General features: G+C 53.3%; 53 protein-coding genes, 1 pseudogene and 1 riboswitch (2 of these 55 cut by a window edge). Of the genes and pseudogenes, 33 read left to right on the forward strand and 21 right to left on the reverse strand.

Annotated features, from left to right (window positions below; genetic code table 11):
* The 4 genes in view from J4377_RS15870 to J4377_RS15885 are tightly spaced (at most 10 nt apart) and all read left to right on the forward strand, a layout consistent with a single transcriptional unit that may run on beyond the window.
* Window positions 1–930 carry the 3' portion of an iron ABC transporter permease gene (locus J4377_RS15870; protein ID WP_198349466.1) on the forward strand. It extends 771 nt beyond the left edge of the window, so only the last 930 of its 1,701 coding nucleotides appear in the window; the start codon falls outside the window, past its left edge; it ends in the stop codon at window positions 928–930.
* Window positions 918–1,976: an ABC transporter ATP-binding protein gene (locus J4377_RS15875; protein WP_253486129.1), complete on the forward strand. Its 1,059-nt coding sequence runs from the start codon at window positions 918–920 to the stop codon at window positions 1,974–1,976. The genes J4377_RS15870 and J4377_RS15875 overlap by 13 nt, the downstream gene beginning before the upstream one ends.
* Window positions 1,973–3,055: an MBL fold metallo-hydrolase gene (locus J4377_RS15880; protein WP_253486130.1), complete on the forward strand. Its 1,083-nt coding sequence runs from the start codon at window positions 1,973–1,975 to the stop codon at window positions 3,053–3,055. The genes J4377_RS15875 and J4377_RS15880 overlap by 4 nt, the downstream gene beginning before the upstream one ends.
* A gap of 10 nt (window positions 3,056–3,065) precedes the next feature.
* A complete protein-coding gene (locus tag J4377_RS15885) occupies window positions 3,066–3,512 on the forward strand; it encodes an HAD family acid phosphatase (protein ID WP_038478536.1) in 447 nt (148 codons plus the stop codon).
* Between the two features lie 71 nt (window positions 3,513–3,583).
* Here the strand turns inward: J4377_RS15885 and J4377_RS15890 are convergent, their stop codons facing one another.
* On the reverse strand, window positions 3,584–5,179 hold the full coding sequence (locus tag J4377_RS15890) for a solute:sodium symporter family transporter (RefSeq protein ID WP_038478539.1): 1,596 nt from the start codon (window positions 5,177–5,179) through the stop codon (window positions 3,584–3,586).
* A gap of 536 nt (window positions 5,180–5,715) precedes the next feature.
* Between J4377_RS15890 and J4377_RS15895 the strand changes: the two genes are divergently transcribed.
* From J4377_RS15895 to J4377_RS15930, 8 genes are read left to right on the forward strand one after another with little or no spacing between them, the layout of a single operon-like run.
* The gene (locus J4377_RS15895) at window positions 5,716–7,743 is read left to right on the forward strand and encodes a methyl-accepting chemotaxis protein (RefSeq protein WP_038478542.1); all 2,028 of its coding nucleotides are present in this window, start codon (window positions 5,716–5,718) and stop codon (window positions 7,741–7,743) included.
* Window positions 7,744–7,753: 10 nt separating this feature from the next.
* On the forward strand, window positions 7,754–8,821 hold the full coding sequence (gene cheB / locus J4377_RS15900) for a chemotaxis-specific protein-glutamate methyltransferase CheB (protein ID WP_253486131.1): 1,068 nt from the start codon (window positions 7,754–7,756) through the stop codon (window positions 8,819–8,821).
* Window positions 8,818–10,173, forward strand: coding sequence for a protein-glutamate O-methyltransferase CheR (locus J4377_RS15905; protein WP_095603706.1), 1,356 nt, complete (start codon window positions 8,818–8,820; stop codon window positions 10,171–10,173). The genes cheB and J4377_RS15905 overlap by 4 nt, the downstream gene beginning before the upstream one ends.
* Complete coding sequence (locus J4377_RS15910; protein WP_120386284.1) at window positions 10,173–12,308, forward strand: response regulator; 2,136 nt, start codon at window positions 10,173–10,175, stop codon at window positions 12,306–12,308. Before J4377_RS15905 ends, J4377_RS15910 begins: the two co-directional genes overlap by 1 nt.
* Before the next feature lie 25 nt (window positions 12,309–12,333).
* Complete coding sequence (locus J4377_RS15915) at window positions 12,334–12,690, forward strand: response regulator (protein ID WP_253486132.1); 357 nt, start codon at window positions 12,334–12,336, stop codon at window positions 12,688–12,690.
* A gap of 54 nt (window positions 12,691–12,744) precedes the next feature.
* Window positions 12,745–14,490, forward strand: coding sequence for a diguanylate cyclase (locus J4377_RS15920; RefSeq protein WP_253486133.1), 1,746 nt, complete (start codon window positions 12,745–12,747; stop codon window positions 14,488–14,490).
* Window positions 14,487–15,074 (forward strand): chemotaxis protein CheW, encoded by a 588-nt coding sequence (locus tag J4377_RS15925; RefSeq protein WP_038478556.1) that lies wholly within the window; start codon window positions 14,487–14,489, stop codon window positions 15,072–15,074. The genes J4377_RS15920 and J4377_RS15925 overlap by 4 nt, the downstream gene beginning before the upstream one ends.
* 4 nt (window positions 15,075–15,078) lie before the next feature.
* Window positions 15,079–15,495, forward strand: a complete 417-nt coding sequence (locus J4377_RS15930) for a hypothetical protein (protein ID WP_051626365.1) — start codon at window positions 15,079–15,081, stop codon at window positions 15,493–15,495.
* Here J4377_RS15930 and glp (J4377_RS15935) read toward each other — a convergent pair.
* The 11 genes from glp (J4377_RS15935) to J4377_RS15985 form a co-directional block, all read right to left on the reverse strand.
* The gene (gene glp / locus J4377_RS15935; protein ID WP_038478559.1) at window positions 15,478–16,683 is read right to left on the reverse strand and encodes a gephyrin-like molybdotransferase Glp; all 1,206 of its coding nucleotides are present in this window, start codon (window positions 16,681–16,683) and stop codon (window positions 15,478–15,480) included. The genes J4377_RS15930 and glp (J4377_RS15935) overlap by 18 nt on opposite strands.
* Complete coding sequence (gene moaB / locus J4377_RS15940) at window positions 16,676–17,194, reverse strand: molybdenum cofactor biosynthesis protein B (RefSeq protein ID WP_038478562.1); 519 nt, start codon at window positions 17,192–17,194, stop codon at window positions 16,676–16,678. Before moaB ends, glp (J4377_RS15935) begins: the two co-directional genes overlap by 8 nt.
* A 4-nt stretch (window positions 17,195–17,198) precedes the next feature.
* The gene (locus J4377_RS15945) at window positions 17,199–17,525 is read right to left on the reverse strand and encodes a DUF1244 domain-containing protein (RefSeq protein WP_038478565.1); all 327 of its coding nucleotides are present in this window, start codon (window positions 17,523–17,525) and stop codon (window positions 17,199–17,201) included.
* Between the two features lie 87 nt (window positions 17,526–17,612).
* Window positions 17,613–18,725, reverse strand: coding sequence for a formate dehydrogenase subunit gamma (locus J4377_RS15950; protein ID WP_253486134.1), 1,113 nt, complete (start codon window positions 18,723–18,725; stop codon window positions 17,613–17,615).
* An 11-nt stretch (window positions 18,726–18,736) separates the two neighbouring features.
* Window positions 18,737–19,351 carry a formate dehydrogenase FDH3 subunit beta gene (gene fdh3B, locus J4377_RS15955; RefSeq protein WP_009722867.1) on the reverse strand — a complete coding sequence of 205 codons (615 nt, stop codon included), beginning with the start codon at window positions 19,349–19,351 and terminating at the stop codon, window positions 18,737–18,739.
* A 73-nt stretch (window positions 19,352–19,424) separates the two neighbouring features.
* Window positions 19,425–22,277 (reverse strand): molybdopterin-dependent oxidoreductase, encoded by a 2,853-nt coding sequence (locus J4377_RS15960; RefSeq protein ID WP_253486135.1) that lies wholly within the window; start codon window positions 22,275–22,277, stop codon window positions 19,425–19,427.
* A gap of 24 nt (window positions 22,278–22,301) precedes the next feature.
* Window positions 22,302–22,505: a twin-arginine translocation signal domain-containing protein gene (locus tag J4377_RS15965; protein ID WP_120386282.1), complete on the reverse strand. Its 204-nt coding sequence runs from the start codon at window positions 22,503–22,505 to the stop codon at window positions 22,302–22,304.
* 79 nt (window positions 22,506–22,584) lie between these two features.
* A complete protein-coding gene (locus tag J4377_RS15970; protein ID WP_120386281.1) occupies window positions 22,585–23,238 on the reverse strand; it encodes a molecular chaperone in 654 nt (217 codons plus the stop codon).
* Between the two features lie 4 nt (window positions 23,239–23,242).
* Window positions 23,243–24,961: a 4Fe-4S binding protein gene (locus tag J4377_RS15975; RefSeq protein WP_253486136.1), complete on the reverse strand. Its 1,719-nt coding sequence runs from the start codon at window positions 24,959–24,961 to the stop codon at window positions 23,243–23,245.
* Window positions 24,962–25,147: 186 nt separating this feature from the next.
* Window positions 25,148–25,771: a DUF3306 domain-containing protein gene (locus J4377_RS15980; protein WP_253486137.1), complete on the reverse strand. Its 624-nt coding sequence runs from the start codon at window positions 25,769–25,771 to the stop codon at window positions 25,148–25,150.
* Complete coding sequence (locus tag J4377_RS15985; RefSeq protein WP_253486138.1) at window positions 25,768–26,208, reverse strand: DUF3305 domain-containing protein; 441 nt, start codon at window positions 26,206–26,208, stop codon at window positions 25,768–25,770. Before J4377_RS15985 ends, J4377_RS15980 begins: the two co-directional genes overlap by 4 nt.
* Window positions 26,209–26,354: 146 nt before the next feature.
* On the opposite strand from J4377_RS15985, the gene J4377_RS15990 reads away from it, so the two are divergent.
* The 5 genes from J4377_RS15990 to J4377_RS16010 are packed head-to-tail and all read left to right on the forward strand — an operon-like array spanning window position 26,355 to window position 31,121.
* Entirely contained in the window at window positions 26,355–27,212 is an 858-nt protein-coding gene (locus tag J4377_RS15990; RefSeq protein ID WP_253486139.1) for a formate dehydrogenase accessory sulfurtransferase FdhD, read from the forward strand.
* Window positions 27,209–27,844: a molybdenum cofactor guanylyltransferase MobA gene (gene mobA / locus J4377_RS15995; protein ID WP_253486140.1), complete on the forward strand. Its 636-nt coding sequence runs from the start codon at window positions 27,209–27,211 to the stop codon at window positions 27,842–27,844. The genes J4377_RS15990 and mobA overlap by 4 nt, the downstream gene beginning before the upstream one ends.
* The gene (gene glp / locus J4377_RS16000) at window positions 27,841–29,094 is read left to right on the forward strand and encodes a gephyrin-like molybdotransferase Glp (protein ID WP_253486141.1); all 1,254 of its coding nucleotides are present in this window, start codon (window positions 27,841–27,843) and stop codon (window positions 29,092–29,094) included. Before mobA ends, glp (J4377_RS16000) begins: the two co-directional genes overlap by 4 nt.
* Window positions 29,091–30,098, forward strand: a complete 1,008-nt coding sequence (moaA, locus tag J4377_RS16005; protein WP_253486142.1) for a GTP 3',8-cyclase MoaA — start codon at window positions 29,091–29,093, stop codon at window positions 30,096–30,098. The genes glp (J4377_RS16000) and moaA overlap by 4 nt, the downstream gene beginning before the upstream one ends.
* 3 nt (window positions 30,099–30,101) lie before the next feature.
* Window positions 30,102–31,121: a GTP-binding protein gene (locus J4377_RS16010; RefSeq protein ID WP_038478599.1), complete on the forward strand. Its 1,020-nt coding sequence runs from the start codon at window positions 30,102–30,104 to the stop codon at window positions 31,119–31,121.
* Here J4377_RS16010 and J4377_RS16015 read toward each other — a convergent pair.
* Window positions 31,101–34,214 (reverse strand): EAL domain-containing protein, encoded by a 3,114-nt coding sequence (locus J4377_RS16015; RefSeq protein WP_253486143.1) that lies wholly within the window; start codon window positions 34,212–34,214, stop codon window positions 31,101–31,103. The two genes, J4377_RS16010 and J4377_RS16015, sit on opposite strands and share 21 nt — an antisense overlap.
* A 185-nt stretch (window positions 34,215–34,399) precedes the next feature.
* Between J4377_RS16015 and J4377_RS16020 the strand changes: the two genes are divergently transcribed.
* Window positions 34,400–35,305, forward strand: coding sequence for a LysR family transcriptional regulator (locus J4377_RS16020; protein ID WP_253486144.1), 906 nt, complete (start codon window positions 34,400–34,402; stop codon window positions 35,303–35,305).
* Between the two features lie 228 nt (window positions 35,306–35,533).
* A complete protein-coding gene (locus J4377_RS16025) occupies window positions 35,534–36,406 on the forward strand; it encodes an ABC transporter substrate-binding protein (RefSeq protein WP_253486145.1) in 873 nt (290 codons plus the stop codon).
* Here J4377_RS16025 and J4377_RS16030 read toward each other — a convergent pair.
* Window positions 36,403–39,459, reverse strand: a complete 3,057-nt coding sequence (locus J4377_RS16030) for an efflux RND transporter permease subunit (RefSeq protein WP_253486146.1) — start codon at window positions 39,457–39,459, stop codon at window positions 36,403–36,405. The two genes, J4377_RS16025 and J4377_RS16030, sit on opposite strands and share 4 nt — an antisense overlap.
* A 1-nt stretch (window position 39,460) precedes the next feature.
* Window positions 39,461–40,558: an efflux RND transporter periplasmic adaptor subunit gene (locus J4377_RS16035; protein ID WP_120387325.1), complete on the reverse strand. Its 1,098-nt coding sequence runs from the start codon at window positions 40,556–40,558 to the stop codon at window positions 39,461–39,463.
* 149 nt (window positions 40,559–40,707) lie between these two features.
* On the opposite strand from J4377_RS16035, the gene J4377_RS16040 reads away from it, so the two are divergent.
* From J4377_RS16040 to J4377_RS16055, 4 genes and pseudogenes are all read left to right on the forward strand, one after another.
* On the forward strand, window positions 40,708–41,331 hold the full coding sequence (locus tag J4377_RS16040; RefSeq protein ID WP_038478614.1) for a TetR family transcriptional regulator: 624 nt from the start codon (window positions 40,708–40,710) through the stop codon (window positions 41,329–41,331).
* Window positions 41,332–41,414: 83 nt separating this feature from the next.
* The gene (locus J4377_RS16045; RefSeq protein ID WP_253488169.1) at window positions 41,415–41,606 is read left to right on the forward strand and encodes a hypothetical protein; all 192 of its coding nucleotides are present in this window, start codon (window positions 41,415–41,417) and stop codon (window positions 41,604–41,606) included.
* Window positions 41,560–41,901 (forward strand): annotated as a pseudogene (locus J4377_RS16050) (amidohydrolase family protein); the annotation flags it as partial. The gene J4377_RS16045 and the pseudogene J4377_RS16050, both read left to right, overlap by 47 nt.
* 32 nt (window positions 41,902–41,933) lie before the next feature.
* Window positions 41,934–42,104, forward strand: a riboswitch (FMN riboswitch).
* 105 nt (window positions 42,105–42,209) lie between these two features.
* Window positions 42,210–42,707 (forward strand): 6,7-dimethyl-8-ribityllumazine synthase, encoded by a 498-nt coding sequence (locus tag J4377_RS16055; protein WP_253486147.1) that lies wholly within the window; start codon window positions 42,210–42,212, stop codon window positions 42,705–42,707.
* Between the two features lie 84 nt (window positions 42,708–42,791).
* Here J4377_RS16055 and J4377_RS16060 read toward each other — a convergent pair whose 3' ends face one another.
* Complete coding sequence (locus J4377_RS16060) at window positions 42,792–43,241, reverse strand: GNAT family N-acetyltransferase (protein ID WP_253486148.1); 450 nt, start codon at window positions 43,239–43,241, stop codon at window positions 42,792–42,794.
* 140 nt (window positions 43,242–43,381) lie between these two features.
* Between J4377_RS16060 and J4377_RS16065 the strand changes: the two genes are divergently transcribed.
* Complete coding sequence (locus J4377_RS16065) at window positions 43,382–43,987, forward strand: DNA-3-methyladenine glycosylase I (protein ID WP_253486149.1); 606 nt, start codon at window positions 43,382–43,384, stop codon at window positions 43,985–43,987.
* Window positions 43,988–44,189: 202 nt separating this feature from the next.
* Window positions 44,190–44,870 carry a phosphatidylcholine synthase gene (gene pcsA / locus J4377_RS16070; RefSeq protein WP_370687206.1) on the forward strand — a complete coding sequence of 227 codons (681 nt, stop codon included), beginning with the start codon at window positions 44,190–44,192 and terminating at the stop codon, window positions 44,868–44,870.
* Here the strand turns inward: pcsA and J4377_RS16075 are convergent.
* The gene (locus J4377_RS16075) at window positions 44,867–46,309 is read right to left on the reverse strand and encodes a PLP-dependent aminotransferase family protein (protein WP_193067498.1); all 1,443 of its coding nucleotides are present in this window, start codon (window positions 46,307–46,309) and stop codon (window positions 44,867–44,869) included. The genes pcsA and J4377_RS16075 overlap by 4 nt on opposite strands.
* 212 nt (window positions 46,310–46,521) lie before the next feature.
* On the opposite strand from J4377_RS16075, the gene J4377_RS16080 reads away from it, so the two are divergent.
* Together J4377_RS16080 and J4377_RS16085 are read left to right on the forward strand one after the other, a co-directional pair.
* Window positions 46,522–46,722 carry a DUF1127 domain-containing protein gene (locus J4377_RS16080; RefSeq protein WP_038478640.1) on the forward strand — a complete coding sequence of 67 codons (201 nt, stop codon included), beginning with the start codon at window positions 46,522–46,524 and terminating at the stop codon, window positions 46,720–46,722.
* Window positions 46,709–47,581, forward strand: a complete 873-nt coding sequence (locus tag J4377_RS16085) for a PhzF family phenazine biosynthesis protein (RefSeq protein ID WP_038478643.1) — start codon at window positions 46,709–46,711, stop codon at window positions 47,579–47,581. Before J4377_RS16080 ends, J4377_RS16085 begins: the two co-directional genes overlap by 14 nt.
* Here J4377_RS16085 and J4377_RS16090 read toward each other — a convergent pair.
* Window positions 47,569–48,537, reverse strand: coding sequence for a hypothetical protein (locus J4377_RS16090; RefSeq protein WP_253486150.1), 969 nt, complete (start codon window positions 48,535–48,537; stop codon window positions 47,569–47,571). The two genes, J4377_RS16085 and J4377_RS16090, sit on opposite strands and share 13 nt — an antisense overlap.
* A 126-nt stretch (window positions 48,538–48,663) precedes the next feature.
* Between J4377_RS16090 and J4377_RS16095 the strand changes: the two genes are divergently transcribed.
* Window positions 48,664–49,122 carry an Lrp/AsnC family transcriptional regulator gene (locus J4377_RS16095; protein ID WP_253486151.1) on the forward strand — a complete coding sequence of 153 codons (459 nt, stop codon included), beginning with the start codon at window positions 48,664–48,666 and terminating at the stop codon, window positions 49,120–49,122.
* A gap of 7 nt (window positions 49,123–49,129) precedes the next feature.
* On the opposite strand, the gene J4377_RS16100 is transcribed toward J4377_RS16095, so the two are convergent.
* The 3 genes from J4377_RS16100 to J4377_RS16110 form a co-directional block, all read right to left on the reverse strand.
* Entirely contained in the window at window positions 49,130–49,750 is a 621-nt protein-coding gene (locus J4377_RS16100; protein WP_089040624.1) for a TetR/AcrR family transcriptional regulator, read from the reverse strand.
* A 95-nt stretch (window positions 49,751–49,845) separates the two neighbouring features.
* Window positions 49,846–51,342, reverse strand: a complete 1,497-nt coding sequence (locus J4377_RS16105) for a CoA-acylating methylmalonate-semialdehyde dehydrogenase (protein ID WP_253486152.1) — start codon at window positions 51,340–51,342, stop codon at window positions 49,846–49,848.
* A 43-nt stretch (window positions 51,343–51,385) separates the two neighbouring features.
* Window positions 51,386–52,753: an aspartate aminotransferase family protein gene (locus tag J4377_RS16110; RefSeq protein ID WP_301271688.1), complete on the reverse strand. Its 1,368-nt coding sequence runs from the start codon at window positions 52,751–52,753 to the stop codon at window positions 51,386–51,388.
* Between the two features lie 324 nt (window positions 52,754–53,077).
* On the opposite strand from J4377_RS16110, the gene J4377_RS16115 reads away from it, so the two are divergent.
* The 5 genes in view from J4377_RS16115 to J4377_RS16135 are tightly spaced (at most 50 nt apart) and all read left to right on the forward strand, a layout consistent with a single transcriptional unit that may run on beyond the window.
* On the forward strand, window positions 53,078–53,320 hold the full coding sequence (locus J4377_RS16115) for a hypothetical protein (RefSeq protein ID WP_253486153.1): 243 nt from the start codon (window positions 53,078–53,080) through the stop codon (window positions 53,318–53,320).
* A gap of 14 nt (window positions 53,321–53,334) precedes the next feature.
* Window positions 53,335–54,882 (forward strand): sodium:solute symporter family protein, encoded by a 1,548-nt coding sequence (locus tag J4377_RS16120; protein WP_051626370.1) that lies wholly within the window; start codon window positions 53,335–53,337, stop codon window positions 54,880–54,882.
* Window positions 54,883–54,904: 22 nt separating this feature from the next.
* Window positions 54,905–55,747, forward strand: coding sequence for a FadR/GntR family transcriptional regulator (locus tag J4377_RS16125; protein WP_253486154.1), 843 nt, complete (start codon window positions 54,905–54,907; stop codon window positions 55,745–55,747).
* 50 nt (window positions 55,748–55,797) lie between these two features.
* A complete protein-coding gene (locus J4377_RS16130; protein ID WP_253486155.1) occupies window positions 55,798–57,087 on the forward strand; it encodes a Zn-dependent hydrolase in 1,290 nt (429 codons plus the stop codon).
* A 2-nt stretch (window positions 57,088–57,089) separates the two neighbouring features.
* A protein-coding gene (locus J4377_RS16135; RefSeq protein WP_253486156.1) for an amidase crosses the window boundary here: on the forward strand, window positions 57,090–57,671 show its beginning. 828 nt of this gene lie beyond the right edge of the window; the window shows 582 of its 1,410 coding nt (coding positions 1–582); its start codon is at window positions 57,090–57,092; the stop codon falls past the right edge of the window.

Here is a 57,671-nt window from a genome sequence, read left to right on the forward strand (position 1 = left end):
TTGATTGGTGTGCTGGCACTGGCAGGCGTTGCCTTGCAGCAATACTGGATGAATCGCAGCCGCTTTGGTTTAGGCGGCCACAGTGGCCGCTCTCATGACTTTACGCTGGGCCGCTTTCGGCCAGCGGTGACGACCGCACTCGTCGGCGTTTTATTGGTGATTCTCGTCGCGCCACTCGCAGCGCTGGTGGTCAGCTCATTGGTGCCCGCCATGGGCGTTCCCCTTAGCTTCGATAGCGTGACATTAAACGCCTATCACGAAGTGATTGGCCGCCAAGGCGCCACCTGGCGCGCTGTGCGCAACAGCCTATGGCTAGCAGGCGGTGCCGCGCTGGTGCTTATGCTGTGCAGCCTGCCGCTAGCATATCGCCTGCAGCGACTCCCGCCCCGTCTCCAGCAGTTGACGCTCAGCGCTATTGAACTGCCCTACGCACTGCCTGGTGTGGTGCTGGCGATCGCCTGCATTTTGCTGTTCGTACGCCCTCTGCCGCTGATCAACGTAGCGCTCTACGGCACGCTCGGGCTGATCTTTGTGGCCTATCTGGCGCGTTTTTTAGTGGTATGCCTCAAACCCGTTAGCGCCAGCCTGGCCCAGCTTGATCCCTCCTTGGAAGAAGCCGCACAACTGGCGGGGGCAGGCCCGTGGCGGCGGCTAACCACGATCGTACTGCCGCTGATTGCACCATCGCTATTTGCCGGGGGACTGTTGGTCTTCCTGCTGGCGGTGAACGAGCTGACGGTATCGGCACTGCTTTGGAGCGCCGGCAACGAAACGCTGGGCGTGTTGATTTTTAACCTTGATGAGGGCGGTGAGAGCGTGCTGGCATCGGCGGTATCGGTACTGGTGGTCTTGATGGTCGCCACGCTGATGCTGTCGCTCAGCCTGCTCGCCCCTCGTTTACCCAAAGGAGTCGTGCCATGGCAGGGCTAGCAATTCAACAGGTCACCAAACAGTTTGGCGACCATCGCGCGGTCAATGATCTCTCGCTAGAGATTGCGCCAGGGGAATTTGTGGCACTGCTGGGCCCCAGCGGCTGCGGTAAAACCACCATGCTACGTATGTTGGCGGGGTTCGAAAATGTCACTGGCGGCGAAATACGCCTGAACGATACGCTACTCGCCAGCCGCCATCACCATGTACCACCAGAACAGCGCAACATGGCGATGGTGTTTCAGTCATACGCGCTCTGGCCGCATATGAACGTGGCCGACAACGTCGGTTACCCACTCAAACTGCGCCGCATTCAGGGCAGTGAGTATCAACGCCGAGTTGCTCATGCACTGGCTCAGGTAGCCTTGGAACCCTATGCACAGCGTTCGCCACAGGAGCTAAGCGGTGGTCAGCGCCAGCGGGTCGCGCTAGCCCGCTGTCTAGTGACCGACCCTGCGGTTGTACTGCTGGATGAACCGCTGGCCAACCTAGACCGTAATCTGCGTGCCTCCATGGAACACAGCTTTGTGGATTTCCACCGCCGTACCCGCGCGACGATGGTGTACGTCACTCACGATCAAAGCGAAGCCATGGCGATGGCCGACCGCATTGCCGTAATGCGCGACGGTGAGCTAGTACAGTGGGCAACGCCCGAAGCGCTTTATCGCCAACCGCGCAGCGAATGGGTGGCCAGCTTTATCGGTCAAGGTAGCCAGTTGGCCATTGCCAGCGGCGCGCCAGGGCAGCGGCTAACGGAAAGCGCCCTGATGCAAGGGCTGGCTGCGGCACACAACTCCCGCGCCCAAGCTGCACGTCAACCCGTCCTGGTTCGCCCCGAACATATTCGCGTAGACGCCCAAGCTCCCAATGAACATGACCTCACCGGGCGCGTCGAGCGGCTGACCTTTCGTGGTGAACGCTACGAGTTACACCTGCGTCTGCCCAGCGGCGAAGCCTTGCTGGCTTACCATCACCACGCGCTTGAAGAGGGCCAACAAGTCGCGCTGCGGCTATTGGAAGGCTGGTGTCTGGAGCCTGACCAATGAGCGCCCGTATTCATCTATTAAGCGGGCTGGGGGGTAAAGGCCCAGCTGCTATCGTGGTCGAAACCAACGGAAAACGGCTGCTGCTGGACGCAGGGGGTGCGCTGCACCCTGGGGAGCCTATCACCTGGGCAGATGGCTTGGACGTAGACGCTATTCTGATTAGCCACGACCATATTGACCATATCGGTGGCGTTGCCGAACTGCCCGATACCATTCCGCTCTACTGCACGCCCTTAGTCGCCAACACATTGCCTAAACATCGCGCTTGGCAGCCTTTGCCAGCACGTGGAAGCCTTATGGTCGAAGGTATCAAGGTGACCACCGGACAGGCTGGGCACTCGCTGGGCGGCGTTTGGCTGCACTTGGACGTGGATGGCGGTATTTTCTACAGCGGCGATGCCTGTTTTGAATCCCGTTTGTTTCCTTTCGATACACCGCCACCTGCACGCACGGCGCTGCTGGACGCTTCCTATGGCAACTACGACCAACCCCAGGAAAGCTGCGTGCAGGCTATTCGTCTGCAGCTTGACCAGCCGTTAGTATTACCGGTGCCTGAAACAGGGCGCGCTCTGGAAATGGCCCTGTGGCTGTCGGAAGAGGCAGACCATTGTCAGTTCCCTTTCGCCATTGACCCGATTATTCGCGACAACCTCGCCGCACTGCTAGCACTGCCAAGCGACTTACGCCGCCCAGGTCTCGACAGTGCGATTAGCGCACTGCTAAAACGGCGGAATGCTTCGCAGCCAGCGCTGCAGTTGGTCAGTGATCGCAATGATACGCCCGACCAATGGCCCAATTACCAGCTACTGCACACCGGTTACTTAACACCTGAACGCCAAACTCAGCTTGCCGCAGGCGAGATAAGCTGGCAACGCTGGAATGTTCATCTGCGTGCATCTCATCTGGTAGCGCTTGCCGACCAGCTAAGGGCCACTCAGGTAGTGCCGCTATTTACCCTGCTCACTGGACACTGCTTAAGCGAATGGCGCCAACGCCTGGGACAGCGGCTACGCATCCATCGCACCTTAGAGATTCAACCGCATACGGCCACGCGCCCTACCGCCCATTTAACTGTTTAGGAAATTAATAATGTCCGCAGTGATTGTTGATGTTGACGGCACGCTTGCCGAATTCCACCCCACCGACGTACACGAGTGGGTTCTTGGCCCCGCCAAGCAGTGGGATCCTTTTTTTGCCCATATGGCTGAAGCGCCGGTGATCGACGCGGTAGCCAAGCTGGTTAAGATCCTGAAGGCCCAAGGCCAACAGATCGTTATCTGCAGCGGCCGACCTGACAGCCACCGTGAGCACACCCAGCGCTGGTTAGAGCGCCACACCATTCCCTTTGATGCTATGTACCTGCGCCCGCAAGGCGATGACCATGTAGATGATGAAGAGGTGAAAGCCTCGCTACTCAATCAAATGCGTAGCGACGGCTTTGCGCCTTGGCTGGTGCTGGATGACCGTGACGCGGTAGTCGCCCAGTGGCGCGCACTCGGACTTACTTGCCTGCAGTGCGCACCGGGAGATTTTTAAGGAAACGGCAATACACTGACGCCCCGCTTAGCGGGGCGTCAGTGGCAATATCTGCGTTGTGTTAGCGGTGGTCAGCCTGCAAATGAGGCGTACATAATCACCACTAATACCACAAGCACAATACCGGTTGGCACAGCGCCCTTCCAAGGCGTGAGATCGACATCGCCCGAATCTTCTTGCACCCAGGCGGTGGCGCGGGGACGCAGCTTACCAATGATCAGCATCACGGCAACCAACAGCACGAACACAGCGGCGACAAAGTGGAACTCATGCATCACCATCGGCAGCTTGTTAAACGGCGGAACAAAGTAGCCAGCGGCGATCAGCAAACAGCCCCCTACCAACGCTACTTTAGCCGCCATGGGAGGCACGCGTTTCGTCAGAAGCCCCACCAGAACAACCGCTAAAATAGGGATAAAGTAAATCGCGTTCATCTTCTGCAGATAGCCAAATAGACTATCCTGGCCTGCCAACAGTGGCGCAATAATCATGGTCGTTACGGCCATAATCCAGCCAAATACCTTGCCTGATTTCACGACCTCTTCTTCAGTGGCATCTTTTTTCAGCACACCTTTATAGATACCCAGGCTGAAAATCGTGGTGGTACTGTTTAGCGCCGAGTTAAACGAGGAGAGAATCGCCCCGACCATTACCGCAGCAAAGAAACCTGTTAGGTACGGCGGCAACACGTTAAACACCAAGTGGCCATACGCTTCGTCCGCGCGAACGCCTTGGTCGGCGTAAAGGTGGTAAGCAATGATCCCCGGCAGCACCAGATAGAGCGGGCCTAACAGTTTAAAGAAGCCGGTCAGCAACACGCCTTTTTGGCCTTCTGCGAGGTTTTTTGCCGCAAAGGTGCGCTGAATAATTTGCTGGTTCGTCGTCCAGTAAAACAGGTGAAGCAACAGGACGCCGGTAAAAATAGTCGAGAACGGTACCTGCTGGTCAGGACCGCCTACCGAGTTAAATTTACTCGGATCGCTCTCTTTCAGAATGCTCCAGCCTTCCATGATGCCACTGCCATTGCTCACTGCCTGAAGGCCGAAGTAAACAATCACGAAACCGCCAATTAGCAGCCCCACCCCATTCAATGTATCCGATACTGCCACCGTACGCAGACCGCCAAATAGCGCATACACCGCACCAATTAAACCGACCACCCATACCGTGCCCCATAGCAGCGCCGTACTCGACTGAATACCGGTAAGCCCTTGAAGATCAAGCATGCCCTGTAAACCAATAGCCCCTGAATAGAGAATGATAGGCAACAGCACAACGGCGTAAGCAATCAAGAAAATTACATTGGCAATCAGCTGAGTACCGTTATCAAAACGTATTGCCAACAGCTGGGGGAGCGTTGCAATTCCACTTTTAAGAAAGCGCGGTAGGAAAAACAGCGCCAGTGCTACCAAAGCGATCACCGCAATCACTTCCCAGGCCATAACACTCAGACCATCGGTAAACGCGGAACCGTTTAGCCCAACCATCTGCTCAGTTGAGAGATTGGTCATCAGCATTGAGGCGGCTATTAGTGGAAAGGTTAGTGTCCTTCCGGCTAAGAAATAGCCACTCGTACTTCGGTGATCATCTCTGCGTGTGATGCGCCACGTAACAAAGGCCACTAGGCCGGTAAAAAAGAGAAACGATGCCAGCGTTAGGGCATGCATGGGAAGGTCCTTGGGAGTAGTCGCTTATCGGCAGGCGACGCAGTGAATGTAGGTAAAATTACCAATATTCACGGGCATTCTAAGGAGATGAAACGATTCAACTATTATTCTTTAGTAGCAATAAAGAATAAATAAGGCGGTTTTTTACTACCTCGGCACCCTTTTTACAAGTCGCTACGGTGGTTAGTCACTACGGAAGGAGAGGCTAAGTCACAAGATCTAAGCCACACGAGCTAAGTCACAAGTGCTAAGTCACAAGTGCTAAGTCACACGGATCAAGCTGCACAGTCCATGTCACAATACTGTTGCCTTGGCGACCACTCATCACGCTTGATTTCATCGCATAGTCCAGCATCTTTGCCACCGTATTTGTCTGTCGCGTGACGTAGCATTAATGAGAAAACTGGACAGCCTTCATAAAAGCCGCTGAAATCGTCATATGATAGGCTTCTTGTAACGTTATTTAACGCTAAGCAATCAGTGTTAGCACTTTCCTACTTACTAGCGTCACCAGTTAACTTGGAGCAGAAGCGATAATGACAGCGCGTTGGAAATCCTTGCCATTACGGTTACGACTGTTTATCTCGTTTGGAACGGTATTGGCACTGGCTATGTTGCTAGCGCTCTACCTGCAGGCCCGTTCACATAGCCAGGCGCGCTTGGAAAACCTGCTAAACGAAGAGCTGCCTACTCAGGTAGAGGGTCTTGCCACCCGGTTGACGCTTAGGCTTAGCCCAGCGCTAGCGTTGTCAGAAAGCTTAGCCGACAGCTATTTCATTGAGCAGTGGGTGCGCAACGGAATGCCAGACACCGACCAGCCGGACGTCATGCGCTATTTGTCACGTTTGATGGAACAGCTCGACACCGAACTGTTGTTTATTGCGGCTCAATATCAAGGGCGCGGCTACTACTTCCAGTACCGCGATGGAGAGTTTCTAGAGCGGACGCTACAAGCGCCCGGCGGCGATGATGATTGGTACTATCAGTTTACCGATAGCGATACTGCTTATAATCTAAACCTAGACAGTGATACTTTTTCACCAGAAGAAGCGTTTGTCTTTTTAAATTTCCGTAGTCGTGAACAGGCACTCAATGGCCGTCCTCTTATTGTTGCTGGGGCGGGGCTGGATCTTTCTCGATTGGCGCAGCTAATTGAAGACTTTCGACTTGGCGAAACCGGCCGCGCCGCGTTACTCAATGCGGAAGGTGAGCTACTTATTCGCAGTGACGAGACGTCACTGGCAGCGCTTCAAAGCCAGGAATCAGCCAGCCTACTGCAAGATGAAAAAGAACTTCGTGTACACGAAATCCAACGTGATAATCACACCTTTTTAGTTTCCACTCGCTGGCTACCCGAGCTGCAGCGCTACTTGATGATTGAAGTTTCTAAAGAGGAGTATTTAAGCTCCATCAGAGAACGCTTTTTGGCATCGACGGGCTTCGGGCTTGTGATCCTTTTAGGCGGGTTAATTATTTTATACCCACTTACCGGCAGCTTGATTCGCCCCTTAACTCGCCTTCAACGCCAGCTTAAAGAGATTACCAACAGCCTAGATTTATCCCGCCGTGTCAACACAGATGACCAGGCTGAAATTGGCGATTTAGCAAATCAGACTAACGAGCTGCTAGCGCGCTTATCTCGCACCATTATGGCAGTTTCCAACAACGCACTGGCACTCACTCAAGTGGCCGATCGCTTAGCGCAAACGGCGGGATTGTCGGGCATTCAAGGCGGGGACATTAGTCATGAAGCGAACCAGACGATGGCCGCCGCTGTAGAAGAAATGGCCTCGTCAGTGGCTGAGATAACCTCGACCATGGAGGAGCTTTCAACCTCATCCACACAAATCGCTGATCATTCGCAATCCGTGGTAGAGGTAGCTAATCAAACGCTTGAACGCAGCCGTAAGGGCAGCACAGCGATGCAGCTGCTGCAGTCAAAAATGCAGGATATTCGCAGCGACAGCGAACAGAGCTTGACAGAAATTATGGCACTGGGCGCTAAGTCTAAACAAATCAGCAAGGTCATGGAGCTGATCAATACCCTTGCTGCGCAAACTAAACTGATTGCTTTTAATGCCGCACTAGAGGCATCAAGTGCGGGCGAGTCAGGTCGCCGTTTCTCTGTTGTTGCAAACGAAATACGTCGCTTGGCGGATAGTGTTACTGACTCAACCCAAGAGATAGAAGGCCACACCGAAGAAATTCAAAATGCGATAAATCGTTTAGTTGTCGCCTCTGAAAAGGGAGCGTCTTCGATAGAGAAAGGTGTTGAAGTCAGTGTTAATACCGCTCAAGACCTGGATGCACTACTCAAAGCGGCGAGCCAAACCAGTAGCGCAGCGCAGCAAATATCACTGTCAACTCAACAGCAGAAAACTGCTAGTAACCAGGTGGTTATTGCTTTGCGCGACATTGATACAGCCAGCTCACGTAATGCACAGTCAGTACGCAGCATTACCGAGATCAGCCAAGATATGATCAACATGTCGGCAGAGTTAAATGCGCTGGTGCAGGAGTTTACATTGGCTCAACAGGATGCAAACCACCAACGCCCTTCGTGAGGACGCTGCGATGAGTGTAATTCGGGTAGTGATGGCGGACGACAGTCAACTGGCACGTGATGTGCTGCGCGACATCCTCACCCGCGATGGCGACATTGAAATTGTTGGTGAAGCCAGCAACGGGCGTGAAGCAGTTGAACTTGCCCGCCGCTTATCGCCGCAGTTGATCACAATGGATCTGAATATGCCGGTCATGGACGGCCTCAGCGCCATTGAAGAAATTATGCATACCAAGGGGGTTCCTATCCTGGTGGTAAGCGATCGTTCTGATGCCGAAATAGCTTACCGAGCGCTCGACGTTGGCGCGTTAGAAGTGATGCCGAAGCCGACTCTTGATGATGAAGACGCACAACGACTACTCGCGCGTGTTCGGCTTCTTTCGGGAGTAGCCGTTATTACCCGCCTACGGCGTCGATCAACCTCCGCCATGCCCGTTGCGCCGGTAAACACGCCGCCTGTTGATCGCCATAATAGGCCGAAAGCTTTTCAGCGTATTATCGCCATTGCTTGCTCAACCGGTGGGCCGCAGGCACTCGCCCATTTACTTAGCAAGCTGCCGACCAACTTTCCTGCACCTGTGGTGATTGCCCAGCATATCAGCCATGGCTTTATTGAAGGCATGGCGCACTGGCTGACATCGCTCTGTTCAATGCCGGTTTGCGTTGCTCAGCATGGTGAACCGCTAAAGCCAGGCTTTATTTATCTATCGCCATCGGAACGCAACTTGCGTGTCACGCCGTCCCACCGCCTGCAACTACAGCAGAGCCCAGATAATTCACTTTATCACCCCAGTTGCGATGCGCTATTAACGAGCGTAGCTGATGTTTATGGCCCAGAGGCTATTGGGGTGATTTTAACGGGCATGGGTCGTGATGGCGTTAGCGGCATGCGCGCTATTCATTTATCGGGAGGGTGTACTTTTGCCCAAAACGAAGCCAGCTCGGTTATTTATGGCATGAACCAAGAAGCGGTTAGTGCCGGCGTTATCCAGCATATTGTTTCCCTTGATGAACTCCCTGCCAGACTCATTCGCGAGACCAGTGGGCAACGGTTGTCTACCTGGACGAAATCGCTATGAGCTCGCTGACGCCATTCAAGGATCTGGTGCATCGCCGCTGCGGTTTGCACTTAGAGGGCCTCGCTGAAGCTCGTCTCGTTAAAGCAGTGGAGGCACTTCAAACAGACACTGATATTAACGACACCTCGAAGCTCATTGCACAACTAGAGCAAAACGAAGCGATGTTTGATCGCTTTATCAGTCAGTTAACGGTGAACGAAACCTACTTCTACCGGGAGCCCGAAGCACTCCACTGGTTAGCCGATACCTACCTCCCTCGGCGGCTGGCTGAAAAAGGTAAACCATTGGCTATTTTCAGCGCTGGATGTTCTTCAGGCGAAGAGCCTTACAGTGTTGCTATTGCGCTGCTTGAGCGCTACGGAGAGCGTGCCAAGCAACTCTTTCATATTACGGGAGGAGACGTTGATCAGCAGGTTCTTAGTAAAGCTCAAAAAGGCATTTATAGCGGCATGTCGTTTCGGGCACTGAACCCTGCGCTTAAGCACCGCTATTTTCGCCCAGAGGGCAGACGCTTAAAAATAGATGATGCGCTTCGTCAGTGGGTCACCTTTTGCTCATTTAACGTATTACAGCCAAACGCTGACAAGCTTGGCCCCTTCGACGTCATCTTATTTCGCAACGTATCGATCTATTTTGACGAAGCGACCCGACGCGATATACAACGCCACCTAAAGCAACTGCTGGAACCACACGGGATTTTGATGTGCGGTGTCACGGAAACATTAGGCAACGACCTGGGCATTTTGGAACTGCATCAGGCTCAAGGAGTGTTCTTTTTCCAAGAGAGCACCTTGCCCAGTGCCTTACCTGCAAATGATGAGCCACCCTATCGCGACGATCCGTTGCCAGCCCTAGCGGTGTTGTCAGAGACGCCTCCACAACCACCTGAGAATGAATCTGAGCACAAGCAGCCGATAACATCGTTTAACGCGGCTTTGCAGCAAGCTCATCATTTACTGAACCAGAATGCATTTTCAGAAGCAGCCGCGCTACTTTCTGACCTTCTAGTGCAACAGCCTTGGAGTGTGGATGCGTTACTGCTGGCGGGTTTAGTGGCTCGCTGGCAGCAGAACTTTGCTGACGCTTACGACTACTTTAAGCGAGCCATTTACGTTGCTCCTGAGTGCTGGCCAGCTCACTTTTTTCAAGCTGAGCTTTTCCGACTAGGCGAGCTTAGCGATGCTCCCGGACAACGAAAGCGTGGCTATGCAGCGGTTATTCGCCTACTGGACGCGTCAAAACAGGCGGATGGTGGATTAAGTGTCATTGCGCCGCCTATTCCTCCAGGGGATGCCTACTTTTTGGCAACTCGCTATCTTGGTGCACAAGCAACGACACAGGGAGTGGGTTAATGGCACTGGATATTAAACGCTTTATTCAGCGCTTTATTGAAGAAGCGTCAGACCACTTGCCCCGGTTAAGAGAAGGTATTGAAGCGCTAGAACAAGGCGATACCCATCAAGAACGTATCAATGAGCTGTTTCGTGCGGCACATACGCTGAAAGGCTCTTCGCGTATGCTGAAACTGACGCCCATTACGGCGATCGCTCACAGTACAGAGGAGCTGCTAAGCGCACTACGCGATGGGACACAAACCGCTTCACCTGATGTCACGAGCCTCCTTAATCAAGCCACGGACGCGCTGTCTGACCTAGTTAGCCAACTTGCCCAAGGCGTTTCTCCAGCAGAGCTAGCGGAAGCCGACAATCAGCTTTGCCAAGCCCTGGAAAACACCGCGGCGGGAAAGCCGCCCCCCGCTCTCCCTCCTAAAACAACCGTATCCGAGGACGATAAAGCAGAGAACGCAGCCCTCAACGCTGCACCACCGGCAATGAAAAGCCCTGCTCTTCCGGCTCAAGAGCTACGCTTAACAGACACGGTACGCGTGCGTCTTGACCGCCTAGATGACGTTATTCGCCTGATGGGGGAAGTGTTATCAGGGCACCACCATCTGCACTCACTCGTAGAACAGGCACGCAGCCTTGGCGCCTCGTTACCCAAACATCAGCAGGCCCCCTTTAACGCTTTTAGCCGCGAGCTGAAGGACAGCGTGCTTTCCCACGACGGTCTAATGAGCGATCTCCATGACCGAGCTCTGCAAATGCGCATGCTGCCGCTGAGCGTGGTGTTTGACCCCTTATCGCAAATGGCCAGAGACCTTGCCCATTCGCTAGGCAAACAAGTCAATTGCCGTGTTCACGGCAGTGAGATTGAGCTGGACCGACAGATGATAGATCGCCTCTCGGACCCGCTCATTCATCTACTGCGGAATGCGTTAGATCATGGCCTGGAAACACCCGGTGAGCGACAGGCAACAGGCAAGCCTATACGGGGGCAGTTATCGCTAGAGGCCTGGCAAGACGGCAGCTGGGTAGTGATTGAAATGCGTGACGACGGCGCGGGTATTTCCCTAGATGCGGTCCGGCACAAGGCACTCTCCAAGCAACTACTCAGTGAAGAGCTGCTGCTTACCCTAACCGAGCAGGAAACCTTAGAACTTATTTTCCTACCCGGCTTCTCAACCAAACCCCTGATTACCGACTTTTCAGGTCGTGGCGTGGGGATGGATGTCGTCAAACGTACGGTCATTGACGAGCTCAACGGTGATTTACGTCTAACCAGCCATCCAGGCAAAGGTACCTGTTTTACCCTACGCCTGCCTTTATCGCTAGCCATGATGCGCGTTCTCCTGATCAACGTGGGCGCTGTCACGCTAGGTGTAACAGCACCTTATGTGTCAGAGCTTGTAGAGCATGCATCAACGGACTTTATTGATGCTGCCGGGCAAAAAACACTGATCCTGCGCAACGAGTTCGTGCCGGTCGTTTCACTAGCGGAATTATTAGACTTACCCTATACGCCCACTGATGCTGACAACTTACTGTTACTTGTCGTACATCAACGTCATCAAAAACTTGCGCTAATTATTGATGCCTTGGTGGATGAACGCGATATGGTAATTAAGCCGTTGCCCGCGCATTTACGCCATTTACCACTGGTTTCTGGCATGGTCACGCTAGGGCGCAATACGCTGGTTAGCCTATTACACGTGCCGACGCTGCTGGAACACTCGCGCCGCTATGCCCCGAAAGCGCTAGCTAAAACGGATCAACCACCCCAGACACATCGTATACTCGTCGTCGATGACTCTCTGAACACCCGAGAAATTGAAAAAGATGTATTAGAAGCTTGGGGATATCAGGTCACCCTGGCAGAAAATGGCCGTGATGGTCTGAATAAAGCCTTAGCTGACTCGTTTGATGCAGTGCTCACCGATGTTGAAATGCCTGTCATGGATGGCTTTGCGCTCACTGCGAGTCTGCGAGAAAATGAGATTTATCGTTATAAGCCGATTATCATTATCACATCACGAGAAAAAGAAGCAGATCGTCGGCGCGGCATTGAAGTAGGCGCCGATGCGTATATTGTCAAAGGTAGCTTTGATCAGAACAATTTGGTGGATACGCTAAAAGCGCTACTCGGCTGAGCATGCGCCAGGACGGAGGTTAATCATGCAAATATTGGTCGTAGATGACGACCCGTTGGCCTGTGAAATGACAGCAACGCTGCTAGAGTTCCATGGCTATACAACGGTCATGGCCAATGATGCCATGGAGGCCACACAGCTGTTAGATAGCTTGGACAGTATCGCGCTTATTGTTAGCGACATGCATATGCCGCTCATCAATGGGGTAGAGTTCTTGGAAATGCTGCGTGAACAAGACGTTACTTTGCCTTTTATTTTGCTCACTGGCGACTCACCTAGTTCAACCCTTATGCAGACGCCTGGTTTAAACGCCTGCCTGCAAAAAGATGCGGAGCTAGAATCCACGTTAGGCAATGCCGTGACTCAAGCGCTCAACGGTTGAACGTTTGCCATTTGCATTACAGCGCACCGTTCGCTCACATGAACAGGTAGTCTGATGTCACCATCTGCCCCGACATTGCAACAAAAGCTGAACCAGCTGCGCCAACGCTTTATTGAACAGCTACCAGCACGTTTACAGAAAACCACAACAAAGTGGCAACAAAGCCGGCTTTCAACGGAGGCAGAGTCGCGCCTAGCCCCGGAGCTTCACCGCTTTTTCCATAGCTTAAAAGGTACCGGTCGCTCATTGGGCTTTGAACGAATTGCCATGTTGGCAGATCAAGGCGAAGAGCTACTCAAGGCGGCGCCTGCTTCTGCTGACCATGCCTTTGATGACCAGGCTGTTAATGACATAAACAGCCTGATTCCTCAGCTTTTTCAGCAGCTCAGTGAAGAGATTGAGTACCTACAGTCCCAACATGGCCAGCAAACAGTGCTGGCATCACTCAACAGCGTTGAATTTTCATCAGTTGCACCTCAAACACGCAGCAAACGTCAGCGGCTTATTTATTTATGTGACGATGAGCCCGACCAAGTCGGCCAGTTGCTACATCATCTTCGCTGTTTTGGGCATGAAGTGGTTCATTTTGAAGACACCGAGTCGTTTTTTAATGCGGTTCTTACCCGCCGCCCCGACGCGATCATCATGGATGTACAGTTTCCGCAAGGTAACACTGCGGGTACTGAAACGCTGACCAGCCTGAATAAATTAATCGGAGAGCGGTTGCCCTCCATCGTACTGTCGTCCTACGGTGACTTTTATTCACGACTGAGCGCTGTTCGAGCTGGCTGTAATGGGTACTTTACCAAGCCCATTAAGCCACTGGATTTAATGTTAGCTATTGACGAGCTCACTAGCCCCTTGGATGAAGAACCGCTGCGCGTGTTGGTAGTCGATGATGAACCCGACGCTGCCACCTACCACTCATTGATGCTTGAAGAAGCCGGTATGATTGTTCAGCAGGTGCACCACCCTGCTGACGCGCTAAGCGCCTTGGACCGCTTTAGCCCTGACTTACTGTTAATTGATATGTATATGCCGGTATGTTCTGGTGAAGAGCTAGCGACGATTATTCGCCAGCAATCCGCGCATATTGGCCTGCCCATTATTTATCTATCTAGCGAAACAGACAGCCAAAAGCAGCTATTGGCCATGACGGCAGGCGTAGAAGCCTTTATTACCAAGCCAGTTACCCCTGACGAGCTCGTGTCTGCGGTACGGCTTCGTGCAGAACGCCTGCATCTACTGCGCTCGCTGATGACCCAGGACAGCATGACGGGGCTTTATAACCATAGCACCACGACGGATCTTATCGGTAAAACACTCGCTCAGGCATATCGTGAAGGTAGCCAACATGCGATGGCCATGCTCGACATTGACCATTTTAAAACGGTCAATGATACCTACGGCCACCTAGCGGGAGACCAAGTCATTATCACGCTAGCACGGCTGCTAAAAACCCGCTTGCGCATATCCGATATCATCGGGCGTTATGGCGGTGAAGAGTTTGTTGTATTGCTAAAAGGGGTCACCGCAAAGCGCGCAGCTGAACTTATTGACGAACTGCGCCACGATTTCGAACAAGTAGATTTTCATGCTGGCGGAGAGCGCTTTCGCTGTACTTTCAGTGCAGGCATTAGCAGTTTCCCCAGCCAGCCTTCCACCGAAGCGTTACGCTTAAGCGCGGACCAAGCACTTTACCTAGCGAAACGGCAGGGGCGTAATCAAGTAGTCATTAGTAACGAGAGCGACGCAAAAGGAAAAGCACAACCGCAGCAACACAGTGTGAAAAAACAATGACCAACACCCATCAGCAGCGTGACGACCAGTCTCTCTCTCTCGAGGAGGCACTAGCACGTCAGAGTAACGATGACACGATTATTGACGTGGACGAACCTTGCCAGCAGTTGGTGTTATTTCGCCTGGCAGAGCAACGGTTCGCCTTGCCAGGCAGTGCGGTCAATGAGATTTTGAATGGTGATCAACCGGTTTATTTCGTGCCTGGCTTGCCTGCTTCTACGGAAGGTGTGATTCACTTGCGCGGCAACATTGAATCGGTGGTGACCCTACAGGCACTTCTCGGCCTCCCCCCGGCGGAACAAACGGGCATGCTATTAGTCGTGACCGCCGCGGGCATTCGCAGCGCTGTTCGTATCGACTATTTAGAGGATGTTTGCGAAATCCCAACCAGCGCACTGAAACCGGCACCGGACACCCTCTCCAGCCAATTGATGCCTTATGTGAGTGCCCTCTGGCAACCTGATATAACGCCAGCAGAGAGTGGCGAAAAAGAAACTAACGGCGATTCTGTAGAAGGCAGCGCGGCCATTGCCCTGCTGGACCCAGATGCTTTATTCAACGCCTATCAACAAGGCCTAGGATAAGCCCATGGCCATTGGCGCGCCGAATCACTCCTTAGACGCAGCGTCCCACGTTGCTTTAGTGTTATTTAGTGCTGGCCATACGCTCGCCGCCATCGAAGCACGCCACGTCGCGGGGTTAGCGAAATCGGCCCACCTACCGCGTTGCGCGAATGCCGAGTACCTGTTGCTTAACGCGCCATTGTTGAGCGTAGCCCCTACCCACTGGCTAACCCTTCAGGATGCCAACGGCGCTTGGCAGCTAGGCGTTACTGGCGACGTCGTCTTAGCTCATACGCCGATAACGGAGCTGTTTCCATTACCTTCTTTAATTGCCGCACGCCACGTCAGCCCCGCCCTACGAGGCTTAACGATGGCCAACCAAACGGTACGTTTGTTATTTGATGGCGCAGCGCTTGACCCAGCGCTAACGCTGCAACCATAAACAGCGAACCAACGTGCCTTTTTCTACCTGCTGGTGTGGGTCAATCACCGCTAACGCATCTGCACTAATACAGGATGACAGCACGCCTGAGTTTTGGTCTTCAAACGCATCGGCGATAATGCCCGCTTCGCTAAAACGCAGCGCAACACGCATATAGTGCTGGCGTGGGCCGGTCTGAGTAGTGAAGTTAGCGGAGGCCGTCAGCGTAGGTAAGGCGTTCAACGCCGAACACCCCAGTAACGCACCCATCAACGGTCGTAAAAACAACCACGCGCCCACAAACCCAGAAACAGGGTTACCCGGCAGTCCTACAAAGCGCGCCTCACTGCCGTCTTGGCGTGGCAAACGGCCCAGCGCCAGCGGCTTCCCTGGGCGAATCGCCAGCTTCCACATATCTAATTGGCCTAGCGATTCCAGCGCTGCTTTGACGTGGTCTTCTTCGCCCACGCTAACGCCACCGGTGCTAACAACGACATCGGCGACGGATGCGGCTTGAGTTAATAGCTTGACCGTTTGGGCATAATCGTCAGGCACACTAACCAGTTGCTCGACCTCAGCACCAAAGTTCTCCAACAAGCGCTTAAGCATCGGCCGATTGGAGTTATACAGCTGACCTGGCTTTAACGGCGTGCCTGGATCAACGATCTCATCGCCGGTCGACAGTAGCGCTATGCGAGGGCGACGGCGCACGCTAACGTGGGTAACCCCTTGACCGGCCAAATGCCCTAACGCGGCAGCTTCCAAGCATTCACCAGCAGGCAGCAGTAACTCACCTCGACGCACATCACGACCCTGGCGGCGCACGTTATCACCTACCGGTAGCGCATCCGGCATCAGTGCCTGGTTCCCCTCCTGAGTCACCCGCTCTTGCATCACCACACAGTCGGCCCCTGGTGGGATCTCACCGCCGGTAAAAATCCGTGCGCAACTGCCTTCCGCCAGCGGCGCTGCCGGGCTGCCTGCCGCAATACGCTGGCTGATAGGCAGCCACTTGCCCGCATCACTGGCAAGCAGGGCATAGCCATCCATTGCGCTATTATCAAAAGGCGGTACGTCTAACTGAGCGGTAACAGCTTCGGCCAGCACGCGCCCAGCAGCGTCCTCAAGCGGTATACACTCTGCACCGAGCTGCGTGACATCTGCTAACAGCGCTTCAAGCGCGGCACTTATCGGCTGTAGCTCAGCCATGCTGCCCCCGGCCTGGGATGACCAGGTTGGCGAAATTACAAGGCTTATGACGGCTATCGAGCTGCTCGGCCAGAATGCCGTCCCAACCAGTACGGCAGGCGCCGGTTGAACCCGGTAGACAGAAGACGACCGTAGCGTTGGCTAAGCCACCGAGGCAACGGCTCTGAATGGTCGAACTACCAATCTCATCGCCGCTCAGTTGGCGAAAACGCTCGCCAAAGCCTTCGATACGCTTATCCAGCAGTACCGATACAGCCTCCGGCGTCGAGTCTCGGCCAGTAAAACCTGTACCGCCCGTGGTAATCACTACCTGTACATTTGCGTCGGCAATCCACTGGGCGACTACCGCACGAATTTGGTAGACGTCATCCGGCACGATGCGTTTCTCTGCCAGGGTGTGCCCAGCCTCGGTTAAACGCTGCACCAGCGCTTGGCCGGAGCGGTCAGTCTCATCCGTACGTGTATCAGATATGGTCAACACCGCTATTTTCAAGGATTCCATGCTATCCATGGACTTACTCCTTGGCTGTTTTCTGAGCTTGGCGAGCATCTAGAGCCGCCAACTGCTCGGGCGTTGCGGCACCCTGGTAGTGAGCTTTCCATTCACTGTAGGGCATTCCATAGACATATTCCCGGGCAGCCTCATAGTCCAGCGTTTTACCCTGTTCGTCTGCCGCCGTTACGAGCCATTTAGACAGGCAGTTACGACAAAAATCCGCCAGAATCATCAGATCGATGTTCTGCACATCCTTATTGTCGTCTAAATGTTGTAACAAACGACGAAACGCGGCGGCTTCTAGTTCCGTACGCGTCGTTTGGTCTAATTCATTAAACGATGACATTGGCGATCCTCTTATCAAGTGGCTTGAGAGCAGCATAACAAAAGACACCGCCCGAAGGCGGTGTCGAGTGGCAATTAAGCGAACCGGCTAGCTAGGTTTGGTAGCGGAAACATCGCCACTACTGCTGCCCGTTTTTTGTGCCGCAATTTCCTCTTCGCTCATGGCTGTATCTTTGACCTCCTCGTACCACAAGTTGTGGTGCTCTTTGGCCCAGGTTTCATCGACATAGCCAGTGGTCATACCTTCCAGTGAGCCTTCCGTACCAACAGTACCAATATAGATATGGCCCAGCGCGACAGCCGTCAGACCAAGCGCACCCACCGCATGGATGATGTTGGCCCACTGCATGGTATCGCGGCCTTGGCCATAGTTGGGGAAGTCGAGCACAAAACCACTCGCGATCACCACCAAGCCAGCAGTGGCTAATAGCCAGTACCACGCTTTTTCGCCACCGTTGGCAAAACCCGCGTCAGGATGGTGCTTGCCTGTTAACCCACCTGCCTTTTTAAACCATACCCAGTCATGCTTCTTAGGAATATTGTCTTTCAGCAAGCTAATTAACAGTACAACGAGTAGCACACCGAATATCGGGCCAAGATAGTTATGCAGCACTTTGGAAGCTGAAATCATCCATGCCCAGACGGCGTCGCCAAACAGCGTGCGGAACACAAACTTACCAAACAGCAGATTCAACCCTGTTAACGCCAAGGTGATAAACAGGGTGGCAACGGTCCAGTGCAGTGAACGCATTAGCAACGACCAGCGAAAAAGCTTACGCCCTGTGCGCGGCTCATCAAGATGTTTGCGCCCAACCATAAAGTAGAACAGCGCAATCACCACGATCATCCCGCCAATCGCAATCAAACCAAACGGCGACACCCAACGGTTTCGGATCTGCCGCCAGGTTTCGCCACTTGAATTGATCAGATTGTAGTTACTGTCAAAACGCGAGTCGCGGTAGTTAGGCCCTGTTTCACCACTGCGCACCTGGCGCCACTGATCTGCACTAATACCTGGAGCAGCGGTCACCATCTCGCGGTCTGCGTCAGCCTGGGCAACCGCTAGTTGGGACATGCCAAGGCTGGCAGCCAGCAGCAGTAACAGGATGCCGATACGCCAACAGCGCTGGAAAAACGCCCTTACCCAGAACGCTAGCGCAGGCGCCTCTGGTGTCATTGTGGTCGTGGTCATCGTTGTCATGACACGCCTCCTTACCCTTTACGGGCAGCATCGTAGGCAAGGTTGTCAGTACTGGCCTGGGGGTTATTCGACCAAGCACCATCTTTATGGCCACGATGGACGACACGCTGGCGGAAGATATCGGCAACATCTTGCGCATCACCCGCTAGAAGGGCTTTGGTAGAGCACATTTCCGCACATAGCGGCAGCTTGCCTTCCGCGATGCGATTGGAGCCGTACTTCTCGTACTCCTCCTCTTTGCTCTCGGCGGGGCCACCTGCACAGAATGTGCACTTGTCCATTTTTCCGCGCTCGCCAAATGCATTTTGTTGTGGAAACTGCGGTGCGCCAAAGGGGCACGCATAAAGGCAGTAGCCACAACCAATGCACAGGTCTTTATCGTGCAGCACGATGCCATCATCGGTTTTATAGAAGCAGTCAGTCGGACATACCGCCATGCATGGCGCATCGTCACAGTGCATACAAGCCACTGAAATCGACATCTCATCCGCTTCGCCGTCGTTGAGTGTGACCACCCGGCGACGCTGGATACCCCACTCCACATCATTGGCATTTTTACAGGCGGTGACACAGCCGTTGCACTCGATGCAGCGCTCGGCGTCACACATAAATTTCATTTGAGCCATGGTGTTCTCCTCTCACCAGCGCGGGCACTTACCCGCGCTGGGCTCTGTCAGGTCGGTCGAGACGTTTATTGGCTTAAGCCCGCTCAATTCGGCAGATGGTGCACTTGGTTTCCTGCATCAGTGTCACCGGATCATAGCCATAAGTGGTGGCTGTGTTAGCCGCCTCACCAATGACGTACGGGGCAGACCCGTCCGGATAACGATCCCGCAAGCTCTCGCCTTGGAACATGCCGCCAAAGTGGAACGGCATAAAGGCAACCTTGCGATCAACCCGAGGCGTGACCAGGGCTTTCACCTTCACTCGGCCACCTTCAGCACCTTCAACCCATACGTCGTCGCCATCACGTACGCCAATGTCATTAGCATCCGCAGGGTTCATCTCGACAAACATCTCTTGCTGTAGCTCGGCCAGCCACGACATAGAACGTGTTTCTTCACCGCCTCCCTCGTATTCAACCAAGCGACCCGACGTGAGAATAATCGGATAATCGGCACTGTTATCGCGATCCTGGATGGTTTTGTACATCGTGGGCAGGCGCATAATTGAGTCAAAGTCATCCCAGGTGGGATAGCGTTCGACTAGGTCGCGACGGGTGGTGTATAGCGGCTCGCGGTGTTTCGGCACCGCATCTGGGAAGGTCCATACCACGGCGCGCGCTTTCGCGTTGCCATAAGGCGCGCAACCACGACCAATCGCCACCCGTTGGATACCGCCTGAGAGGTCGGTTTTCCAGTTTCTACCTTCCGCGGCCGTTTTCTCAACGTCAGTCAGATCATCCCACCAACCGAGGTCTTTAAGCAGTTGGTCGGTAAACTCGGGGTAGCCGTCATCAATCTCGCCACCTACTGGCGCCGAGCCCTCAGCCAGCAAATTAACGCCGTCACGCTCAATGCCAAAACGGGCACGGAAACCCATACCGCCTTCCATTACCGGCACGCTAGTGTCATAGAGGTTGGGTGAGCCAGGGTGATTAAACTCTGGTGTGCCCCAGCACGGCCACGGCAGGCCGTAGTAATCACCGTCGGCAGGGCCACCTTGGGCACGCAAGTTCTGAAAGCTGAAGGTATGCCAGTTTTTCTGGTGCTCTTTGAGGCGCTCAGGGCTTTGGCCGGTGTAGCCAACAGTCCACATGCCACGGTTGATTTCACGCAGCACGTCATCAATCAGAGGCTCGTTGCCGTTCATCTCGAAGTTCTTCACGAACTCATTACCAAAGCCAAGCTTGTTGGCAAATAGGTACATAATTTCGTGATCAGGCTTTGATTCAAATAGCGGCTCAATGACTTTGTCGCGCCACTGAATAGAGCGGTTGGTTGCCGTCACGCTGCCGGTAGTTTCAAACTGGGTCGCTGCAGGCAGCAGATAAACACCATCAGAGCGGTCGTGCATTACCGAGGCAACCGTGGGATAAGGATCAACGATGACCATCATCTCAAGCTTCTGCATGGCTTTTTGCATTTCCACGCCGCGGGTTTGCGAGTTGACCGCGTGCCCCCAATAGAACATCGCTTTTAGCGCGGTGCGCTGGGAGATATTTTCATCCTCTTCCAGTACACCATCTACCCAGCGGGATACGGTAATACCGCTGGAGTACATCGGCTTTCCATCAGCGTACTCGGTATCGTCAAAGCGACCTTTTAGCCACTCATAATCGACACCCCACACCTGGGACCAGTGCTGCCATGCGCCTTCAGCCAAACCGTAATAGCCCGGTAACGAGTCACAGCCAAGGCCGAGGTCGGTAGCACCCTGTACGTTATCGTGGCCCCGCAAAATGTTGGCACCACCACCGGACTTACCAATATTGCCCAGCGCCAGCTCTAGAATGCAGTACGCGCGGGTGTTGTTGTTACCGGTGGTGTGCTGGGTACCGCCCATACACCAGACCACGCAGCCCGGACGATTGTCAGCAAGCCGCTTGGCCACATCGAACATATCCGCTTCCGGTACGCCAGTAATGTCTTCCACGACACTCGGCGTGAACTGAGCCACCTCTGCACGCACCTCATCCATACCGTAAACACGCTGGCTGATATACTCACTGTCTTCCCAGCCGTTCTCAAAGATGTGCCACAACAAGCCCCAGATATAAGCGACGTCAGAGCCAGGACGCAGGCGTACGTATTTATTGGCTTTTGCTGCGGTACGCGTAAAGCGTGGATCCGCGACGATGATGTCGCAGTTATTACGCTCTTTAGCAATGAGAATATGCTGCATCGCGACCGGGTGAGCTTCACTCGGGTTGGAGCCGATAAACAGAATTGCCTTGCTGTTCTGCATATCATTGAGCGAGTTGGTCATCGCCCCGTAACCCCAGGTGTTAGCAACACCTGCCACGGTGGTGGAGTGACAAATTCGCGCTTGGTGATCTGTGTTGTTGGTGCCCCACATGGAGGCCAGCTTGCGCATCAAATACGCCTGCTCGTTATTAAACTTGGCCGACCCGAGCCAGTAAACACTGTCTGGTCCGTGGGCTTCACGCAGTTCAAGCAGCTTGTCGCCTATTTCATTAACCGCGTCGTCCCAACTCAGTCGCTGCCATTCACCAGCCACTAGCTTCATGGGGTATTTTAGGCGACGGGTGGAGTGACCGTGCTGGCGTAGCGAGGCCCCTTTGGCACAGTGAGCACCGCGGTTAATCGGGTGATCAAAAGCGGGTTCTTGTTTTGTCCAAATGCCTTCTTGAACTTCTGCATAGACACCACAGCCCACCGAACAGTGGGAACAAATGGTGCGCTTGGTCTCAACGGGTGAGTCTAATACGGGGGTTTTATTCGCCGACTCGGCGCGCTGCATCATCGGCGCGCCCATAAAGCCCGCAGCTGCGACGCCACCGGTGGCAACGCCACTACGCTTTAAAAATTGACGACGGGAGATTCCAAGCCCTGAAGCGTTGGGAGTATTAGTTTTGCGAGTTAGACGCATGGCAGTTCTCCTGGCATTTTGCCGTCAATCACGCAGCGACGCATAGTAAGCGCGAATATGGTCAGTTTCGTGGTAGTTCGTTGTTTGTTTTTTAGGCTCAGTCGACGTGGTGCTACCGGCTTGAGCTAGCGTGACGTGACCTACAGCAGCGGCCGCACCGGCAGCGGCGGTACCTAGCCCAACGGTTTTCATAAACCGGCGGCGCTCAGGGTTGTGTGACGTGTGCATGGGTTTCTCCTCTATCATGCCCTTATTCTTTTACATGGCCCGCAGGCCCTATTATTCGCTTACCACTGCGCATTGCCACTCACGGTGTGGCATCGCGCGCCGCGCCGGCTGCGGTTGTCGTTGGCTCCACAATCCGCACCGCTTGATAGGCCGCTCTTTCGCTCAACGTTGCCTGCTCGCTTTCCATGAACGCGCCGCCCAACTGACCAAGCGATGCGTAAAAAACAGTGTCTACGTTAGTGAGATCGCCAAAACAGCGCGTTGACCAGGGAGCCATGTGTTGCTGGAAGAAGTAGCTCTGCTCGCTGCTTTGTGACGTAATCAGCATCGCCATTACCTCACATATAGCAGCCAAATGATCTTCTGGCTCGCGGGTATGCTCGCTACGCTCAAACCCCAGCGCCCGAAGATCCTGACGCAGGGCAACTAATGCTGCCTCCATTAATTCCCCGTTGCGGTACCAAGACGCGTAAGGCACTACCTCGCCCTGAATAACGCCAACAAGAAGACGAAAGTGGGCACGCTGAAGGCTATCTACACTGCTTTGGCCAGCAGCACTTGAGAGCGCTGCCCAACACTCAGCCAGTCGGCTGCCGTCTTGCTCAATGTCTAGGCTGGCTAGCCACGCTAATAACTCACTGTCAGGTGCCTGTCGTAGCAAGCTGGCTAAAAGCTGATAAATATCGGCCCGCAGTGCGTCGGTATCGCTAAGTGTGGGCATTGCATCACTCATTGCTTTACACCTTTAGTTGCGCATCCGGGTCACGGATCATAGTTTTCCAGACATCTTTGACCCGACAGTCCTCGCACATTTCTAGCCGCGCTAGCGCATCGCCCGCGAAATAGGGGTGATTAGCTAGCTTCGCTTTGATCGTTGCTATCGTACTGGCAGTGGCAAACGGCTTGCCGCAGCCAATGCACTCAAAAGCCGCCTCTTCGTGGCAAATGTGCCGTGTGTCGCGTTCCGGTGCAGCCAAAAAACCAGGAAGCAGCGTAATCGCGCTTTCAGGGCACGCCTGTTCACATAGCCCGCACTGCACACAGTCTGACTCCAAGAAACTTAGCGCTGGTGTATCGCCTCCTGCTTTCAATGCCGGCGTCGGACAATTACTAACGCAGGCATGGCAAAGCGTGCAGGCTTCACGATCTACTTGAATACCGCCATAAGCAGCCCCTTCAGGCATGCTATGCCGGTCATTGCTAGGCGCTCCAAGTGCCGCCAGTGTTGCTAGCACTTGATTAAAGCGGGCACGCTTATGGGGTTCGGTAAAGGTCAGCGCAGCATCGGTTAATGGCGTAAGAGTGGGAAGTGCATCGCGCTCATCAGTCTGCTCCGGCTGCAGCAGCTTAATCCGCGTAGTGTCATGCCCCAGCGCTTCTAGCAGGCCGTGGGCTTGGGCGACTTGATGGGTGATGAACGTGGTTAAACGAGGCGGCATCTCATCGTGCAACTGAATACGCACCTCAGCAGCTCCGTTCGCCAACGCGGTAAGCCACTGATCGTGGCCAGCAGCACCCAGCTCTTCAAGCGGGACATCAAGCAAGTGGCCTGGCGTCACAACACCTGCTTTGCGTTCAGCATCAAGAGAGTCATGGGTGACAAAACGCATCACAGGCGCTTGACCACCCGCCTCGCGGTAGGCAGCCAACCACGTCGCTAAGGTGTCTTGCTGACGACGAGTTTCCGGCAGGCGAAATTCAATCGCACCGGTTGGGCAAGCACTGGTACAACTGCCCACCCCTTGGCAAAGGAACGGGTCAATTTCAATACGCGATTCAATGCGCCCCTGAACGCTGGAGATAGCATCTGCAGGGCAAACATCCAAACAGCGCGTACAGCCAACGTTGCCACTCGCGGAATGCGCACAAAGATCACTATTAACCTGGAAATAGCGTGGTTTATCGAACTCACCGACGAGGTCAATAACGCTTTCCAGAACCTCACCACGCTGAGATTCTTGGGCTAACCAATCCAGACACACATAGCCTGGCGGGGGGATTTCCCATGACTGAGTACTGTTCGACGAGCCTGCTGCCGTTAAGTCGAGCACCACATCAAACACGTCACGCTCAATTAGTGCTTGAGCCAGATTGAGCGTGTCGCTATCCGCGGGCGCTATTTCAACGCGAAAGGCACCAAGATAACCAGTGATTCGCAGTTGGGATTGCTGAGTATCGTTTAGCGTTTGGCAGATGAGAGGCTCGCTGGCAGCCGCTAAATCAACTGCAGAATCAGTTGTCAGCAGCGTCAACGATGCCAAGCCACGACCCTGTAACACTCGGGCAGCTTGGCTAACCTCATGTGAATTACCCATCAACAGCGCATGGCCGCGGCTGTGATAAGTCACGTTAGCAGGCGTTAAGTTAACCGGCCACGAGATACGCTGGCGTACCGCTTCGCGGGCGGTGACGTTAATCTGGTCATCTACCGATGCCAGTTGGATTCGTTGGTTCATGCATTCTCACGGTCCGAAAGTCGTTTTTTTTATAATTAAAAGTCATGTTTTTTACTTTAATGGCATATCTTAGCGCTTTCTCTACCTTGAGCGTATGGTGCCTAGGCGTTTTTTGCCACTTTAAAGCGCATTGGCGTCTCAACGCCTCATCACCATAATCACCATAACCAGCTGTTTATAAAAAATTTATTCTTTACTAATACATTCGTCTACCTTGCTATTGGACGAATCAGACTGGTCGTCTAGTGACGTTTTTTGTACAAAATCACTATCACTTGTACAGGCATCAATTTCTTCAGGTGGGGTAGTAGTGTCGTCATCTGCGATGTTCTCATCGTCTGCTTCTGCGGGCCTATCTACTGCCTCTTCCGCTTTGTTTGCCCAACGGCGAAGCTTGCCTGCCAGTTCAGTAGCCATAGGCTTAAGCTGCTGGCGATAATCAGCATCGTAGTCATCCAACCCATCGCGCACGTTGTAGTTACCGGTGGCCCATAGTCTTTTTAGGGCACGGCGGCGCAGTGCAGCGCTAACACCTGGTGCCATGAACGCGCTGAAATCACTGCCTGCCGGTAAGTGATCAGGGTCGGGTAAAGTGTGATCCAAGCTGCCAGGAAGGGGGGGCGCGTCATCAACGCTAGCCTCTGCATCCAACGATTCAGTATCGCTGGAAGCAGCACTTAGCGCATCGGCCTCCAGCCCTAGCTCTGACTTCGGCTCTGCGCTGTCGTTGGGAGGGTTATCTAATGCTGCGTCGGCTTCGTCGCTTTCAACGCCACGCTTTTTACGTGACCAGCGTTCAAGTCTGCTCACTGGGGCTGCTCCTTGGTCGGGGTTTTTTTAGCCCGACCGGCTCCCTTATGCTTCTTTTTGCGCTTTTCTGGTGGCGCTTCACCATGGCGCGCTAAATAGCTTTCCAGCCATACCTGAATCGCCATCGGCATCGATGCTTCGAGTACCTGTTGTTCACCATCAAGCCAACCTGCTGCTACATCTTGGCTTGCGGTAATAGCATCAGGCTTGGGCGCTTGCCCGGTAAAACCAGCGCGAACAAAAAGACGCGGGGTTGCTGACGTGAGGTTAAAGCGGTAGGCCGCTCGCTCTGTCATCGACAGTTGAAGGCTAAGCACATAGTCACCTTGCTCACCAGGCGTGAGCTCAGCGATACGCCATTGCGTTAAGGTAAAGCCCCTCACCTGCTTGGGCTCTGCCACCAAGGTAATGCTCAAAGAGCGCAGATTCTCACTCATACGGATAGACCACCTTAGACCTTGAATGGGTAGACAAGTAAGCCTTTTGAGCGCCATCATCGTCAACTCAGAGTGTTTTACTCAACTATTATAATTCACATGTATGCGTTACATGATTCTTCACTAGGTTCCAACGAGGATTGCGGATGCCCGCCCTTCAGTTAAGCCGAGCCCGCTTACCGGCCACGACGACAATCAATGTGCTGGATGCTTACGGCGACTCTCGCCAACAAGCCATCGCCGCAGAGCGCGCGCTGACGGTTTATCTCAATAAGCGTGAAATTGTCACGCTAATGACGCTGGGCGATGACCCTGAAGCCTTGGTGGTGGGCTACCTACGCAACCAGGGATTGCTGCGTCGCGCGGAAGATTTATTGGCGGTACAGGTGGATTGGGAGGTGGAGTCCGCAGCTGTCGTCACCGATTATTTACCTGACGATTTAGACAACCGGCTAAGTACCCGTACCGTCACCACGGGTTGCGGTCAGGGGACCGTGTTCGGCAAATTACTGGAACAAACATCGCTCTCTGCGTTACCTGAGACACCGCTGGCGCAATCAACGCTTTATCAATTACTAACCAATTTGAATACCTACAACGAGACCTATCGCAGCGCGGGAGCAGTACACGGTTGCGCGCTGTGCCACCAAAGCCGCGTGCTCGACTTCGTTGAAGATGTCGGACGTCACAATGCGGTGGATACCCTGGCAGGCCACCAGTGGCTCAACCAGGCCGAAAGCAGTAGTGCTGATATTTTCTATACTACTGGCCGCCTAACTTCCGAAATGGTGTTGAAAGTGGCGCAAATGGGGATCAGCGTGCTGGTTTCACGTTCAGGGGTGACCCAAAAAGGTGTGGAGCTGGCGGAACGCTTCGGCGTGATGCTGATTGCTCGGGCTAAAGGCAAAAACTTCCAGGCGATTAATACCGCTAACCGCCTAACGTTAGATGCCATCCCAGCCAAACCACCCAGTGCGCGCACGTCTAAGGAGGCCGGTATATGATCACCCCGCAAACCCTCACTGGCATGATTCTCGCGGGCGGCGAAGGCCGCCGTATGGGTGGCCGTGACAAAGGCCTTGAACCCTTCGCTGGGCTACCGCTCGTGGCCCATGTAGCTAAGCGCTTTGATGGCCATGTCTCTGAACTACTGATCAACGCCAATCGCAACACTGATGCCTATGCACTGTTTGCAACCCGGGTTATTGAGGACGCGGAAGGTGGCTTTAAAGGCCCCTTGATGGGCATTTATAGTGGCCTACGCGCTGCTAAAACATCCTGGCTACTGGTTGCCCCTTGCGACTCACCTGCCCTACCTAATGACCTCGTGGCGCGTATGGTGGCGGGCATCACCTCAGCGAGTGGTGAACACGATATCGCCGTTGCGTATGACGGCGAGCGCCTGCACCCAGTCGTCGCGCTGCTGCGCACCTCGCTTGCCGATGACTTAGCGAATACGCTGGCTGAGGGCGAACGTAAAATCGACCGCTGGTACGCTCGCCACTCATGGTGCAAGGTCGATATGTCGGATTGCCCGGAAACGTTTGCCAACCTCAATACTGAAGAAGAAAAAGCTCGGCTGGAGCTAACACTAAGCACTATCTTTAAAGATCCAGCCTCGAAGGAAACATCATGAGCCTGTCGTGCTTCGAACTCGGTGAGCAAATGCTCAGTGTTGACGCAGCGCGAGAGGCACTGCTGTCCTTGGCTGAACAGCCCGTTGCGGTAGAGTCGGTAGCGCTTAGCCAAGCTCATGGTAGGCGCTTAGCCACCGATATCACCGCGCCAATTAACGTGCCACAGAATACCAATGCCGCCATGGATGGTATCGCCCTGGCGTGGCCAGATGAGCAGCCTCAGCAAACCAAATGGCCGATTGCAGGCGATGCCTTTGCCGGACAGACGTTTGAAGGCAGCGTACCTCTCGGCCAGTGCGTACGCATTACCACAGGCGCTCCCTTACCGTCAGGCACCGACACCATTATCATGCGCGAGCAGCTTAGCGAGCATGACGGCAGTGTCACCATTGATTCCCCTGAGCGGGTTAGCCATGGTCAGCATGTGCGCCAAGCGGGGGAAGATATTGCCCTAGGCGAGGTAGCACTGCTAGCTGGCACGCGGCTAGATGCCGCCTGTTTGGGGTTAATCGCCTCACTGGGCTATGGTGAGGTTTGTGTTTTCAGGCGTCCAAAGGTGGCGATTTTCTCTACTGGAAATGAGGTCACTCCCCCTGGCGAAGCGCTGCCCAGCGCAGGCATTTACGACACCAATCGTTTTACCTTGATGGGCTTGCTCAACGAACAGGGTGCTGAAGTGATGGATCTAGGCATTTTGCCTGATGACCCCACCACCATTCAAAACGCCCTGGCTAGCGCAGCCAAGCAGTGTGATTTAGTCATTACCAGTGGGGGCGTTTCTGTCGGCCACGCCGATTACACCAGGGAAGCATTGGAAACATTAGGCCAATTAGCTTTTTGGCGCGTGGCGCTGCGACCCGGACGCCCCATGGCCTGCGGCTGGCTGGGTGAATCGCGCAAACCATTTGTCGGCTTACCCGGCAACCCCGTCGCGGTCATGGTAACCTTTAGTCAATTCGTGGTGCCATTATTGGAGCGTTTACAAAATCAACCCTTCGTTCCACCGAGGCGTTTAACAGCCATTACCCAAACTCCGCTAAAAAGTCGCCTAAAGCGCACCGATTTTATACGTGGCATTTATTCAAGCGATGCTCACGGTGTGCTGCAGGTACGTAGTACCGGAGCGCAAGGGTCTGGGATTTTAACCTCGATGGTAGCTGCTAACTGCCTGATTGAACTGGGTGATGATCAAGCAGGCGCCCAGCCAGGCGACGCAGTCTGCATCCAACCACTGACGAGGTGGCAATGACCAAACAACCAATTGCCGAAAAACTCATTGATGATTTCGGACGCCGTGTCAGTTATGTACGCATTTCCGTGACAGATCGCTGCGACTTTCGCTGCGTTTACTGCATGAGCGAAGAGATGACCTTCCTGCCAAGAGCTCAGGTGCTTACGCTGGAAGAACTCGCCATGGTGGCTCAAGCGTTTACCGAATTAGGCGTTGAGAAAATCCGCTTAACTGGGGGCGAGCCGCTAGTGCGTAAAGGCATTGAGCAGCTCGTGGACGACATTGGCGCGCTGCCAGGGCTCAACGACTTCACCATGACCACGAACGGGGCCAGTCTGCGTAAACACGCCAAACGGCTCTATCAAGGGGGGCTGCGCAGGCTCAATATCAGCCTCGACTCTCTTGACCCCGAGCGCTTCAAACAGCTGACTCGGACAGGTGAGTTAGCGAAAGTGATTGACGGCATTCACGCCGCTAAAGAAGCTGGCTTCTCACGCATCAAGCTTAACGCTGTGATTCTCAAGGGGCGCAATGATGATGAAGTGCTGGACCTCGTCACGTTCGCTCGCCAAGAAGGGCTCGATATCAGCTTTATCGAAGAGATGCCGCTTGGCGATGTGTCTGACCACTCGCGGGCCGAGACCTTTTACTCTAGTGACGACGTTCAAGCGCTGATCGAGACACGCTACCCGCTCATACCTACAACGGAAACCACACCTGGGCCTTCGCGCTATTTTAAAATGGCCGATAGCAGCAGTCGGGTTGGCTTTATTTCGCCCCATAGTCACAACTTTTGCGATAGCTGCAACCGCGTGCGGGTAACCGTTGAAGGCCGTCTGCTGCTCTGCCTCGGCAATGAACACTCTGTCGATTTGCGTGCCGTACTGCGCCGGCATCCTGGCAATATGCAGGCGTTGAAAACCGCCATTATTAATGCCTTGCCGCTCAAGCCCGAGCGCCATCACTTTACTACCGATGGCGATGTCCAGGTGGTGCGCTTTATGAATATGACAGGGGGTTAAAGGTTGTCAGCCACTCGCGTGCCCGTGCATATCATTACTGGCTTTCTCGGCAGCGGTAAAACCACGCTTATCCACAGCCTAATCGAGCAAAAGCCTGTGGATGAGAAGTGGGCCATTTTAGTCAATGAGTTTGGCCAAATTGGCATTGATCAAGCAATGTTTGAACAGCGCGACGATGTCGTCGTCAAAGGGCTCCCCGGTGGCTGCCTATGCTGCCAGCTGGCCTTTGTGCTGCAGGCTGCACTGGTCAATTTGCTCGCCCGCAACAAACCAGACCGCGTCATTATTGAGCCTTCGGGGCTTGGCCATCCAGCCGGCTTACTCGACTTGCTGCGCGGCGAAGCCTTTCAAGGTGTTGTGGCCGTTCACGATATTATTGCCACCCTAGATCCGCGCCGGTTAGATGAATCTCGGGTCCGTGAACACGAGACCTTTCAAGATCAGTTGGCCATGGCCGATGCCATCGCCATTACGATGGGTGAGCAAGCTAGTAGCGAACAACATGAGCAGGCGCAGCGGTTTGTGACGGAACTCTGGCCACCACGCAAGTGGGTTCATCGCAGTGAGCATGGCACGATGCCGCTATCGCTGCTGTTGAACAGCGGCCAGACCAGTGCCCAAAAAGATACCACTGTTCCTGATACGCATCGTCAAATGATAACAACCCCCACGCTGGAAGGCGCTTTTTTTGATGCAGCCCCTCCGCTGGGCCAACCTCAGCACAAGACGGCTAGCTCCCTTGGATACACCAGCACAGGCCTCCGTTGGCACCCCAGCGAACGCTTTGACCTTGATCGTTTGGCCGCCCACTTAGGTGAGTTTCCCTCATCTGCGCGAGTAAAAGGCGTCTTTCATACCGAGCAGGGCTGGAAGCAGCTCAATCGAGCCGATGGAACACTTAGTCTCGGCAATAGCGCTTGGCGGCAGGATTCGCGGCTTGAGGTGATTACCCCCGATAATGACGTTGATACCCACACCAATTTACTGACAGAACTGCAATCATCAGGAGCGCTGTTGGGCTAAGAACGTTTTCTCGATAGCGTCTATCGGCATAGGGCGTCCAAATAAATAGCCTTGAAAAGCTTGGCAGCCATGAGCTAGCAACCACGCTTTCTGGCTCTCTGATTCGACGCCTTCGGCAATGACATCAAGATTTAAGCTTTTCGCCAGGGCAATCGTACTCTCCACAATGGCCGCATTAGCGCTGCTTTCTAACACTTGATGGACAAACGACTGATCGATCTTGAGCTGATCAAGTGGCAACTGCGCAAGATAGGCCAGCGATGAATAGCCAGTGCCAAAATCATCCAGAGAAAAACGCACACCTTGGGCTTTCAGGCTAAGCATTTTGTCACGGGCATCGTCTCGCGTTTCCACAAACAGCGACTCGGTAACCTCGAGCTTTAGCCTCTCAAGCGGTGCTTTTGTCCGCTTAAAAACCTGCTGCAAGCGAGATAAAAAATCGCTATCGCGAAACTGCAGTGGGCTGATATTCACGGAAATCGTCAGTTCACGCAGGTGTGGCGTTGCTGCCCAACAGGCTAGCTGACGGCATGCATCTTCAATGACCCACTCACCAACCTCATTAATCAGCCCGGTACTCTCTAATAGCGGAATAAACTCGCCAGGTGAAACCATGCCACGCTCTGGGTGCTGCCAGCGCAGCAGTGCTTCAACTCCAGTAAAGTGACCAAAGCGATTAACTTGAGGCTGGTAATAGAGACGCCATTGATGACTCTCCAATGCCTGCCGCAAGTCGGCTTCAAGCTTAACCCGTGCCAGTAGCGTAGCCTGCATCGAAGGATCAAAAAAGCGTATGGCATGACGCCCACTCGCTTTCGCCTGTAATAAGGCCATATCGACCTGCTGAAGGTAGTCTTCGGCGCTTCGCTGGCTATCGGACACAACCGTAATCCCAACGCATGCGGTCACCATGACTTGCTCTTCAGAAAAGCTAATCGGCTCATCAAGTGCCACCAGAAGTTTCTGGGCAATATGCTCTGCTAAGCGGCGTGTCCGGCGTGGGCTTTCATCCACGCCCTCAATAAGCACTGCAAATTCATCACTACCCAGACGAGCCAACGTATCGGTATCGCGCAACATTTGGCCAAACCGCTGAGCAACCCGCTGAAGTAACTGATCGCCAGCGAGATGCCCCAGGGTATCGTTAATATAGTTGAAACGGTCAATATCAATCACCAACAACGCCCCACATCGCTGATGGCGGTTTAGCTCTTTTAGTGCTGTCTCCATTCTGTCCATAAACAGGCGTCGATTTGCGAAGCCCGTTAATGGATCGTAAAACGCGAGCTGATGGATCTCTTGCTCAGCGGCTTTACGCTCACTGATATCACTCATCGTGGCAACGTAATTGGTGAGCACTCCGTCTGCATCGTAAACAGCACTGATCGTCAGCCACTCAGGGAACAGCTCGCCATTTTTGCGCTGATTCCAGATTTCACCTTCCCAACTTCCTGTGGTCATCACCCGCTTCCACAAGCGCTGATAAAACGCTGCATTATGGTGGCCCGAGCTAAACATACGTGGGTTCTTACCGATCACCTCTGCATCGCTATAGCCGGTTATACGCTTAAACGTCTCATTAACTTTTAAAATATTTCCCCGAGCATCCGCCACTATGATGCCCAGATGTGCTTGAAAAGCAGCCGCTGCAATCTGCAGCTCTACTTCTGCGCGCTTCGCTTCGGTAATATCACGGTTCACCGATAACACTCCCTCAAACTGTCCAGCACTACTTATTAGCGGGCTCACGGTGGCATGAAAGTGGTGTGGCTTTGCGTCAATAGTCAGCGGATACTCAAATCTTTCTACTTGATGAAACTGCTGGACTCGCTCAAAAACGGCGGCAAATGCACGGGCTAAGGGAACCGGCAAGACATGTGAAAAGTGCTTTCCCAGTGCATCTTGGCTATTAATAAGTAGCTGCTCAGGGGAAACCGCATGGATATAGCTAAAGCGCCCTTCCACATCAAATACAAAAATCAAATCCTGGATCGAGTGGACTAGGGCATCCATACGCGCCCCGCGCGCTTGCGCTTCGGCTCTTGCTAGCTCTCGTTCTTTTATTCGCTCATGTAGTTGATAAGCTAACGCGAGGCGGTTTAGGTAGTGGCGAACGCCCCAGGCTCCCAATAGCGTAATCAAACCAGCGACCAACAATAACACCAGCAAACGCTGGCGCCATCCTGTCATCAGCGTATGAAGGTCAACGCCCACTGCAACAAATACCGGATAGTCACTAATGCGTTGCATGTGAAATAAGCGTTTACTTCCGTCAAGGGGCGAGATCGCGGTTAATGTCCGATCAAGATTACCGCTATTTAGCCAGCGCTGTGTATCAGGTGCATCAAGTTGGCTACCAATGAGCATTCCTTCATGGGGAGCCGGGTGCCGAGCAACCACTTTTAGATTTTCATCTATCAGTGCCATACTCTCACCGTCGTACAGTCGCATTTGCTGCAGCGCACTATTGAGGATATGCGGCATGATGCGAGACATAATCACACCAGCGAAATCACCCTGGTCATTCACTAGACGCCTGCCATGGTAGAGAAAGAAACGCTGCTTGCTTGCCGACCAAATAAGCGGCGTCATCATTTCGTCTTGGCCACCTTGTTGAAAGGTGCGGAAAAAAGCGCTGTCGCCAACCCCCTCCCCAACATGTCGATTATCGTTACTGCTTAGACGTAGGCGCCCCTGAGGGTCTAAGACACTAACACTATCGATCAGTGGCACGTACTCGGTAAGATTGTCTAGCGCTCGCTGGACGGCAGTTGCACTTTCCGCCCCTAAACTATCCAACTCCGAATCGTTTGCTTGCTGAACATCCAACAGCTCGGCCAGACTAAACAAACCTTGGCTGCTCTGCCCAAACATGCCTTTCACCCATTCTGACACCACATTCGCACGGGCAATCACGCGGGATTCAGCCGCATTAACTTCTTGGTGATATTGGCCTTTGAGCAACCAGCCAAACAGCGCAATCATCATACATAACGACAAAATATAGAGCGTAATAACGCGCTGTTTTTGGCGCCGAAAGCCAGGCATTGTTTGGCTTTTGTTAGTTACCCGATCACTGCGAGGTAGCAGCATTATATGTAGGCCTTATTCAGATATCCCGAAGCACACCTGATACAGTATAAAAAGAACGGTGAAAGATAGACCACAGCGGCTCCTCGTAAGCGGTGCTAAATAGTGGCGCGGCTTGTTTTTGATGTATATCTATTTTCAGCAAAAAAGCTCATAAAAGTCGTTATTTTACTTAATAAGAGGCTGCCATGGCATCGTTAGGCCAAATGAGTGACTACGAAGTACGCTTGGTACGTATTTTTAAAACGGTAGTGGAATGCGGTGGTTTCACCGCTGCGGAAACCGCTTTAGGCATCAGTCGCTCAGCCATTAGCCAGCACATGAATGATTTAGAAGGCAGGCTAGGCTTTTCACTATGCCAACGTGGCCGAGGCGGCTTTAGTTTAACCGAAGAAGGCAAAGAAATTTACCAAGCAGGTTTGACGCTACTGACCGCGCTCGAAGCCTTTAAAAGCGATGTCAATGCATTGCATCATACCATTAAGGGCGAACTAAATATCGGCATCACCGATAACTTGGTTACCTTGCCCGCCATGCATGTTACTGATGCGCTCGCCGAGCTAACAGCGCCAAACCATGAAGTCACCGTTAATATCCATATGGAACCTTCGGATGCCGTTATTCGAAGCGTAATGGATGGCCATTTGCATGTCGGCGTAGTGCCTGCGGTTAACTTACCCTCCAGCTTGGAAACACAGCTGTTGTATGAGGAGCCTTCGTTTCTTTACTGCGCAGTTGGCCACCCCTTGTTTGATGAAACTGATGAAGCATTCACAGCTGAACAGATCGCCGCTTATCCAGCGATAACACCTCGCTACCCACTCCCTAGCGATGCGCGTAAAGCACATGATGCGTTAAATTTACAAGCGTCTGCCTCTGATCGGGAGGGCGCTGCGTTTTTGATTCTCACTGGACGGTTTATCGGTTTTCTTCCAGAACATGTTGCTGCCCAATGGGTTAATGCCAATAAGATGCGCGCCATTCAGCCGGGTACCCAGCGTTATCAGATTCCGTTTGTTCTAATCACTCGCCATGATCGCCGACCCAACCGGGTGGTCGATGCATTTTTAGGATTTGTGAAAGGCGCAAAATAGCTCACCTGGTTATGCCAAGCACAAAATAATCAAAGCTCGGCGCTTAGCCGAGCTTTGATTATTAACGACGTTTATATATAACGAGTTTATAGCACCGCCCTCCTCTGTGAGGGCGGTCACGCTTTGCGCAACAGCTTGTTCCGCTATAAAAAGGCGACATAGCGCCTCTTCTTTTGAGAATATGAGAAAACATCGCATATAAAACACTTTCTCATAAAAGGAGCTACGATGAAGCCTACCTCTTTTGCCACTAAATTCGTTCCTACATTCGCCACAGCCGTACTGTTTTCAGCCATCAGCGTAAACGCTCATGCCGAACAGCGCCTCGCCACCTTCGACTTAGGCAGTCTAGATACGTTAGATGCGCTGGGCTTAAGCGAGCAGGTGGTTGGCGTCCCCAAGCAGAGTCTGCCCGCCTACCTAGAGCAATACGCTAGCGACCGTTATAGCGATATTGGTGGCCTACGCTCACCGGACATGGAGGCCATCAGCGCTAGCGAACCTAGCCTGATTCTTTACACTGGCCGCCAGGGCGATTGGGAAGAAGCGCTTGGTGATATTGCCCCGCTACTTAACACCAGTTTGCAAGGCGATAACTATCTCGCCGCTTTTGACGACAACGTGCGTGAGCTAGCCAGCCAATTAGGGGCGGAAAGTGAAGCTGACGAGGCACTTGCAACGCTCCATACAGACATTGACGCGCTACGCGAAGCACTCAGCAATGCCCCCAGGACACTGGTCGTCACTCACAACGGCGGCAACCTGATGCTTAACCAACATCCCGTCGTTCACGATGTGTTAGGCGTGGAAGCGCTCAACATGCCGGAGAGTGTGACCTCAGAAACCCGTGGTGAACGCACATTTACACCGCTTTCTGCTGATGCCATTGCCGACATCAAACCAGACGTCGTGCTGGTCATTGATCGCAGCGCCGCCATTGGCGATGAACCTGCGGATGCCGACCAACTGCGCCAAGCACTAGCCGAGGCAGGTACTACCCCCCAGCTAGTGATGCTAACCCCGGCACTTTGGTACCTCTCCGGTGGCGGCCTACAAAGCTTAGCGCTACAAGTTGAAGAGGTCGCTGCTGCGCTGAATTAAGTGCTCGATGAATCCTCATGAATCTTGATCTGGTAAAGCACGCAATAGATCACCGGTAGCACGATAAGGGTGAGTAGCGTGGCAACACCGAGACCACCAATCAGCGCGACCGCCATGCTGGCGAAGAATGCATCACTAATCAGCGGTATCAGCCCCAGCATGGTGGTTAGCGCAGCCATTGAAACTGGTCGCACGCGGCTAATGGCGGCGCGCACCACGGCGTGATAGCGATCTTTGTGTAGTGGCAGTTGAACATTGATTTCTTCCACCAGAACAATGGCATTTTTAATCACCATCCCAATCAAACTCAGCGTGCCCAGCAGCGCCATAAACGAGAAAGGCAACCCGGTTAGCAGTAACGCGGCCACTACGCCGACAATGGTCAACGGCACCAAAAACCAGATCGCCAGCGGCTGACGGAAGTTATTAAACAACACCACCGTGATAATAAACATCATCACCAACCCAAGTGGCAACGATGCAAATAGGCCGCTCTGGGCTTCACCGGCGGTCTCAAATTCACCGCCCCACTCAAGCCGATAACCGGGTGGCAATTCTAGCGCCTCTACTTGAGGTCGGACTTGAGCCAATACGCTAGCCGCCGTCACTCCGCTTAGCGGGTCGGGTTCGCCATACACCGCCAGCATACGCTCTCGGTCACGGCGCATAATTAGTGGATCTGCTACCTGGGTCGTCACATCGCGCATCACTTGATCCGCAGTGATGTAGCGCCCCTGCTCGGCGCTCCATACGTTAAGCGACCCGACATTATCGATATCGTTGCGCTGCTCTGGTATCGCTCTGGCGACAATCGGAATCAAGTCGCTGCCGTCACGGTAGATGCCCACCTGACTACCACTCGTACTCAGCGCCAGTGTGGCTGCCAGATTCTCGCGCGTAACGCCCAGCCGTCGCGCTGTGTCTTCGGCAAAAATTGGCACCACGGCCTGAACACGGTTACGCCAGTTGGTGCGGACACTGACCATATTAGACGTATCACTAAACAGTGCTGCGACTTGATCACCTAGCTGGCGTAATACAGCGGGGTCGCTGCCGTAAAGCCTGGCTTCGATCTTGGCTTTCGGGGCAGGGCCAACTTCCAGCGGGGCAATTTTATAGTCGATATCGCTGTGATCGCGTTCAAGTACGGCTTCGATATCCGCCATGCGCGCTTGCTGTATAGCTTTGTCATCGGTTTCGACAATTAGCTGAGAATAGCTGGCATAGCGGTCTTCCGGCGCATAGGTCAGAGTAAAGCGCTGGGCACCGCCGCCTACCACGGTGGTGAGATGGCGGACACCCTCCATTTCCATAACCACCTCTTCCAGCTCTGCAACCCGCCGCTCGGTTTCCAGAATATCGGTGCCTTCCGGCGTGCGGTAATCAACAAAGAAGATGGGCGTATTTGAGGCAGGGAAAAAGGCATTTTTGACGGAACCAAAACCGACAACCGCACCTGCCAGTATGACCATCACCAGACCAAGTGTTAGCCAACGCAGCCGGATACCCGCCACAATCACGCGGCTAAACAAACGGTACACCATCCCTTTGTAAGGATCTTCATCTGTGCTGCTAGGCGCCACATTGCGAAACAGCAGTTTGAAATAGAAAGGCGTGAGCGTCAGCGCTGTCAGCCAACTTAGCAGCAGTGAATACAGCAACACATAGAACAGCGAGCCGATAAATTCACCGGTGGTATCTGGCGACAACCCAATTGGAGCAAACGCGGCAACTGCGATCAGCGTGGCTGCTAGCAGCGGCCAGGCATTTTGTTTAACCACCTGATGCGCCGACTCACGAATACTCTGGCCACGCTTTAGGCCCACCAGCATGCCTTCAGTGACCACAATGGCGTTATCGACCAGCATCCCCAGGGCTATAATCAGTGCCCCCAGCGAGATTTTTTCCAATTGCAGACCGTGAATGCGCATCAGCATAAAGGTGCCAATAATGGTAATCAGCAGAATAAAGCCCATTAGTAGGCCGCTGCGCCAGCCCATAAACAGCATGAGCACCACAATGACAATGGCTACCGCCTGGATCAGGCTGATTAAGAAACCGGATACCGCCTCATCCACCACGCTCGGCTGGTCATAGACCACGTTGAGTTCCATACCCAACGGGGTGCGTGCTTCCAGTTCTTCAAGCCGCTGTTCAAGCCGGGCGCCTACTTCGACCACGTTGACGCCGCTTTCAAACGAGATGCCCAGGGAAATAGCCGGTCGCCCCATGTCGCGGTAAAGCTGCTGCGGTTGCTCGGTCAAGCCACGGGAAACCTCTGCGATATCGCTCAGCCTTACCAGCTCGCCGTTACCTTCACTAACGATTAACGCGCGTAAATCATCAATATCGGCGGAACTACCCGAAGGCGTTACTCGGAAACGCTGCCCCCCCTGTTTCAAGTGACCCGAGTCCACTACGGCATTTTGCGTATTAAGCAATTGTTGGAGTGAACTTAGCGGAATGTTCAGCGCACGTAGCCGCTCTCGGTCAACTTCAATGAAAATGCGCTCCTCTCTTACTCCCGCCAGAGACACCTTTTCAACGCCGTCGACCAAGGCGAGTTCACGCTTAAGAAACTCGGCCTGGCTTTTCAAATCGGGCATGGCATAGCCATCACCGGTCAGGTTAATCATCAAGCCGAACACATCGCCAAAGTCATCGTTAACTCGTGACTGGCTAGCACCTGGCGGCAAGGCGGCCTGCGCATCGCCAACTTTACGGCGTAACGAATCCCACAGCTGCTGAAGCTCATCGTTTTGCACCGTGCTTTGCAGCTCGATGGTGATTTGAGAAAACCCGTTAGAACTCACCGAGCTGATGCGTTTAATCGCGGGCATTTCTTGAATGGCTTCTTCTAGCGTCGAGGTGACTTCCTGCTCCACTTCTTCTGGCGTAGCGCCAGGATACTGGGTGGTGACTAGCGCATTACGAATGGTAAATTCAGGAAACTCAAGCTGCCCCATGCCAGTGAAAGCGAGCGCCCCGCCGAAGAGCAGCACCACGGTCATTAAATAACTAGCGGCCCGGTGGCGTAAGAAGTAATCAACCATCTTATAGCCCCTGTTCCTTTTCCCATGGTGTTACACGCATATCAGCGCTGACACGATGGGCTCCCGCTGCCACTACACGATCATTCGCGGCTAGTTCGCCACTCACCTCTAACCCCTTAGAAGTTAAACGCCCCACCTCGACCGGTACCGCCTCTAAACGATCCGGCGCCTGAAAACGCCACACCACCGCCTGCTCCGAGTTCTCACCTTGATAGCTAATGGCGTTAGGCGGCAAATGCCAAACAAGACTTTCAGACGCTGGTAACAGTTGGCCTAAATCAAGCCGCACGGTGGCGCTCATGCCATCAAGCAGCGTGATATCGTCGGGCTGCGGTAGCCGAAGCGTTACCTCATAAGCCAAGCTTTGGGCGCTGGCCTGGGTGGTATAAGACGCCAGCTGCGCAAGGTAAGGTTTTTCGCTATTGCCAAACCGCACTTCAAAGGCCATCGCCATTTCAAACGGGGTCACCTCATCGTTGCGCGGTATCTGCTGAACGATTTGCTGCGGTAAATGAAAGATCACATCAAGCTGCCCTGGCTGCTGAATCACCGCCACGGTTTCCTGCACCTGGACAATCTGCCGATTATCTACCGGCACCTGGGCAATCACACCATCGTAAGGTGCGCGCAATTGGGTATTTTCCAGTTGCTCTTCGGCCTGTTCAAAGGTCGCCCGAGCGGCACGCAACTCCGCCTCTGATTCATCAAACCGTGCTTGGCTAATCGCTCCACGCTCTAGGGTATAGCGCATGCGTTCGTGAGTGGCCCGTGCCAGTTCTAACCGTGAACGGGCGCTATCCAATTCACTGCGCATATTACGATCATCAATACGCGCGATGAGGGTGCCTTCCGTTACCCGCTGACCGGGAGTCACGTTAATCTCTAACAGCTCACCCGCCATGCGAAACGATAGATTGCTGCGTGTAGTGGCTTCAACGCGCGCAGGAAATTGTCGCTGCAGCGCGGCACCAGACGCTTCTAATGTCACCAGTTTCACCGGCCGAAGAGGAGGCTCATTCTGGCTTTCGGCATAAGCGTCACCTGTTGCCAGCAGCAGGGCCAGCAGCGCTGGAAGCAATCGAATCACAGTGTTACGCACAGCGGACTCCTCGGTGGTGTTATCAATACACAGACATAAAAATTTCACTGACATCCATGAATGTCAGTGAGCGTGTATACTAATCACCTACTGGCGACTTTGCCATTCAGTAATGCCAATATAAGTGCACTTTTTTGTTAGGAGCCGCTATGTCACGCCGCAAAGCTGAGGCTGAACGCACCCGCGAGGCCATCCTTGATGCTGCAGAAACTCAGTTTCTCGCTCAAGGCGTGTCGCGCACCACATTGGCTCATATTGCCGCAGCGGCTGGCGTTACCCGAGGTGCGATTTACTGGCATTTTGAGGATAAAGCGGCGGTATTCGATGCCCTGCTAGAGCGTGTTCGCGTGCCGCTCGATGAAATTGTCGATGATGCTGTGCTGCGACTGGGCCACACCCCCACCAAATGCCTGCAAGAGATTGCCCTGAGTGCGCTTGGCGCTATCTGCCATAACCTTCCGTTACAGCGCGCCGCCACCATCGTGCTGCATCGCTGCGAAAAGCTGGAAGATGATCATCCACGTATCAGCATGATCACTCGGCTGTCCGAGCATGCTGAAATGCAGGTTGAGCAGCTATTTGAGAATGCCCGGCAAGCCGGCCATCTGCGCGCTGACCTCACGCCCGCCAGCGCCCGGCGCCAGTACCATAGCTTTTTAATCGGCATTTGCTTTGATTGGCTACAAGATCCGCAGCAATTCTCATTAGCAGACGAGTACGAGAGCATGATCGAAACGTTAATGCGGGGATTGCTAGTGGAGAGCGCACTCTAAACGCTTTGAGAAGATAAGCTTGGCATGCAGGTTGCTCCCATCACTAGAAAATTTCCATTCACTTGATGAGAGAGAGCTGACCTATGCACATGCAGATCATTAACGCCCGGCTACGCCAGCGCCCTGAGCTCTACCGGCTTGAGATTGAGAACGGTATTTTCTCGGCAATCACTCCCCAGAACGCGCCACAAACGGTAGGGGATGGGCAAATTGATGCAGGCGGCAAGCTGCTTTGCCGAGGATTCGATCTTCGACCCCTGGTACTCACTGGGTAACGGTAAGCTGTTGCGGACGCTCGATTTTGGCTTGCATATCTGCCAAATGATGGGCTATCAGGATTTCAGCCAGGCGCTGTCGCTTATCACTGACAACAGCGCACGCACACTCAATATTGAAGCGCGTTACGGTATCGAGGTCGGCAAACCCGCCAGCTTCAACCTGCTGGAGGGTGAAGATGACTACAGCGTGCTGCGTACTCAGGGCGAGGTGCTACTTTCCGTTCGCCACGGTGAAATCATTATGCAGCGCGACCCCGCAAAGATTACGACACCCCCGTGGCTTGGTATTTAGAAAAAGCGTAATATAGCCGGGCTGATAATCAGCAAAGTTCTCAGGGCGGGGTGAAAGTCCCCACCGGCGGTGATGATGGCTGAATAAACTTCTGTCATCTAAGCCCGCGAGCGCTCAAGACTGTTGTTTTTTATTTCTTGAGGTCAGCAGATTCGGTGAAAAGCCGAAGCCGACGGTGATAGTCCGGATGAAAGAGAACGGTACCTTAGACACGCAACTTAAAAAGTGGCTTCAGCCACCTTTTGCGGTTGCCTGACGATCGGTTCCGCGTGCCCTGATTCTGGTACAACTTATCCAAGAGAATGACCATGAATCAGACATTTCCGCTAACGCTTTCAACACACACCACGGCTCAGCGCATTGCGTTTATTCAAGGCCACTGGCATCACGATATTGTCGAGAAGGCCTATGAAGCATTTATCACTGAAGTAGAACGCTGCGGTCTTAGCGCCGAACAAGTGGACATCTTCACCGTATCAGGTGCTTACGAAATCCCCCTCCAGGCAAAGGTACTCGCCGAGAGTGGCCGCTACGGCGCCATTGTCGGGGCAGGCTTTGTGGTAGACGGCGGCATTTATCGCCACGACTTTGTCGCCCATGCGGTCATTGATGGCTTAATGCGCGTGCAGTTAGATACGCAAGTACCGATTATCTCGGTCGTCTTAACACCACACCACTTCCATGAGCACAGCACTCACCACGACTTCTACACCCAGCACTTTGTTACCAAAGGGCAAGAAGCCGCCCAGGCGTGTCTGAATACGATGGAGAACCTGCATCGAGCGCGCAAGCTAAGCAACGCGTAAATCTATAGTGCAGTTAAAACCTGAGCTGTTTGAGCCCGGCTAAACGCCGGGCTTGAAATGACGGCTCCTTAGTCACCATTGCCGTTATTTGATATCCAGCAAATAGCCGTAAAACGCCGTGTTGCGCTGCCAGTCCAAGGACTCATAAAGGTGCTGGGCGCGCTCATTCTCTACCTGCGTCATAAGGATTAAGCGCGCGACACCATGCTCGCGAGCCAGTTGGGTAGCGGCTTCCATTAACGCCCTTCCCGTCCCCTTATCACGACACTCCGGCAACACAAAAAGATCATTTAGCGTCCAACGCGCATTCAAGCCCACCGTGGAAACTCCAGGATAAAGCTGCACGAAACCAGTGAGGTTAGCGTCGCTATTTTCACTAACTAAGATACGCGAGTCAGCCTGCCCAAAGCGCTGACGCAAGAAGTCCCGCGCCGCACCGATATCACTCGGCTGACTATAGAACTGCCGATAGCCGTCTAATAGCTCGGTTAAAGCATCAAGATCATGAATGGTCGCTGCGCGAATCTTGGTCATAGTGCTACCTCCTGAACGTATTACGTAGTGGACTGGCTACTTCCCATCACGGATCTTTCCATCACGGATCTATCAAACATTCAGTAAACAACGTATCGCCAATGGAATACAGTAGAAGTACTACGAAATGAGATACTGCTATGCCTGACTTTATTGCCCCAGATAATCTTCCACGCTGCCAGTGGTGTGGCGGTGCCCCCGAATTTCTGCCCTACCATGACAACGAGTGGGGGTTTCCGGTGGTTGACGACCAGCGGTTATTCGAAAAGCTCTGCCTGGAAAGTTTTCAGTCAGGCTTAAGTTGGCGCACCATTCTCAACAAACGCGAGAACTTTCGCGCTGCCTTCCATCATTTCGACTTCCATCACGTTGCCCGCTTTGGCGAAGAGGATGTGCAGCGCTTGCTGCAAGACGCCGGCATTATTCGCCATCGTGGCAAAATCGAGGCGGTGATTAATAATGCTCAGCGGGCGCTGGAAATGGTCAACCAGGAAGGCTCACTGGCCGCATATTTCTGGCGTTTCGAGCCAACCCTCGATTCACTTGCCGCACCACAAACTCAGACCACCTCGCCTGAATCCATCGCACTTGCTAAAGATTTGAAAAAGCGCGGCTGGAAATTCGTTGGTCCAACCACTGCATTTGCGTTTATGCAGGCCATGGGGCTACTCAATGATCACTCGCTGACGTGCATCACTCGAGAGCAAGTCGAACAGGCAAGGCAGCAATTTCAACGACCAAAATAGCAACAGAGGCACAAGACACTATACTTTTTGCACAAACGTGCCATGCCCAGATGGCCGGCCTACGTATTCGCTGGGTGCCGTCTTGTAGTAGGGTATGATTTTTACACACTCATCTATACACCGAACAGCAAGGGGACATCACGTTCCCAATGGGGTCAACGTGGTCCAAACGCTCTCTTCTCACACAGAATCCCGCGCTTCGATATGGAAAGCTTGGAGCGTGCATATATTCACGGCCAGCGGCGTACTGCTCGGCACAATGGCGCTGCTCTCGCTGATCGACAACAATCCAGTCGCCTGCTTACTATGGCTTGGCGCGGCGATGATGGTCGATGGTTTCGATGGCACTCTGGCGCGTAAGTATGAAGTAAAAACCATCCTGCCCCACTTCGATGGCTCGACGCTTGATATGGTCATCGATTATCTAACCTGGGCATTTATTCCCGCTCTGTTCATTTACTTCTTTATCGAGTTACCGCCCAATTTCGAATTGCTGTCAGTGTTTATCATTCTGCTGTCATCGATGTTCTGTTTCTGCAACACTAATATGAAAAGCCAGGATAATTACTTTGTTGGCTTTCCTGCTGCCTGGAACATTGCTGCGGCCTATTTTTATATTCTCGATTTACCGCCCTTCATCACCTTTGCATCTATCGTTTTTCTCGCCATTCTTACCGTGACCAAGATGAAGTTCCTGCATCCGTTTCGTGTTCGTCAGTTCATGCCACTCAATATCGCCGTCACGCTATTATGGTGCGCCTGTACAACGTCACTGGTGCTCTCAAGCCCCGAACATGCCGCTTGGGCACTATGGGGGTGGGGCATTGCATCCGTTTACTTCATTGGTATGTGCGTATGGCGTACCGTTCAAGAAGCGTTTTAACTTAGCGATACCTCATACCGCTGTGCCTCCTCCACCATCTCGGTGGCAAGCTCTCCCACGGTGCGCACGGCATCTTCAATGGCCGGTGTTAGCGTAAATGCGTAGTTAAGTCGCAAACACTGGCGAAACTTGCCCGAGGCTGAAAATAGCGAGCCAGGAGCCACATGGATGGCGCGCTTGGCTAAGCGTTCATTAAGGCGTACGCAGTCCACGGCGGCAGGTAACTCCACCCATAGCAAAAAACTGCCTTGTGGATAACTGATGCCCGCGCCTTCTGGAAAATAGCGCTGCACCCAGTTGATCATGATGTCCCGTTGGCGCTGATATTGGCGGGTAACATAGCGAAGGTGACGCTCGTAGTGGCCTTTGGCGACAAACTCCGCCACCGCCAACTGCGGCAATGTGGCCGAGGCACCGGTAGAGACATACTTCATATGCAGCGCCTTATCTCGATAACACCCCGGCGCTAGCCAACCCACTCGTAGTCCTGGCCCCACTGTTTTCGAAAAGCCACTGCATAACAGCACCCGCCCATCGTCATCGAAAGACTTCACCGTCAACGGCCTTGGGTGGGTATAGGAGAGATCACCGTAGATATCGTCTTCAATGATGGCCACGTCGAAGCGTTGGGCGAGTTGAAACAGCGCCTGTTTGCGCGCCTCGCTCATGGTGTAGCCCAGCGGATTGTTATACGTCGGAGTGACCTGGATGGCACGGATCGGCCACTGCTCCAGCGCCATTTCCAACGCTTCCAAACTAATGCCCGTTTGCGGATCAGTAGGAATCTCCAACGCTTTTAGACCATTGGCTTTTAGGATCTGCATGGTGCCGTAAAAGCTAGGCGAGTCCACGGCCACCACGTCGCCAGGCTGAGTAAGGGTGCGCAGCGCTATCGACAATGCTTCCTGGCAGCCGGTGGTGATCATGATGTCATCCGGGTGCAGCAAACAGCCGGAGGCAATGGCCAGCCGCGCTACCTGCTGACGCAGCTCGGGGCTACCACTCAGTTTGTCGTAGTTAAAGCCATTCAGATCGTTCTTACGGTGCAGTCCCGCCAGTGTTTTCGACAGCGGCTTAAGCGTTTCATAAGCCAGGTTCGGCACACCGCGCCCAAGCAGCAGCCGACTATCGTCACGCTCGGTAGCGACCAGCTCTAATACTTGATCCCATTGGGAGACATCCAGCGGGCACTGCGCAGGACGAGAGACAGAAGGCAGCACCGCAGGCACTCTGCTTGGAAGTACAAAGTAGCCCGATTTCGGCCGTGATTCGATCAGCGACACATCCATCAGTTGCCGATAGGCTTCCTGAGCCGTCGAGATACTGACATCAAGCTCCTGACATACCGCTCGAATAGAAGGCAGGCGATCGCCCACGCGGTAAATACCGTGCTCAATTCGCTCCCGCAAAATACAAGCGACTTCTTCGTAGCGCGTCATGACTCCAGCCCTCTATCTTTGAAATGCTTTTAAAATCGCTCTTCAAAACGTTCTTGAAGACGTTTTAAAAACAATACAGATACCCTGCCCAGCAACCATACAGAGGTATAACATATACCATCTGTATCTTGAAAATAGAAAAGCCTATATCTGTATTGACCTAGCATGGCTGCGTAATCTGGTGGAGCACATCGTCATCAAGGAGAACTGCCATGCTACGCTTCAGCCTCACTCAGTTTCGCTGTCAGTTACGTCACTATCATCAACGCCGCCGTAGCCGCCGTCAGCTACTAACCCTTGATGACCGACTGCTGGAAGATATTGGAATCACTCGCACCCAGGCGCAAAAAGAGGGTTGTAAACCGTTTTGGCAGCACTCTTCATGCAAAAGAGGTCCCTATGAAAACTGCTGAGTATTACCTGTTGGATGTGTTTACCGATAAGCCTTTTTCGGGCAATCAGTTGGCAGTTTTTTTAGATGCCGATGAGCTTGAAACCAGCACTATGCAGGCAATTGCCAATGAACTTAACTTGGCTGAAACGGTATTTTTAGGCGCGGCGACAGCGGCTAATCACTACCCTATGCGGATTTTCACACCGACGTCTGAGCTGCAGTTTGCTGGCCACCCCACGGTAGGTACCGCGCATCTACTAGCGGAGTTAAACCTCGTCAACCGCGAGCAGGGCATTGTGCTACAGCCACCTGTCGGCGAATTAGCGGTTAATTATGAAAAAAATACAGCAACATTCAAAACCGCCCAGCCCGTCATGGTCACGGGCAGCACGATTGATCGCCTTACTGCCGTTGAGCTACTAGGGCTAGACATCCACCAAGTCATTGGCGATCCAATCATTGCCTCTTTCGGGCTGCCCTTTCATCTTATTGAGCTAGCCGACCTAGCGGCTCTAGAGCACATACAAATCGCCGGTGCAGTATGGGCAGATGCCGTTACACGCAGCGGCACTGAGCAGATATACCTTTATGTGATGGAACAACGCGACAGCGAAGAGACGATTGTACGGAGCCGTATGTTCTCCATGCACGCCAGTATTTGCGAAGACCCCGCCACTGGCAGCGCTGCAGCAGCTTTAACCGGCTATTTAGCGTCACTCAAGCCAGATCCCCTACACTGCAAGATTCACCAGGGTGTTGAAATGGGGCGACCCAGCGTTATCCACACCGCCGCCAATGGTGAGATTAAGTCTGGCTATGTCAATGTGGGCGGTAAGGCAGTCATCTTGGGTAGGGGTGAATTTAATCACCTAGGTTGATGATGAGGTGATTTATTCTTCAACGTGGCTTTGGGCCAACGGGCAATCATCGCGGTGACAATAATGGCAAAGAAGAGCCGTGCCCATAAGATACCCGTTATATCGGCTCCAAGCATTAAGATCAGCAGCGTATCTTCTATAACGCTATGGCAGAGGCCGAGAAAACACAGCGCTAGCGTGCTGTCGCGCTTGCTAAGCACCCCGTTTTGCACGTCACGAATCAGCAGCCCTGCGCCATAGCTTAGTCCCAGCGTGAAACCAATGACCGTCACATTCGCTGCCGAACGACCAATGCCTAATAGCTTGAGCAACGGTAGCAAGCCAAGATGAATCCAACGCTCTAGACCCAGCCTTTTTAAAAGTTTTAAGAGCACAATCAGCGCTAAAATAATCACAAAAATAAGCGCTAACGTTTCCAACTGTGCCAACGCCCAACTGCTGAGCGTTGGTGCTGATGAAAAACTTGGCTGCCATACCAATTCAACGGGTGCTTGCAACAAACCAAAATACGAATAGAAGCAGTGTAACAGCCAAGCAAGCAATAAAGCCCCGCCCAAACGCAGAACCAGCGTGCCCCACCAAGGTACGCCAGCGCGCTTGGCTACCGCTCCCTCAACGGGAAGCGAATGCCCTACCAGCATCAACGCACCCAGTACCGTTACCTGCTCAACACTCAAAGGCGTTTCACCGACGACTTGGAAAAACACCGCAATGGCGGTGTACAAATTGGTGAAGAGCGCCGCCGCCCACACAACACCCATTTGTTCAGGCAAACCGAGTGTGCTCATTAAAGGAGCTAATGCCGCCCCCAGCCACTCGATCATACCGAGTAGCTCTAACCCTTTGACGATGAGCAAAGCAGGTATCAGGATTTTGAGTAATGTCACATATACGCGCAGCGCGTCTTGCAGTACACGACCGACCACCGCCAATAAACAGTGAATTGAGATCCGCATCAAGCCCTCCATTGCCATCGTTTTAACAAACGTTATGATAATGGAGATGACGCAGAATCTTCTTTCCAATACGGTGCCTACAGTCACTATTCGTTCTTTATAAACATAGGAAGAGAATTTTATTTCATGGACGCTATTGATCGAAGAATTCTTGACCAGCTTCAACGCGATTCCAGCCTGACCAATCAAGCATTAGCGGATGAAATAGGGCTTTCCCCCTCTGCCTGTTTAAAGCGGGTTAATCGATTACGCGATGCGGGAGTCATTGAGCGTGAAGTGGCGCTACTCAACCCTGATGCCTTAGGCCAGCGCCTACACATGGTGGTGGAAGTCACCATGGAGCGGGATAACAAGTTACTCTACCAGCAGTTCTTAACATCAGCGGTCAACGCCCCTGAAGTGAAGCAGTGCTATCAAGTAACGGGTGAGTGTGATTTTGTGTTGATCGTTGCAGTTGCTGATTTAGATGAGTACGACCGCTTTTGCGACAGCGTGCTCTATGCCCACGACAACCTGCGCAAGTTCCGCACGTTACTATCGCGAAAACGGCATAAGTTCGATACGTCTGTGCAGCTCAGTCGTTGAGTACTGCTCACGCCGTCAACCCAATCCCCCGCAAAATCACCGAAGTTACCGACTGCACGGCTTTTTCAAACTGCAGGTCGTCTAAGGGTTTATCGTCGTTAAGCAGGTAGATTTGGTAGTCGAAGTCGGCGTAGTGCTGGGTGGAGGCCCAAATCATATAAAGGAGATAGGACGGTTCAACGGGGTTAATTTGGCCGGACTCGACCCACTCGCGAATTTTCGACTCTTTCAATTTAGCCCATTCGTATAAGTTATCGCGCAGGCGCTCTTTCAGAATGGGTGCGCCCTGCATTACTTCCGCTGCCCATATTTTCGAGCCGTGAGCGCGGTAGCGAGAATGATTCATTTTGGCGCGGATATAGCTAGAAAGCACTACTCGTGGGTCGTCGTAGAGTTCGAAGCACAGCGCGTCCTGTTTCCAGATTTCCAGCAGCGCTAGCAGCACTTCCTGGTAGAGCGCCTTTTTAGTGGAAAAATAGTAGTGCACGTTGGATTTGGGCAGATCGGCCAACTGGGCAATTTCCCCCATCGATGCTCCGGCATAGCCTTTTTCAGCAAACAATTGCTCCGCCGCCTGAAGAATCTTTTTTACGTTGGTTTGCCGAATTTCGTCCTGTGTTCTCGCCACGCTGCTCGTCCCTTTACGACTAAGATACGCACACCAAAAAAGTGCACCACCGCTTAGCAGTGGTGCAGAGAAGATGGCGTAGTTAGCTTACGGCGTCAACGTTGGTTAGTGGGAAACGAAAACTCGGCACGTGTGGCTTCGCTCACCGAAGGCCAGCGCTGGGAAACCGCTTTTCGGCGGGTATAGAAGCGTACAGAGTCAGGGCCGTAGGCGTGAAGGTCGCCAAACAACGAGCGTTTCCAGCCGCCAAAGCTATGGTAGGCCACCGGTACGGGAAGCGGCACGTTAACACCCACCATGCCCACTTCGATGCCATCGGTAAAGCGTCGAGCAGCCTCGCCATCGCGAGTAAACAGGCAGGTGCCATTGCCGTATTCATGGTCGTTAATCAACTGCATAGCATCATCTAAGCTGCCGACCCGCACCACGCACAGCACTGGCCCGAAAATCTCTTCCTGGTAAATGCGCATCTCGGTAGTAACGTTATCGAACAGGCAACCACCAACGAAATAGCCATCTTCATGACCCGCGATTTTCAGCTCACGGCCATCGGCCACTAGCGACGCGCCTGCCTTTATGCCGTCTTCGATATAGCCCAACACCTTATCACGGTGCTCTGCCGTCACCAGCGGGCCCATATCCAAGCCTTTATCGGTACCAGGGCCAACCTTGAGCTCAGCAATTTTAGGCAGCAGCGTTTCAACTAACCGATCTGCCGTCTCGTCACCCACGCACACCGCCACCGAAATCGCCATGCAGCGCTCACCACAACTTCCGTAAGCCGCCCCCATCAGTGTATTGGCGGCGTTTTCCAAATCGGCGTCTGGAAGCACCACGGCATGGTTCTTCGCCCCACCCAGAGCCTGAACGCGTTTGCCAGCGGCCGAACCACGGGAATAGATAGCTTCCGCTACCGGCGTTGAGCCAACAAATGAAATAGCTTTAACAGCCTTAGCATCCAGCAGCGTTTCCACCGCTTCGCGACTACCGTGCACCACATTCATCACGCCTTTTGGCAACCCTGCTTCTTGCAACAGCTCGGCTACCGCCATCGCCGCCGAAGGATCTTTTTCCGAAGGCTTGAGAATAAAGGTGTTGCCGCAAGCAATCGCCATCGGATACATCCACAGCGGCACCATGGCAGGGAAATTAAACGGAGTAATGCCAGCCACTACGCCCAATGGCTGGAAATTGGACCACGCATCAATGCCCGGCCCAACGTTATGGGAATACTCACCTTTTAATAGCTCAGGCACACCGCAGGCATACTCGACATTTTCGATGCCGCGCTTCAGTTCGCCCATCGCATCTTCAGGGGTTTTACCGTGCTCTTCACTGACCAATTGCACCAAGCGGTCGGCGTGCTCCTCTAGCAGTTGCTTGAAGCGGTACATTACTTGGGCGCGCTTAGCAGGTGGCGTATCTCGCCAAGCGGGAAACGCAGCTTGGGCGGCGGCAATAGCACGTTCTACGTCGGCGGCGCTGGCGTCCGCCACTTGGCGAATCACTTTACCCGTTGAAGGGTTGGTCACGTCCAGCATGCGCTGGCTGTCGATTAATTCACCGTTAATCAGATGGGAAACAACGCTCATTTTTTAACTCTCTTTTTAACGCTCTGAAGTTTAGATCAGTCGGTTATGCTAACGAATCCAGGGTGGTGGCAACGGCATCAAACAGCCGCTCTAGCTCAGCCTCTGTGGAGCCAAACGGAGGGCCAAACTGCAGCGTGTCGCCGCCGTAGCGCACGTAGAACCCAGCTTCCCATAAGGCTAAATGAGCGTCCCTAGGGCGAATGGTGGGGTCGCCATCTCGGGGCGCCAATTGAAGTGCGCCCGCTAAGCCATAGTTACGAATATCAACAATGTGATTGCGGCCTTTTAGAGCGTGCAGCTTTTGCTCAAAAGCGGGCGCGATAGCACTTACCTGGGCAGGGAAGTTGTCACGCTCCATCATTTCGAGTGCCGCTAAGCCAGCCGCACAAGCGACAGGGTGGGCGCTGTAGGTGTAACCGTGAGGAAACTCAATGGCGTGTTGGGCGCCGCCAGCGTGCATAAAAGTGTCAAAAATTTCGCTGGAAGCAATCACCGCGCCCATAGGAATAGCGCCGTTGGTGATCTGCTTGGCAACATTCATGATATCCGGTGTAACGCCAAACGCTTCTGCGCCGGTGGTTGCGCCACTGCGGCCAAAAGCAGTGATGACTTCATCGAATATCAGCAAAATATCGTGGGCGGTACAGATCTCGCGCAGCCGATCCAGATAGCCTTTGGGCGGCACAATCACCCCAGCAGAGCCAGACATCGGCTCAACGATCACCGCCGCAATGGTGGATGCATCATGCAGGGCGATTTGATCAAGCAACGCATCAGCAAGCTCGGCGCCGGTTTCGGCTTGGCCACGGGTGAAGGCGTGACCTGCCTGCAGCGTGTGCGGCAGATGCGTTACGTCCATCAATTGGCCGTAGTGCTTACGATTGCCACCGATGCCACCCAGGCTGGTGCCACCAATATTAACCCCGTGATAACCCTTGGCACGGCCAATCATGCGCGTCTTCTCAGGCTTACCTTTTAGCCGCCAGTAGGCCTTGGCCATTTTGACAGAGGTATCAGCGGCTTCTGAACCAGAGTTAGTGAAAAACACATGATCCAGCCCCGCAGGTGTAAGGCTGGCCACTCTTTCCGCCAGTTTGAACGCCAGCGGGTGACCAATTTGAAAACCTGGCGCAAAGTCGAGAGAGCCGAGCTGCGCCGCCACCGCTTTTTGAATCTCTTCACGGTTATGACCTGCGCCGCAGGTCCATAAGCCAGAGAGTGAATCAAACAGCTTACGGCCCTGGTCATCGATGTAATAGCGCCCTTCCGCGCCAGTAATCATGCGCGGGTTGGCGCGGAAATCACGGTTAGCGCTAAACGGCATCCAATAGTGCTGATTAAGTGCGCTGGGAGAAGCGTTTTGTTCGTCAATAAACGCCAGAGGGGTAGTGTTGTTTTGTAGGTCAAACATGGTGTCCGGCTCCATCGCTATGAGACATAGCCTCAGCATGCGCCACTGAACATGTTTATAAAACTACGCTTTTCTTGTGTTCACGTTAGTAAATTTATACGTAATAAGCAGGCTCTCGTTATCCATTCTGGCTTGACGATATTTTGAAAAACGCCTATTTGTTATATCTATACGAATAAATACAACAAATGAGTGGTTCACGCCCCACTAACGCTTGGCAACCGCGCTGCGCTTAATAACGCTGCTGTTGGATAGCTTTTGCTGGATTGCTTTGCGCTGAAAACCAAGCTCACACACAAACCATAAACAAAGGGCAAACGTGTTATGAAATATCTACCTCCTCTTAAACTAGCGCTTTATAGCGGCATGCTAATTGGGTTCTTCATGCTAGAAAGTCCCATCATCATGCTAGCCAATCGCATAGAACCCATGCTGATGGGCCTCCCCTTTTTATTGGCCTGGAATCTCTTTTGGTGGTTTGCATTAACAGTGCTGTTTTTAGTGGCGTATTTGACAAACTGGGGCAGCCCATCATCAACGGCTAACCACACCATTAAGCAACCATAAACGGGAGATAACGCATGACCGGTAGCTTATTAATTATTGCCGCATTTATGATCATCCCTTTATTAGTAGGGGTTCTATCGGCACGTCAATCGCAAGAAACGAGTGAAGACTTCTTCGTTCAAGGCCGCGCGATGGGTAGCATAGCGGTATTTTTCACCGTAGCGGCCACGTGGTGGAGTGCGTTTGCCTTCTTGGGTTCTAACGCTACGTTCTATACCAATGGCCCGGTCTTTCTGACTGCGCTAGCCTGGAACTTGCTGTTTGGCTTTATGTATTACTGGATCGGCAAGCGGGTTTGGTTTTTAGGAAAGCGATTCAATTATTTAACGCCATCAGATTTAATTGGCGACTTTTATAACAGCGAAGCGCTGCGTATTACCGTTGCTGCTATTACGCTGATTTTTACCGTACCTTATTTACAGATCCAGTTAACAGGCGGTGCCTATTTAATTGAAGTTGCCTCTGGTGGCTTAATTCCTTTCTGGCTCGCCGCGCTGCTGTTTTACTTCATTATTATTATCTATGTATGGATTGGTGGCATTCGTGCCATTGCCTGGACCGACGTCATTTATGGGGCTCTGCTGTTCTTCGGCATGATGTACGCAGGCTACTATATTTCCACCCAAGTGGGTGGGCCATCCGCTCTGTTCAGCCAACTCCAGCAAACCTCTCCTGAACATCTCACTATGCCAGGACCGAACGGCACGATGGGCTATCCCATGTGGTTCTCGCTGTTTGCGATAACCGCTATAGGTGCCTTTATGGGTCCACAAATCTGGTTGCGCATGTACTCAGTTAAGCACGGGAAGCTGTTTAACTTAATGCCCTTCTTATTAGGCTTAGCAGCTTTTGCCTATGTAGGTTCTGTTCTATCAGGTTACTCGGGAGTACTGCTTGAGCCGAATGTGGAAAATCCCGACCAAATCCTGCCCATCATGCTCATGGAGTATGCGCCATATCTGCTTGCCTCGCTGATTATGGCAGCGGGCGCATCAGCCGCCATGTCAACGGCAAACTCACAGATTCACGCGGTATCCACGGTAGTGACAATGGATATTTACAAACGCTATGTGAACCGTGACGCAAGCCAAGCCCGTATTGTTTATATCGGTCGCTTATCACTGGTGGGCTTCTCACTGGTGGCTTATATCATGGCGCTTACCGTACCCGGTGTTCTGGTCACTATCGGCATTGCTGCTCTGGCTGGTACTGCACAATTGGTGATTCCTACACTCGGTGCCATCACTTGGAAAAAAGCTCACCCGACTGCTGCTCTAGTAGGTTTGTGGGCCGGCGTTGGCTGCGTGCTTCTGATGACCTTTGGCCCGCTAAGTGCTCCCCTTGGCTTCCATGCGGGTATTTGGGGGCTATTGCTCAACATCGCGCTGTTTGTTGGCCTAAGCCATGCATTGCATCGCCGTGACACAGCGGTTGTGGAACGCTTTACCCAGGCGCGCTACGACTATGATGCGGAGTACCATCCCGAGCGTTTACCTAGCTATACACAAGAACCTAAACCATCTTATGCACAAGAAACTAAACCCTCTATAGCTGATCGCTAACAATCAACAAAGGAGTGTATTGATGGCCAAAGCCCCTTTTTCAACTACTAGTTCAACGGCTAGTTCAACTACTAGTTCAACCGTAAAGCGTCGCCCTAAACTCGCCGAGCTTATCAGTGATGATATCAAACGCTGGATTGCATCGGAGGGGCTCGGTGAAGGTGATCGCCTGCCAAATGAGCGAGCTCTGATGGAGCTCTATGGCAGCGCCAAAGCCACTATACGCGAAGCGCTTAAGATTCTTGAGGTTGAGGGGCTAATCACTTTAAAAACCGGGCCTCAAGGAGGGGCCGTTATTAATCAGCCGGGCATGGAGCCCGCCAGCCGCATGCTACGCAACTTTCTGCATTTCCAACAGTTAGATGGCAAGCAAGTGTATCAATTGCGCAAGCTGTTAGAGGTCGAGCTGGCGGCATCCGTCGTCGGCCGACTCTCGGAAGAGGACTTTCAACAGCTTGAAGCGAATATAGCAGCCTGCACTTGCTGTGGCGGCGAGGAAGACCATAAGCGCCAGCGCTTTTTAGAGTTGGAGTTTCACCAACTGCTGGCGCGCACCTGCCCTAATCCACTGTTGGCGTTTATATGCCAGTTTTTAAACGACATGCTGCGCGACCTAGTCGTGATCAAAAAAGCTTACGTGCCTGAACGTAAGCAGTTCGATCACGCTAACCAGGACTATCACCGGCAGTTGCTAGATGCCTACCGAGCTGAAGATACCTCGCGTGTCCGTCAAGTGATGGCCGAGCATATGCTAGATGCAGAGCATCACATGAGTGCGCTAGAAGCCGAAATGGCCGCACAAATGCTAGTCAGCAACGACCTACTGGGCACTCTAGCTCATCGCTCCAAACTATATGACTTATAAATGGAAAAACGCGTGCTGTAGCACCCTTTTCATCCTGGGAGGATACTAAATTGACTACCTACATAACGCCAACAAGCGCGCTCACTAACCTTCGCACCGACAGCGACCGTCTTTGGCAATCGCTGATGGACATGGCGAAGCTGGGCGCGACGGCTAAGGGTGGCGTTAACCGACAGGCGCTGACGGATCTTGATCGCCAGGGACGCGATCTATTTATCCAATGGTGTCGTGCAGAAGGCTGCACCATCCGCATTGATAATATCGGTAATATTTTTGCCCGCCGGGAAGGCAGCGACCCAACAGCCAAAACCGTCATGGCGGGCAGCCACTTGGATAGCCAGCCCACTGGTGGGAAGTATGACGGCTGTTTTGGCGTACTTTCAGGCCTAGAAGTAATCCGAACGCTTAATGAACACAACATCACTACAAAATCGCCCATTGAAGTCGTTGCGTGGACTAACGAAGAGGGTTGTCGCTTCCCACCCTGCATGATGGGTTCTGGGGTATTTACTGGCGTGCTTGAATTTGACGCCATGATGGCGCGCACCGACGCCGATGGCATCACGGTGAGTGATGCACTGGATGCCATTCACTATCGTGGTAGCGATGAGGTCTCACCCAGTGAGATAAAAGCTTACTTTGAACCACACATCGAACAGGGGCCGATTTTAGAAGATACCGACACCACCATCGGCGTGGTTATCGGTGGGCTTGGTCAAAAGTGGTTTGATTTAACCCTAACCGGGCTTGAAGCCCACGCGGGTCCCACGCCAATGAATCTAAGGCGCGACGCCATGATGGGCGCGGCAGAAGTCACCCAAGCACTTAACCGAATTGCCTTTGATCATCAGCCCCACGGGCGCGGTACGGTTGGTTGTATGTCACTACATCCTGGCTCGCGTAACGTTATTCCAGGCCAAGTTAAAATGACCCTGGATATGCGCCACTGGGAGCCAGAAGCCCTCATCTCAATGAGTCAATCCTTAGCGACGGCGGTCGAAGAAATTTGCCAACGGCATGGGCTGGAATATGAATTAACGCCCACCGCAAATTTTGCCCCTGAGCACTTCAATAAAGCCTGTGTTGATGCAGTGCGCGAAGGGGCCGAGCAACTCAACCTATCGCACATGGATATCATCAGTGGTGCTGGTCACGATGCTATGTTCGTCGGCCGTGTAGCCCCCGCAGCAATGATCTTTGTGCCCTGCAAGGACGGCATTAGCCACAACGAAATTGAAAGCGCCACTCCAGAGCATGTTCACGCTGGCTGTAACGTCCTTCTACATGCCATGTTGAATGCGGCCAGTGTTGAAGATAGCGTTAGTAACGCTGGGGAGTAACAATGACGGAGACATTTGAGACACTCACAGCTGTGGAAGCATTAGCCCGCTTCCGCAAGGGGACTCTTTCCCCAGAGGCGCTGGTAAACGACTGCTTGGAGCGAATTGCCCGCGACAACCCAAAGGTCAATGCGTTTACCTGCGTGAACGAGATAGAGGCTCGGCGCTTGGCAGAAGAGTCGGCCCAGCGCTGGCAGGCAGATAAACCCAGCGGCCCGCTAGACGGCATTCCTGTCTCCATTAAGGATTTAACCTTAACGAAAGGCCTACCGACACGCCTGGGTTCAACCACTACTCCATCAGACGGCCCTTGGGAGGTGGATGCGCCAATCAGCCGTCACCTTCGCAATGCTGGGGCCATCGTCATTGGCAAAACGACTTCGCCCGAGTTTGGCTGGAAAGGCGTCACTGATAACCCCCTGCACGGCATTACCCGCAACCCGTGGAATAGCGCACTGACGCCCGGGGGATCATCCGGCGGCGCAGGGGCAGCGGCAGCGCTTAATCTAGGTCTATTACACCAAGGCAGTGACGCGGGTGGCTCTATCCGCATCCCATGCAGCTTTACCGGCACCTTTGGCATA

Origin of the sequence: Halomonas sp. XH26 (assembly GCF_024138895.1) — a bacterium.
GTDB lineage: Bacteria > Pseudomonadota > Gammaproteobacteria > Pseudomonadales > Halomonadaceae > Vreelandella > Vreelandella alkaliphila.

Coding starts and splice junctions, on each gene's coding strand:
- J4377_RS16120 (WP_051626370.1), top strand. CDS start 53,335: ATGACCGGTAGCTTATTAATTATTGCCGCATTTATGATCATCCCTTTA.
- J4377_RS16020 (WP_253486144.1), top strand. CDS start 34,400: ATGGCATCGTTAGGCCAAATGAGTGACTACGAAGTACGCTTGGTACGT.
- J4377_RS16080 (WP_038478640.1), top strand. CDS start 46,522: ATGCTACGCTTCAGCCTCACTCAGTTTCGCTGTCAGTTACGTCACTAT.
- J4377_RS15990 (WP_253486139.1), top strand. CDS start 26,355: ATGCCCGCCCTTCAGTTAAGCCGAGCCCGCTTACCGGCCACGACGACA.
- J4377_RS16045 (WP_253488169.1), top strand. CDS start 41,415: ATGCACATGCAGATCATTAACGCCCGGCTACGCCAGCGCCCTGAGCTC.
- J4377_RS15910 (WP_120386284.1), top strand. CDS start 10,173: ATGGCACTGGATATTAAACGCTTTATTCAGCGCTTTATTGAAGAAGCG.
- J4377_RS15975 (WP_253486136.1), bottom strand. CDS start 24,961: ATGAACCAACGAATCCAACTGGCATCGGTAGATGACCAGATTAACGTC.
- J4377_RS15960 (WP_253486135.1), bottom strand. CDS start 22,277: ATGCGTCTAACTCGCAAAACTAATACTCCCAACGCTTCAGGGCTTGGA.
- cheB (WP_253486131.1), top strand. CDS start 7,754: ATGAGTGTAATTCGGGTAGTGATGGCGGACGACAGTCAACTGGCACGT.
- J4377_RS15950 (WP_253486134.1), bottom strand. CDS start 18,725: ATGACAACGATGACCACGACCACAATGACACCAGAGGCGCCTGCGCTA.
- J4377_RS16040 (WP_038478614.1), top strand. CDS start 40,708: ATGTCACGCCGCAAAGCTGAGGCTGAACGCACCCGCGAGGCCATCCTT.
- J4377_RS15915 (WP_253486132.1), top strand. CDS start 12,334: ATGCAAATATTGGTCGTAGATGACGACCCGTTGGCCTGTGAAATGACA.
- glp (WP_038478559.1), bottom strand. CDS start 16,683: ATGGCTGAGCTACAGCCGATAAGTGCCGCGCTTGAAGCGCTGTTAGCA.
- J4377_RS15945 (WP_038478565.1), bottom strand. CDS start 17,525: ATGTCATCGTTTAATGAATTAGACCAAACGACGCGTACGGAACTAGAA.
- J4377_RS15895 (WP_038478542.1), top strand. CDS start 5,716: ATGACAGCGCGTTGGAAATCCTTGCCATTACGGTTACGACTGTTTATC.
- J4377_RS15930 (WP_051626365.1), top strand. CDS start 15,079: ATGGCCATTGGCGCGCCGAATCACTCCTTAGACGCAGCGTCCCACGTT.
- J4377_RS16055 (WP_253486147.1), top strand. CDS start 42,210: ATGAATCAGACATTTCCGCTAACGCTTTCAACACACACCACGGCTCAG.
- J4377_RS15905 (WP_095603706.1), top strand. CDS start 8,818: ATGAGCTCGCTGACGCCATTCAAGGATCTGGTGCATCGCCGCTGCGGT.
- moaA (WP_253486142.1), top strand. CDS start 29,091: ATGACCAAACAACCAATTGCCGAAAAACTCATTGATGATTTCGGACGC.
- J4377_RS16095 (WP_253486151.1), top strand. CDS start 48,664: ATGGACGCTATTGATCGAAGAATTCTTGACCAGCTTCAACGCGATTCC.
- J4377_RS16030 (WP_253486146.1), bottom strand. CDS start 39,459: ATGGTTGATTACTTCTTACGCCACCGGGCCGCTAGTTATTTAATGACC.
- J4377_RS15875 (WP_253486129.1), top strand. CDS start 918: ATGGCAGGGCTAGCAATTCAACAGGTCACCAAACAGTTTGGCGACCAT.
- J4377_RS16015 (WP_253486143.1), bottom strand. CDS start 34,214: ATGCTGCTACCTCGCAGTGATCGGGTAACTAACAAAAGCCAAACAATG.
- J4377_RS16065 (WP_253486149.1), top strand. CDS start 43,382: ATGCCTGACTTTATTGCCCCAGATAATCTTCCACGCTGCCAGTGGTGT.
- J4377_RS16110 (WP_301271688.1), bottom strand. CDS start 52,753: ATGTTTGACCTACAAAACAACACTACCCCTCTGGCGTTTATTGACGAA.
- moaB (WP_038478562.1), bottom strand. CDS start 17,194: ATGGATAGCATGGAATCCTTGAAAATAGCGGTGTTGACCATATCTGAT.
- J4377_RS15920 (WP_253486133.1), top strand. CDS start 12,745: ATGTCACCATCTGCCCCGACATTGCAACAAAAGCTGAACCAGCTGCGC.
- J4377_RS16115 (WP_253486153.1), top strand. CDS start 53,078: ATGAAATATCTACCTCCTCTTAAACTAGCGCTTTATAGCGGCATGCTA.
- J4377_RS15885 (WP_038478536.1), top strand. CDS start 3,066: ATGTCCGCAGTGATTGTTGATGTTGACGGCACGCTTGCCGAATTCCAC.
- J4377_RS16075 (WP_193067498.1), bottom strand. CDS start 46,309: ATGACGCGCTACGAAGAAGTCGCTTGTATTTTGCGGGAGCGAATTGAG.
- J4377_RS16085 (WP_038478643.1), top strand. CDS start 46,709: ATGAAAACTGCTGAGTATTACCTGTTGGATGTGTTTACCGATAAGCCT.
- J4377_RS15970 (WP_120386281.1), bottom strand. CDS start 23,238: ATGAGTGATGCAATGCCCACACTTAGCGATACCGACGCACTGCGGGCC.
- J4377_RS16025 (WP_253486145.1), top strand. CDS start 35,534: ATGAAGCCTACCTCTTTTGCCACTAAATTCGTTCCTACATTCGCCACA.
- J4377_RS15925 (WP_038478556.1), top strand. CDS start 14,487: ATGACCAACACCCATCAGCAGCGTGACGACCAGTCTCTCTCTCTCGAG.
- glp (WP_253486141.1), top strand. CDS start 27,841: ATGAGCCTGTCGTGCTTCGAACTCGGTGAGCAAATGCTCAGTGTTGAC.
- mobA (WP_253486140.1), top strand. CDS start 27,209: ATGATCACCCCGCAAACCCTCACTGGCATGATTCTCGCGGGCGGCGAA.
- J4377_RS15985 (WP_253486138.1), bottom strand. CDS start 26,208: ATGAGTGAGAATCTGCGCTCTTTGAGCATTACCTTGGTGGCAGAGCCC.
- J4377_RS16105 (WP_253486152.1), bottom strand. CDS start 51,342: ATGAGCGTTGTTTCCCATCTGATTAACGGTGAATTAATCGACAGCCAG.
- J4377_RS16090 (WP_253486150.1), bottom strand. CDS start 48,537: ATGCGGATCTCAATTCACTGTTTATTGGCGGTGGTCGGTCGTGTACTG.
- J4377_RS15890 (WP_038478539.1), bottom strand. CDS start 5,179: ATGCATGCCCTAACGCTGGCATCGTTTCTCTTTTTTACCGGCCTAGTG.
- J4377_RS16125 (WP_253486154.1), top strand. CDS start 54,905: ATGGCCAAAGCCCCTTTTTCAACTACTAGTTCAACGGCTAGTTCAACT.
- J4377_RS15965 (WP_120386282.1), bottom strand. CDS start 22,505: ATGCACACGTCACACAACCCTGAGCGCCGCCGGTTTATGAAAACCGTT.
- J4377_RS16060 (WP_253486148.1), bottom strand. CDS start 43,241: ATGACCAAGATTCGCGCAGCGACCATTCATGATCTTGATGCTTTAACC.
- fdh3B (WP_009722867.1), bottom strand. CDS start 19,351: ATGGCTCAAATGAAATTTATGTGTGACGCCGAGCGCTGCATCGAGTGC.
- J4377_RS15880 (WP_253486130.1), top strand. CDS start 1,973: ATGAGCGCCCGTATTCATCTATTAAGCGGGCTGGGGGGTAAAGGCCCA.